The organism is Streptomyces sp. NPDC057137 (genome assembly GCF_042670825.1).
GTDB lineage: Bacteria > Actinomycetota > Actinomycetes > Streptomycetales > Streptomycetaceae > Streptomyces.
Map to the genome: position 1 here is coordinate 1 of NZ_JBHUUW010000030.1, position 56102 is coordinate 56102.

The window sequence follows — 56102 nt, forward strand, 5'->3', positions numbered from 1 at the left end:
GCCGATCGGCTCGCCGGGGACCACGTTTTCGTGTCCGGGGTGGTCCCGGTCAGGGCAGCGGCGCGCCGCGCGCCGTCAGCCACAGGTCGTACCACTCCTCGTGGGTGAGTTCCGGCTCCCGTACGGCCGCGTCGGCGCAGGCCCGGATCCGCTCCGGCCGCGCGCTGCCGACGACCGGCGCGATCCGGGCCGGATGGCGCTGCAGCCACCACAGCAGAATGGTCTCGGGCGTGGTGTTCTTCGCCTCGGCCAGCGACGCGACGAGCCGTGCCGTGGCCACCTCGTCCGGGGTCTCCTCACGGCCGGTGTACCGGCCCTGCGCGAGGGCTCCCCACGCCTGGAGCGCGATTCCGGTCGCCCGGCAGTATTCGGTCGTCCCGTGCGGATAGCCGACGTCGGCCGCCGCCGGGGTGTTCACCAGCACCCCGGCCTCTACCCAGTCCCGCCGGTGAAGGCTCATCTCCAACTGGTTGGCGACCAGAGGGGGTCCGAGCGACAACCGGAGTTGAGTCATCTGCCAACTGCTCATGTTCGACACGCCGAACCGCCGGACAAGACCCTGCTCGTGGAGCGAGGTGAGCGCGCTCGCGATGTCGTCCGGGTCGGCCAGCGGGTCGGGCCGGTGCAGGAGCAGGACGTCGATGACGTCCGTACGCAGCCTGGTCAGGCTCTCCTCCACGCGCCGGACGATGCTCGCCGGGCGCAGGTCGTAGATACCGGGCCGGTCGCCGTCGGCGAGACGGATGCCGCACTTGGTCTGCACGACGATGCGCTCCCGCAGCCCGGGGGTGCGGCTGAGAACCTCGCCGAAGACGGCCTCGGATTTGCCGTGCCGGTAGATGTCGGCGTGGTCGAACGTGGTGATGCCACTGTCCAGCGCCGCCCGGACCGCCGCCTCGGCCGCGTCGATGTCCGCCGGGCCGTAAGGAGTGGTGTCCCAGCCGCCGCCGAGCCCCATACATCCGTAGAGCAGCCGGTCGCCGTTCTTCGTCTCCGCTTCGTCTCTCACGCGATCACCCTACGGCGGCGTGGAAACGGCGGGTGGCCCCGGGGAAGGCTCCCCGGGGCCACACGGTGCGGAGGTCCGGCCGACGCGGGTCAGCAGTACAGGTTGCCGCCCGGCGCGACACCCAGGATCTGGGTGAAGCGCTGGTAGTTGTTGATCCGGCTCTGGACCGTCGCGGGGTTGCGTCCGTCGCACTCCAGCGAGCCGTTGATGGAGCGGATGGTCTGGCCGAAGCCGGCCTGGTTGACCATCGCGTTGTGCGGGGTCATGGTGCCGGGACCGTTCTGGGTGTTCCAGTACCAGAGGCCGGTCTTCCACGCGACGGCCGAGTCGTTCTGGACACGCCACGGGTCGGCGAGCAGGTTGATCCCCAGCGCGTCACCGGCGGCCTTGTAGTTGAAGTTCCAGCTGAGCTGGATCGGGCCGCGGCCGTAGTACGCGGCCTGGCCGGCCGGGCAGCCGTACGACTGCGAAGTGTCGCAGTAATGCGGGTAGTTGGCGGTGTTCTGCTCGACGACATGGACGAGGCCGCCGGTCTCGTGGCTGACGTTGGCGAGGAAGGCCGCGGCCTCCTGGCGCTTGACGGTGTCACTGCCGGTGTTCGCGAAGGCCGGGTAGGCGCTCAGCGCGGCGGTGAGACCGCTGTAGCTGTAGAAGCCGTTGCGGCTCGGGAACATCTGGTTGAACTGCGACTCACTGACGACGAATCCACCCGGCGAGGGGTTTCCGCCACCGCTGCTCGGCGCGTTCCACTTCTGGTTCGACTGCCCCGAGCAGGTCCAGATCTGGAGCCGGGTGCCGTTCGCCGAGTTGCGCTCCTGGACGTCCAGGCACTTGTTCGCCTGCGGGTTGACGATGTCGTTCGCGCCGGAGACCGTCCAGCGCTGGTTCGCGCCGCCGGTGCAGTCCCACAGGTGGACGAGTGCTCCGTCGGCGGTGCTGTTGCCCGAGACGTCCAGACACTTGCCGAGCGCGCGCAGCGTGCCGTCACCCGAGTTCGACCAGCGCTGGGCATTGCTGCCGTTGCAGTCGTAGATCTGTACGGGGGTGCCGTTGGCGTTGCTCGCCCCGGCGACGTCAACGCATTTGCCCGCGAGCCCGGTGATCTGGCCGTCGGCGGCCTGGGCGGCGGGGGCGGTGAAGAGAGTGGCGATGAGGGCTGCGACCGCGAGGAGGATCGCGGACCGTACGAGGGAAAGGCCTCTGCCGGATTTGCTCAACATCTCTGAATGTTGTCCCTTCGCGCCAACGGCGCACGGAGCCCTGCCGGCGAGCCGACAGGGCTAAGGAGGAGATGTGCGGGAGGTGTGTCGATTGGATTGAAAGCGAAGGTCTAGACCTTGTCAAGTGCATGGCGAATACGGCTGGTTGGCTACCTCGCCGTCAGGGCGGTGACTAGGTCGTCCAGCCCGTCGAACCGCCAGTCGAAGGCATCGGAGTCCGTCGGCGGATCGCCGACGGGCCGATGGACATAGGCGGTCCGCATGCCCCTCGCCTGCGCGCCGCGGAGATCCCAGGCGTGGGCGGCCACCATGAGCACGCGCTCCGGCGGGTGTCCGGCGGTGTCGACGGCGAGCTGGTAGACCTCCGGCGCCGGCTTGTAGGCCAGGACTGCTTCGCCGGACAGGACTTGGTGCCAGCGCAGCCCGGCATGCGCGTTGAGCCGCAGCAGTGCGGTGCGCGCCGCGTTGGAGAGCCCGAGCACGGGGAACTGCCGCGTGAGCCGTTCGAGACCGGCGACGGAGTCGCCCCACGGCGGCAAGCGCCGAGTCGCTGTCGACAGTCGGGCGATCGTCGCCGGATCCGTCAGTCCGGCACGGTCGGCGACGAGTTGGGCGGCTTCCGCGTCGATGACCTCGCTGTCGGCGTACGCGCGGTGCCCCTGGCCGATGCGTCGCTGCTCGGTCTCGACATGCCGCTGCCACATGGCGAGCAGCTCATCGACGGAGCCGTCGTCGGCGCCGTTGTCGGAACCGTCGTCGGACGTGGGCAGCGCGTCGCGAATCTCCGCTCGCAGTCCGCTGGATTCGTCGACCAGTGTGCCGAGGATGTCGAAGACGACGACCTCGATTTCGCGGATGTCGGCCATGCGCTCTCCCGTTCCATGCCGGTGTCACCGGAGTCACCGGTTCAGCAGGTGACGACCTTGCCACCGGCCTCGTCACCGGTCAAGATGGTGACGTGGATTTCGCCTTTGTCAGCGGCAACCCCGCCCTCGATCTGGCCGGCACCGTGAGGTCTCGCCGGGACGCGCCCGACGACGCTCTGGCCGCGCCCGGGGATCTTGAACGATGGGTGGCCGAGTGTGACGAGCTGCCCGACCGCGTCAGCGCCGACCTCGCGACCTTCGAGTCCGCGCTCTCACTGCGCGAAGCGATCTACCGACTCGCTCTCGACCGCGTGCTCGACCGGCCCTTCGATCCGGGCGGCCTCGACATCGTCAACGACACGGCGGCCGGACCGGTGCCCGCGATCAGGCTCGGCGACGGGGGACTGCGGATGACGGGAGACCTCCCCGCCGTCCTCTCCCACCTGGCCAGAAGCGGTATCGCCGTGCTCGCGGACCCTCACGCCTGCCTCAAGGAGTGCGGTCGCCCGAGCTGCACTCGTATCTATCTCGACCGCTCGCGGGGCGCACGGCGCACCTGGTGCGGGATGGACGAGTGCGGAAACCGCGTCAAGGCCGCGGCCTATCGGGCCCGCAGACGGGCTTCGCTGTGAGGCGTCAGCCGGACCTGGGCCGAGCGGTCCTGCTGACGGGTGCCGGACGGGGGAGCGCGCGGCCGTCGAGGAAGATGTCCGTCTGTTCGTTGTAGAAGGCGACGAGGCCGGCGATGGGCGTGAGCTGGCGGGTCGGGAAGTCGTACGACCAGGCGATGTCCGGGTAGCTGCCGGCGTTCGTGGTGACGGACCAGTAGGCGCTGGTGGTCCCCTTGTAGGGGCAGCCGGTGGCGGTGTCGCTGGGCACCAGCCGGGTGAGATCGGTGTGTACGCGGTCCAGGTAGTAGCGGGTCGGCAGGCCGGTTTCGAACACCATGACGGTCGAGGGCGCCTCGGCGAGAACCTCCCCGTCCAGTTCGACGCGGACGGTGCGGCCCGACCGGAGCGCGTCCACCCGCGTGTACGGGCTGCGGGGATGGACGAACACCTGCTCGTCCTCCTCGAACCACGCGTCGGGAGCAGCCCAGTCGATACGAACGGTGCCCGCGAGACCCGGCGGCGCCTCCTCGGTCCACAGCCGCGCCGAGCCGGGCCGCGCGACCCCGCCGCTGCTCAGGCCATGGCGGCGAGCCACCCCCAGGCTCAGCTTCTGCGTGTGGTCCTCGTCGACGAGAACGCCTTCGGTGAAGTCCTCCACCGGAACGCAGTACTGCGGGTAGCCGGGCCACTCCCACACGTACCGGGCCCGCACGGTGTCGAACAGCACGCGGCCGGCCAGGAACGCACGGATACGGCGGGCCACCGGCTCGACGTGACCGGCCGGGACAATCATCTGCGGAAAGTACTGGGCCTCGTCAGGCATGAACGCTTCCCGTCCCCGGTCGGTGGTGGAGCTGCCTGACCCACCATCACACGGCCGAGCGCGTCGAGTGCGCTCCCGGCCGAGTGTTGCCGACAGATCACTACGCCCGCCCGCCGAGCCCGCCCGCCGAGCCCGCCCGCCGGACAGGGCCTACCGGCCGGCCGCCGTCGGACCGCTCGCGTCAAGGTCTCCTTTGCGCAGACGGTAGACCTGCAACGACAGGTTGTAGTACTTCTCCGTCTCGCCGACCCACTCCATGCCGACCCGCCGTGCCGTCGCCGCGCCTCGGCTGTTCCGGGGCCGTACCACCGCGAACAGCTCCTCCACCCCGGCGTCCGACTCGAAAGCCCGATGCGCCACGGCATGCCCGGCCTCCGCGGCCAGGCCCTGACCCCATACGTCCGGAGCCAGCTGCCAGCCGATCTCCAGGTCGCTGCCGAACGGAGGGAGCGGCAGCAGTGCCACCCCTCCGACCAACTGGTCCGTCTCGCGCAGCGAGATCGCCCACCGGCCCTGGGGAGGTTCGAGGGTGGCCGACTCGGTCACCCACCGTTCGATGAGGCGCTCCATGGCGGCCAGGTCCGACACCGGCTCCAGCGCCGGGGCGAGCCATCGGGACACCTCGTCCACGCCGTAGACCGGCAGCGCCGCGGCGGCATCGCCCGGCGCCCAAGGTCGAAGGGTCAACCGGGGAGTACTGATCCGGGAGCCTTCGATAATGACCCGATGTATTCGGTCAGCCATATAACGAGAATATCACCGGAAGCACTGCTCAGCCGGGGGCGGGTACGGGCCAACTACCAGTTCGTCGGCCACGGGTGGGCCGCCGGAATTCAGTGGAATATCCGCCCTCCCCCCGCCGTTGAGAGAGATACCGGGGGCCAACAGACCTCAGGCGGTCGGCCACAGGAAGGATCACGTATGAAGCCTCGTATCCACCCCGAGTCCCGTCCGGTGGTATTCCGGGACCGCGCTGCCGACGTCGCGTTTCTGACGCGCTCGACCGCGGAATCGGACAAGACCATCGAGTGGGAGGACGGGAAGAAGTACCCCGTCGTCGACGTCGAGACATCATCGGCGAGCCACCCCTTCTACACCGGTAACTCGCAGGTTCTTGACACCGCGGGCCGTGTGGAGCGATTCGAGCGCCGTTACGGCGACGCCTCGAAACGCGGATGAGCGCCACCGGGAAGCGTCGGCGCGAAGACGGAGACCACAAACCCCGGCAGCGAGATCGAATGATCACGCCGCCGGGGTTTCTCCGTGCCGCCTGCGCATTCCCGGTGTATTGCCGTGCGCGACGGCCAAATTGAATTGATCACTCCCCACGGCCTCTGACACCATCACCCGATGATCAGCATCGGGACGATCGTGATGGGGGCCGCCGACGTGCGGCGCGCGGCCGAGTTCTGGAGCCGAGCACTGAACTACGTTCCGCGCGACGGCGAGGTGGCGGACGACTGGGTCGTCCTCGTCCCCGCCGAGGGTCCCGGGCCCGGCCTGTCCCTGGGGCTCAGTACGACACCGGTGCAGGAACACCCCCGCGTCCATCTCGACCTCTACGCGCGCGACGCCGCCGAGCAGACCGCCGAAGTGGCGCGCCTGGTGTCCCTCGGCGCCGAACGCGTCGACTGGGACCTCTATCCGGACGACGCCGACTTCATCGTCCTCGCCGACCCGGAGGGCAACCGCTTCTGCGTCATCGACACCGGCCACGGCTGATCCCCGCCCGCGCCCCTGGACAGCCTTTCCGACAGCCAAGAGGCCCCCGTGAGTACCGAACTGCGTTCCGCCGTCGTCCTCATCACCGGCGTCATGGCAGCCGGGAAGTCCACCGTCGCGGGCCTCCTGGCCGAACGGCTGCCGCGGGCGGCCCACGTCCGGGGCGACACCTTCCGCCGCATGCTCGTCTCCGGCCGCGAAGAGATGCTGCCCGAGCCGACCGCGGAGGCCATGGCCCAACTGGACCTGCGCCGGCGGATCTCGGCGACGGTGGCCGACGAGTACGCGAGCGACGGATGGACGGCGATCGTCCAGGACATCGTCATCGGCCCGGACTTGAGCCGCTTCGTTGCCAGGGTCCGTACGCGCCCGCTGTACGTCGTCGTGCTGACGCCGTCGACCGAGGCCGTGCGCCGAAGGGAGCAGACGCGTCCGAAGACCGGATACGGCGTCTGGACGGTCGAGGCGCTCGACCACAGCCTGCAGGCGGAGACCGAGCGCATCGGCCTCTGGCTCGACACGACGGAGCAGACACCGCAGGAGACGGTCTCGGCGATCCTCGCGAACCTCCCCGCCGCGCTGGTCACGTCCGACTGACGCCGGTCCCCTCGCTCGCGGCTCCTGTCAGTCGCTCGTGGCCGGGTCCCGCCCCTCCTCGAACGCCCGCCGCACCGGACCGGGCAGCGGCGCGAGCCCGAGCAGGCCCGAGACCAGCCCGGTGGTGAGCGAATGCCACTCGCCGGCCCGCCGCAGCATCGCGTGGTCCCCGCCGGACATCAGGACGGCGCACGCGTCCGCGCCCGCCGCACGCGCTCGGCGTGCGACGTCACGGCTGCCCAGCGGGTCGGTCGTACGGTCCCGGTCACCGTGCACGAGGACGACCTGCCGGTCCACCAGCTGCCCCACCGGCTCCCCGGTGGGACACCACGGGGCGAGCCCCACGACGCCGCGCACCAGGTCGTGCCCGGCCACGGCGAGCGCGGCGCGCCCGCCCATCGAATGACCGACCAGCACCACTCGTACCGAACCGGCGAGCGCTTCCAGCTCATCGAGCGCCCGGCGCGCGTCCACAGCGGCGTCGGCGCGCTCGCCGTTCCACCCCCGGTGCCGGTAACGGACCCGGCCGACGAGGACGTCGTGCCCCTCGGTGGCGCGCAGCACCGCCCCGGTGAACGGGCGCATCCGCGCGGCGGCCAGATTCCACCGGGGCGGCGCCGCCATGCCCTCCGAACGTCCGCCGTGCAGCAGGAGCACGGCGGTACGGGGCCGCCGGACCGATCTGTCGAGCACGAGGGCGGGCGGGCGCGGGGCACGGGGATCGCTGACGGGCACGTGGTGCCTGACCTCTCTTCTGTCACCTGTGGTGGGTGGGGCCCCACCCACCACAGGAAGTATTCGACGCCGAGGCCGTCGCGGATGCCCCGGCCGGCGCATCGATTCCGTCCGCGCGGATCTGCCCGACCGACCGGGCGAGCACGCCCGTACGCGCCCGCCCTCGCGTACGGGCAGGCGCGTACGGGTGCGCTTGGGCGATCCGGCGATCAGGACCGGCCCGCCGCCCCCTCCGATCCGGCCGCAGACTTCGTGGTCTCGCGCGGCCCCCAGGTCTCCCGTGTCGTCGCCACGCCGATCAGTCCGACCAGACCGATGACCACGTAGAACCCGGCAGGACCCGCCCAGTCGAACGACTCCGCCAGCAGCACGGCCAGGAACGGCGCGAACCCCGCGACGGACGCCGCGATCTGGTAGCCCAGCGAGGCACCGGACGTACGTGTGTTGGTCTTGAACAGCTCCGCGAACCAAGCCGCCTGCGTACCCGTCAACGCCGCGTGGATCACGCCGATCGCGATCAGATAGATCAGCACGACGAGCACCGGATTACCGGTGTTGGCCATCAGGAACATCGGGAAGCCGAAGGCGACCGCCAGCAGACAGCCGGCCAGATACAGCTTCCGGCGGCCGATCCGGTCGGTCAGCGCGCCGGCCACGTCCCCCACCAGGCCGGAAGGCCGGTCCGACGTCTAATCTGCGGGCATGGAATCGCAGGCGTACCTCTCCGAACTCTTCTCCCTGGAAGGCCGCGTGGCCCTGGTCACCGGCGGCAGTTCCGGTATCGGCAAGGCCGTCACCGAGGCCCTCGCCCGCGCCGGCGCGAGCGTCGTGATCGTGGCCCGCAGGGAGGCCGAACTGGCAGCCACGGTGGACGAGTTGACGGATCGCGGCTGCCGGGCGGCATGGGTGAGCGGCGACCTCGGCACGCGCGAGGGCGTACGTACGGTGGCCGACGAGGCGGCGGAGATGTTCGGCGAACCGGACACCCTCGTCAACTGCGCCGGGATCAATCTGCGGCCCCCGATGGGGGAGACCGGCGACGACGTGTGGGACACGACGATGGCGGTGAATCTGGAGGCGCCCTATCTGCTGGGGCAGCGGTTCGGACCCGGCATGGCCGAGCGTGGTTTCGGACGGATCATCCATGTCACGTCCCAGCAGGCGCACCGGGCGTTCGTGCAGAGCGGTGTCTACGGTGTCTCCAAGGGCGCGCTGGAGTCGCTGGCCCGCTCGCAGGCCGAGGCGTGGTCGCCGTACGGGGTCACCTGCAACACGCTCGTGCCGGGGTTCGTGATGACGCCGCTCAACGAACGGCTGTCGTCCGACCCCGAGCGGGTGGCGGCGCTCGCCGCGCGCACGATGACGGGGCGCAACGGGGTGGCGGAGGACTTCGCGGGCGCGGCTGTGTTCCTGGCGAGCCGGGCCTCCGCGTACGTCACGGGGCAGTCGGTCTTCGTGGACGGCGGGTTCCACGTCCACTGAGGGGCGGGCACGTCGTACGGCGGCGGGTACGGCTCACGGCGGCGACCACGACGTACGGTGGTGAACCGCGGTCCCGGGTCGATCGCACCTCGGCCTCGCACCAGCCGCGCTCCGGACCAACCGCCCTCCGTATCAAGCCTGTTGGCGCGGCTGTGGGCGCGGGCACGACTCGGGTACGCCGGACCGCGCCGCCGACCGCCGGGCGCGCCAGGTACGCGCGGCGCGGGTCACGCCCGGCTGCCCCAGCACGATGCCGAGGAACACCAGCACCAGCCCGGCGCCCTGGCGCGCGGTGAGGGTGTCTCCGGCGACGAGTGTGCCGAGCAGGACGCCGGTCACCGGGTTGAGGAGACCTATGAGCCCCACTGTCCCCGCGCTCAGGTGCCGCAGGCCGGCGAACCACGCGGTGAAGGCGAGGGCGGTCGCCACCCCCGATACGTAGACGAAACCGAGCACCGCGCCCCCGTCCAGGGCCGGCGGTGCCCCTTCGACGGCGACCGCGACCGGCACGAGAACCACACCTCCGGCGATGAGCTGCCAGGAGGTCAGCGCGAACACGTCGACGTCGGGGCACCACTTCTTGGTGAGGATGTAGCCGATCGAGGACATCGTCATGGCCGCCACGGAGGCGAGCACGCCGAGCGGATCGATCCCGGTCGCGTTCGTGAGGAGCATGACGCTGACGCCGGCGATCCCGACGCCCGCTCCGACGGCCGGCAGTATGTGCGGGCGCTCGGACAGCAGCGGCCAGGCGAGCAGCATCATCACCACCGGTGCGGTCGCCATGACCGTCGAGGCGATGCTGGTCGGCAGGAGCTGCGCCGCCACGTAGACGAGGGCGAAGAACGCCCCCATGTTCAGGGTGCCGAGCACCAGCGCCTTCCACCACAGCGCGCCGTGCGGCCTTCGCCGGCTCAGCGCCAGCAGGACGATCCCCGCGGGCAGGGCGCGGAAGACCGCCCCGTACAGCGGATGGCCCTCCGGCAGATAGCGCTGCGTGACGAAGTACGTCGTGCCCCACGCGATCGGCGCGACGGCGGTGACCAGTGACCAGCGGGCGGTGGCTTCCATGGAAGCAATAATATCTTCCCTGGAAGGTATTATTCCCGGCATGGCTGAATCTCTTGACCGCGTGGCCCGTATCCAGCGGGAATGGGCCCGCGAACGCCCCGATGTCGATGTGCGCCCGCAGGGCGTGATCGGGCGGCTGCACCGCCTCGGCGCGTACCTCACCGAGGAGTTGTGCGTCGTCTACCGGAAGTACGGACTGGGGGAGGGCGACTTCGACGTCCTGGCCGCGCTGCGGCGGGCGGGCGCGCCGTTCGAGCGCGCGCCCGGCGAACTGGCCGAGCACACCATGGTCACCACGGGCGCGATGACGAAACGCGTCGACCGCCTCGAACGGGCCGGACTCGTCTCCCGGCGCGCGAGTGAGAGCGACGGGCGCGGCAGGGTCGTCGCGCTGACCTCGGAGGGTCGCGCCCTCATCGATCGCGCCTTCTCGGAGCACATGGCCAACGAGCGCCGTCTCCTGGACGCGCTGACCGAGGCGGAGGCCGCGCAGCTCGAATCCCTGCTGACCAAGTGGCTGGCCGTGACGGAGGGGCCGCGCGACTGAACCGGGACCTCCGGGGCCCTGGACTCGATCGCAAAGACTTCTTCGCGAATAAGTCTTTGCGAAGGACTGTTTGCGGTCTAGTCTGCTCGGCATGACGGATTCGAAAGCGGCCCCTCGCGGTCCGAAGCACGAGTCGAGCACGGTCGTCCTGGACGCGAAGGGACTGCGCGCCCTGGCGCATCCCGTACGTGTCCAACTGGTCGGGCTCCTGCGGAAGTACGGCCCTTCGACCGCCACCCGGCTGGCCGAGCGGCTGGGGGTCAACTCCGGTACGGCCAGCTACCACTTGCGCCAGCTGGGCGACGCGGGGTTCGTCGAGGAGGACACGGAGCGCGGCAACGCCCGGGAACGCTGGTGGCGCGCGGTCCACCAGTCTACTCGGTTCAGCGATCGTGAGCTGGCGGAGGAGCAGCCCGAGGCGGCGCTGGCGTATCTCCAGTCGGTCGCCGCCGCGTACACGCTGCGCACCCAACGGGCTCTCGGCGAGCTTCAGACCATGCCCGACCGGTGGCGGGGCACCTTCGACATCAGCGACTGGCCGCTGCGGCTGACGCCCGAGGAGGCGGTGCGGCTGCAGGAGGAGCTGCACGCACTTCTCTTCCGCTACCGGTCGGACAGCCCGGAGACGGCGGCCGAGGCGCCGGAGGGCGCCGAGCGTGTCTCCGTGATCACCCAGATCCTGCCGGAGCTGGATCTGCCGGGCTCGGACACTCCCGACGACACCCCCGGCGCCCCCGCCGAGGGCGGCGGCCCGGCTCGTGGACGCCGGCGGGGAATGGAGTCGTGGTGAGAAAGGCCGGGGCAAGTGCGATACCGGCGAAGGGTTCTGACGCCATGTCAGGGCGGCGTGGGTCGCTGCCGCTCGTCGGTGTACTCGCCGCGATGGCGGTGTCGTTGACCGGTACGCGGGTCTCGGCCATCGCGCTGCCCTGGTTCGTTCTCGTCACCACCGGCAGTGCCACCCAGACCGGGGTGGTGGCCTTCTGCGAGATGGCGCCGTACGTGGTGGTGAAGGCGTTCACCGGACCGCTGGTGGACCGGGCCGGACCCCGGACCATCTCGTGGACCACCGACCTGATCAGCGCCGCGGCGGCTCTCGCGGTTCCCCTCCTGCACGCGGCGGACCGGCTCTCGTTCCCTCTGCTGCTCGTGCTGGTCGCGTTGATCGGTGCGGCGCGGGGGCCCGGCGACCTGGCGAAGGACGTCATGGTCCCGGAGGCGGCCGAGCACGGCCGCGTACCTCTGGAACGGGCCACCGGCTTCGCCGGCGTGACCGAACGGCTCGCCTCCACCGTCGGTCCGGCGGCGGGCGGCGCCCTGATCGCCTTCCTCGGGCCGCTGTCGGGGCTGACCGTCAACGCGGCCTGTTTCGCGCTCGGTTCGGTGATCATCGGGCTGATGCTGCCACGCGGCATGGGCCGGCCGGCCGAGCATGTTCCGTCGCCGCCGGACGGTGCCGATCCCTCATCCGATCCCTCTTCCGGTGCACCTGCCGAGCCGGGCTACTGGCGGCGGTTCGGCCAGGGCTTCACCTTCCTGCGAACCGAACCGCTGCTTCTCACGATCATGGTGATGGTCATGGTCACCAACTTCCTGGACGCGGCGTTCAGCACCGTGCTCCTCCCTGTCTGGGCCAAGGAGTCGGGAAACGGGCCGAGCGCCATCGGCCTGTGCGCCGGCGCGGGCGGACTCGCGGCGATCGGCGGCAGCCTGATCGCGGCGGGCATCGCACACCGGATGCGGCGCCGCGTGGTCTTCTTCGCCGGATTCCTCCTGGCGGGCGCGCCGCGATGGCTGATCCTCGCCTCGCCCGCACCTCTGTGGGCCGTGGTGGTCGTGTTCGCCATCGGTGGTTTCGGCGCCGGTTTCCTCAACCCCATCCTGGCGGCGGTCAGTTACGAACGCGTACCCCGCCGTCTGCTGGGCCGGGTCAAGGCGCTCAGCGGTGCGCTCTCCTGGTCCGGCATGCCGCTCGGCGGGCTGCTCGGGGGCGCCGCGGTGGCCTCGTTGGGGCTGGCACCGGTCCTGCTGGTGGGCGGGGCCGCGTACTTCCTCACGACGAATCTCACCGGACTGCGCCCGGAATGGCGGCAGATGGACCGACTGCGGGGCAAGGGCCGACCGGCCGACGACCCCCTCGTACAACCGAGCGCGGAGTCGGGCGACAGGTCGGACACCGACCAGGAGCCAGGCCAGGAGCCAGGCCGGGAGCCAGGCCAGGGTCCGGGCTCGGAGCCGGAATCCGGCGGCACCAGGCTGACGCGATCCGTCAGGTGACGGTGATACGGCCGCCGCCGCCAGATCCACCAGCGACACACCCGTTCAACCCCCGCAGCACGAGCCACAGATCCGGCCGGCGTCGCCGGAACACCGGCAGCACGCGCGGCAGCGCCTCCGCCGTCGCCGACCCGACGAACCCGAGGGCCGGCCGCCCGAGTTCACCCGCCGCCACACTCCGGACGGTCCGCACCGCGCGGTCGGCGCGGGCCGGCGTCTCGCGCGCCTCCGGCAGGAACGCGGCCCCGGCCGCAGTGAGGCCACCCGGCGACGGTCACGTGTCAGCAACCGCACGTCGAGTTCGGCCTCCAGCCGCTGAATCTGCTGGGAGAGCACGGGCTGGGCGCTGTCCAGCCGCTCCGCCGTACGACTGAAGTGCAGCTCCGCGCCCACGGCATGGTGCACGCCGCCCGGCGGGCCGGAAAACTAGGATGCCCGGCATCGTCTCTTGACCGTCCGGGACCCCGACGGCCGCCCGTGGAGCCTCCGAGCCCCAGCCGAGAGCTGACGGCCCAGGAGCTGACAGCAAGGAGAGACGTCGTGGCAGACGACCGGAACGGGATGCCGGACAGCACCGCGGTGCGGGTCGCCCTCTGGCGGGCGTTGCATGTCCGGGCCGACGCGCCGCCCCATGTCATCGAGGACGAGATCGGCCTGCGGCTGGCGGACCCCGGCGACGACTGGCGCAGCCGCCCGGACATGGACCCGCGCGCCACCAGCGGGTTCCGGGCGGCCATCGTGTCCCGCGCCCGGTTCGTCGAGGACCTCGTCGCCGAGCGGACCGGCCTCGGTGTCACGCAGTACGTCGTTCTGGGGGCCGGACTCGACACCTTCGCCCAGCGCACGCCGGAGCCGGCCGACCGCCTGCGGATCTTCGAGATCGACCAGCCGGGCACCCAGGACTGGAAGCGCCGACGTCTGACCGAACTCGGTTACGGGATCCCCGACCGGCTTCGCCTGGTGCCGGTCGACTTCGAGGCGGGGGCGGACTGGTGGGAGCGGCTGTCCGGCGCCGGCTTCGACCCCGGCAGGCCGGCGGTTGTCGCCTGCTCCGGCGTGACCATGTACCTCACCAAGGACGCCACCGCGGCGACCCTGCGCCGACTCGCCGGCCTGGCACCCGGCTCGACGCTCGCCATGACGTTCATGCTGCCGGCCGAACTCCTCGACGACGCCGACCGCCCCGCGCTCGAGGCGACCAAGCCGCGGGCGCAAGCGGCCGGAACACCGTTCATCAGCTTCTACACCCCGCGGGAGATGCTGGAACTGGCCCGCGACGCCGGCTTCAAGGACGTCCGACACGTGCCGGGAACCGCACTGGCCGACCGCTACTTCGCCGACCGCACCGACGGCCTTCGCCCGTCGAGCGGAGAGGACTTCCTGGTGGCCACCACCTGACCCGCCTCGGTCCCACGTCGCCCGACGCGGCGCCGATGCCGCGTGTCGTACGGACTCCGCGTGAGGTCTGTGTGCAGGGTGCTGCTCATGAGACTGCGGGCCGCGTACAAGAAGGACGACAAGGGTGGCTCCGGAAACGGGCCGTTGACCGAGCTGCTGGAACTGCGGCACGACGTGACCGTCACCCAGACGCTGCGCTCGACGGTGGCCGCGACGCTCGCCTACATCGTCGCGCTGTGGCTCAGCAGCGAGCCCGCGCCGCTGACCGCGCCCCTCACCGCGCTGCTCGTGGTCCAGGTGACTCTCTACTCCACCCTCACCACCAGCGTCCGCCGGGTGAACGCCGTCGTCGCCGGCGTGCTGATCGCCATCGGATTCAGCGTGCTCGTCGGGCTGTCGTGGTGGAGCCTCGGGCTGATCATCCTGGCCTCGCTCCTCGCCGGCCGGCTCGTCCGCGTCAACGAGTTCGTTCCCGAGGTCGCGATCAGCGCCATGCTCGTCCTCGGCGTGACCCACGCGGCGGACACCGCCTGGGACCGCGTACTGGAGACGCTGATCGGCGCGGTGGTGGGGCTGCTGTTCAACGTGCTGTTCGTGCCGCCGGTCTGGGTCGCCGCGGCCGGGGAGTCCATCGAGGACCTCGCCCGGCAGATGCGCCGGCTGATGCGTGACGTCGGCGAGGAGCTGACTACCCCCACCCCCGTCGAACGCGCCGCGGCCCGACTGCGCGAGGCACGGCGGCTCGACCACGGCATCGCCGAGGTGGACGCAGCGCTGCGCCAGGCCGAGGACAGCCTGCGGCTCAATCCGCGCGTCAAGGAGGGCCTGCTGCACCGGGTGGTGCTCCGTACGGGTCTCGACACGCTGGAGATCTGCGCGGTGGTACTGCGCGTACTCACCCGCACGATCACGGACCTCGCCAAGGAGCGCCAGGAGGAAGACCTCTTCTCGCCGGAGGTGGGATCCGCCCTGGAGGAGCTGCTGTCGCAGGTCGCCGACGCGCTCGTCAGTTTCGCCGTGCTGGTCACGACGCAGACGAGCGAGGCCGCCGAGGCGGCGGAGTCCCGCCTCGCCGGGGATCTGAGCGCCGCCGGGGCGACGCGCGAGAGGGCGGCGCAACTGCTGCTGGAAGGCGTACAGCGGCACCCTCGGCAGTGGCAGCTCCATGGCGCGCTGCTGTCGGAGATCGACAGACTGCTGGACGAACTCGACACCGACCACCGCTCCCGCCGCCTGATGGAGGAGCTGGACAGGTCCACCCGGGAACAGCGCGAACGGCACCCTCAGCTCACCGCGTTCACCCAGTGGCTGCGCGGGGTGAAACGGCCCGCGCTGAAGCGCCCCACCCTGAAGCGCCCCACCCTGAAGCGGCGCGGCAAGCCGGGTGAGAGGCGGGGTCAGAGGCGGGGTGACAGGCCGGGTGACAAGCGGCGAGGCTAGGGCCGGGACGTGGCTGGTTGCTCGGGCTCCACCCGGTGGTCACCGGACGCCGCCACGATGACGTCGTCCAGGATCTCGCGCGTGCGCATCAGTTCGGCGATCTGCTCGTCGATCCTGGCCCGCTGCCGCGTCAGATCGGCGACGAGCCACGGCGTCGCGGCCTCCGAAGGACCCCCGTCCTCGTCCCGCATGCACGGCAGCAGCTCGGCGATCTTCCCGCTGCACAGCCCCGCGGCGAACAGTTCCTGGATACGTATCACCCGGTCGACGGCCCGCTCCGGATAGGTGCGATGGCCCGAGGGCGTACGCGTGGACACGAGCAGCCCTTGCTCCTCGTAGTAGCGCAGCGAGCGCTCGCTGACGGCGGTACGTCTCGCCAGTTCGCCGATCTTCACGCTGCCTCCCGGGGCCGCACCGTCGCCGTCGCGGTGACAGGGATTGAACCTCACACCAGTGTGAGGTCTTACCGTCCCGCCATGACGAAAACGACGCTTCTCGCCCCGTATTCCCTCGGCCCCCTCCGCCTCCCGAACCGTATGGTGATGGCTCCCATGACCCGCTACCGCGCGGCCGTGGACGGCACGCCCCTGCCGGTCGTCGCCGAGCACTACGCGCAGCGCGCCGGCGCCGGCCTCATCGTCACCGAAGGCATCTGGCCCAGCAGCCGGGGACAGAGCGGCTGGCGGCTCCCCGGCCTGGAGACCGAGGCGCACATCGAGGGCTGGCGGGCCGTGACCGAGGCCGTGCACGCCGCCGGCGGCCGGATCATGGCGCAGCTGATGCACGGCGGCCGGCACGGACACCCGCTGTCCCGGATCGACGGGGACGTGCCGAGCGGCCCGTCGTCCGTCCTGGTGCCCGGCCCCGTACATGTACGCGACGGCGGCAAGGCCGACCCCCTCCCGCCGCGCGAGATGACGCACGACGACATCCGGCAGGCCGTCGCCGACCACGTCGAGGCGGCCGGGAACGCCATGGCCGCGGGCTTCGACGGGGTCGAACTGCACGGCGCCAACAGCTACTTGATCCACCAGTTCCTCGCCGACAACACCAATCTGCGCATGGACGGCTACGGCGGTACGACCGAGGGCCGGATCCGCTTCCCCGTCGAGCTGGTCACGGCGGTCGCCGACGCGATCGGCGCCGGGCGGACGGCGCTGCGACTGTCCCCGGGCAACCCGCAGTTCGGCATGGCCGAGGCCGACCCGGCCCCCGTCTACCGCGCGCTCCTCGACGCCGTCGACGGCCTCGGTCTGCTCTACCTCCACCTCACCGACAACGACACCTACCCGGCGCTCGCCGATCTGCGGCCCCGCTGGCACGGCCCGCTCATCGCGAACATCGGCGAGAACCGTGACCCGACCACCCGCGAGGGCGGCGAGGCGGTGCTCGCCGACGGGCTCGCCGACCTCGTCTCGTACGGCAGATCCTTCATCGCCAACCCGGACCTCCCCGAGCGCTTCGCCTCCGGGGCACCGCTCAACACCACCGACGAGCGGCACCTCTACACACACGGCGGCGAGGGCTACACCGACTACCCGGCGCTACGGCAGGAACTCTGCTCCGCCGGCAGCTGACGCGGCGGCGCGTACGGGGGATTACGAGGGATACTGACGCATGGGATTCGCCGTCTTCGTCACTCTGCCCGGTCTGGTCATTCTGCTGACCGCGCTGGCATTCGTCGATCAACTGCTGCTCCGCGCCGGACGGGCCGGTGTCCTGCCCTGGCGCAACTCCGTCCGGCAGGGGCAGGTCTCGACCACCGGCTTCGAGATGCTGCACGCGAGCCTCTCGCCGGGCAAGCAGAGCGAGTTGAAGGAGCGTCAGTCGGCGCTGCTGCTGCGGGACGACGAGGAGGACGGGGCTCCGCCGAACCGGACCATGGTGGATCTGGACGGCGGCACCGCGGTCGTACGGATACCGCGGGGCCGGCCGGACCGCCCGAACTGACCGGCCGGCCCGGCGGACCCGGGTCAGGGAGCGGCGGTCCGTCTCAGAGCGGCAGTACGCAGACGGCGACCGGAGACGCGAACGGGGCTCCCGCCGAAGCCAGTTGACCGCTGTCCTGGTCGACGTGGAAGACGGACACGGCGTTCGACCGCTGATTGGCGGCGAAGAGCAGAGCCCCGTCGGGGGAGAGGGCGAGCTGCCTCGGGTAGTCACCGCCGACCGGCACCGTGTCCAGCAGCCGCAGGCCGGCGCCGTCGTCCTCCACCGCGAAGCGGGACAGGCTGTTGTGCCCCCGGTTGGCGAGGTAGACGAACGCACCGTTGGCGGTGATCACCGGCTGGGACGGGAAACTGCTGCCCGGGCCGCCGGCGCCGGTGGACAAGGGTTCGCCGGGAGTGAGGGCCCCGCTGTCGGGGTCGTATCCGCAGACGGCGATCGTGTTGTTCAACTCGTTTGCCAGATAGGCGAATTGGCCCGAGGGATGGAAGACGAGATGCCGCGGACCGGCGCCCGCCGGCAGCGTCGCGTACGAGACCTGGGTGAGCGTGCCCGCCGTCTCGTCGAGGCGGTAGGTGTAGACGCTGTCGGTGCCGAGGTCGACGGCGAGTACATGGCCACCGTCCGGGCTGGTGACGATCTGGTGCGCGTGCGGGCCGTTCTGGCCGGGCCCCGGAGCCGGTTCGCTGTGGGTGACCAGATCGGTGCGCTCGCCCAGCGCGCCCGACGCCTCGATGGGGTGGACGGCGACATTGCCGGAGCCGTAGTTCGCACTGAACAGCCATCGCCCGCCGGGGTGCACGGACAGATGGCAGGGTGACGAGCCGCCGGTGCCGCGCGTGCCGAGGACCGTGTGGCCGCCGTCCGCACCCAGCGCGATCGCGGTGACGCCGCCGTCCTGGCGCTCGTTGACCGCGTACAGGGTGGTGCCGTCGGGATGCACGGTGAGGTACGAGGGGTCGCCGACGCCTTGGAGGGTCCCGGTGGCGGTGATGCGGCCCGTGGCCGTGTCGTACGAGGCGAGCCCGATGCCCGGACCGCCGCTGGAGGTGTACGTACCGATGAACAGCGGCCCCGTGGCGAGGGGTTGACGGGAGCGGGCCACTGTCCCCGAGGCCGTCGCGGTCGCGGTCGCGCTTGCCGTGGCGGGCACCGAGACCGTCGCGAGGGCGGCGGCCAGTATGCCGACCACCTGACGGCGGCTCGGCCCTCCGGTCCGTGTCTCTGCCTCTGTTCCTGTACGTGTGCGGTCGCTTCTCATGCCGGGCACCTCGAATGACTCGTGGGGGGAGAGTGCTTGCCGATGCTGTGGCAGACACCCTGTCGCCATCCCGCCCCCGTCGGCAAGAGCCCCTTCGACGGCGTCAGTCGCGGAGCGCCACGGCGTCACCCATCACGATCACCGGGCGCTTCGCCGGGTCGAGGAGACGGAGGAGTTCGACCATCTGTGTTCTCGACAGCGAGACACAGGCCTGGGTGGGGCCTTCGTGGTCGACATGGATCCAGACGCCGCCGCCCTTGCCGAGCCCGAGAGGGCGGCTCTTGTCCAGCGGAGTGGTCCCCGGGATCCGGTTGTAGTCGATGGCCACGACATAGTCGAAGGAGCCCTCCAGCGGCTCACCCAGGAAGCCGGTGCCCGGGGACTCGAAGTCGCCGCTCTCGTCGTACGGGAGTCTGGACCCGGGGTCGGGGAGCCGGCCGCCCGCGTCGCCGAGCGTGAAGACACCGATCGGCGAACGCAGGTCGGAGGCCTGGTGGTCGTAGGTCCAGCCGCGCAGAGCGTTGTGCGCGGGCCAGCGGTTGGTGACGGGCTGCCAGCCCGTGTCCGCGTCGCGCTCGTACAGCACGACCCCGGACCGGGACGACTCCCGGCCCTCACCGTTGACGACGAGCGCCTGGCGGCTGGAGACGGGGACACGGGAGCGGGTGGCCGGGCCGAGACCGGGGATCTCACGCACCAGAGACGCCTCCACCGGCCCTCCGGCAAGACCGCGGGCCGCCTCGTTCGGCGAGCCCTGGTGCCGCTGGGCGGGCCGCCCTGCCGGCTTCTCCCCGTCCTGTTCTCCGTCCTGCTCCCCGTTCTGTCCTCCGTCCTGTTCTCCGTCCGCCGACTTGCTCTCCGTGGCCGGGCGCTCCGCACTCGGGCTTCGCGGCGGCCCGCCCTGCGCGGTCCGGCTCGCCGTCGGCTGCCCGGCGTCCGGTGGGGATGCCTGCTCAGCGCATCCGGTGAGAAGCAGGCACGTACAGAGCGAGGTGACGGCCAGGGCGCCCCTGGCGAGATGGAGAGCGCGGGGGAGGGGGAGCATGTCAGGCCTTTCGTGGGCGGTGGCAGGCGGTCCGTCCTCGTCCGCCGCGTTTCTCTGCGCCATGAAACGCGATCATCGTGTGATCGGACCGCGCCGAGATACGCGATCAGAGACGGACCCGGAGATTTCCCCCGTTCTGCCTAAGGCGACGTCAGATGCCCGGACGATGAGGCGACTCCCGGTCTCACCTTCCCCCGGTCTTCCGTCATTGGTGCGAGCAAAGGCGGCCGGGGGTGATTCGTCGGCCCACGGGTGATTCGCGAACGCGCGTGGTTTCAGTCAGCCGAAAGAGCGTCAAATAGCTTGCCCGACAGGGTTGTCGGGGACATGGCGGGATTGCTTGTCTTGATGCGTCGTGGACAGTCGACGCGCGTCAACTCCGCCCCACCGGAGTGGCGTACGCCTGTTGCGCGACGCGCTTGTTGTCGTTGAACCCGGGAGAGCGTTCCCCCCACTTCCCAAGGAGATCGACATGGTTACCAAGCCAGGCCCCGGCCGTCGTACGGTGCTGCGGGGTGGTCTGACCGCCACAGCGGTCGGCGCCCTCGGACTCGCCGCGAACGGACCGGCCGCCGCCGCCCCGGCGCGCGCGAGCCGCCGCCCGGCGGCCGGATCGTTGCTCGCCGCGCCCGAGCCCCGGATCTACAGCACCACCGAATGGGGCGCGCGGCCCCCGAGCCAGCAGATCGTCGTGCTCGACCGCGTGCCGACCTACATCGTCGTGCACCACACCGCCGAACCCGGCAACAGCGAGGACTACTCGCTGGACCACGCGATGGCGATCTGCCGGTCGATCCAGAACTTCCATATGGACGGCCAGGGTTGGGGTGACTCCGGCCAGCAGTTCACCAACTCGCGCGGCGGCTTCGTCCTCGAAGGCCGGCACCAGAGCCTCGATGTCGTACGCGGTGGTACGCAGCACGTCCAGGGCGCGAACGTCGGCGGCCGGAACAGCGAGGTCATCGGCATCGAGAACGAAGGCCTCTACACGGAGGTCGACGTACCGGCCGCGCTCTGGAACTCACTGGTCCAGCTCGTCGCGTGGATCGCCACCCAGTACGGGCGGCCGGTCACCGACATCATGGGCCACCGCGACTTCAACTCCACCGAATGCCCCGGCGGCGTGCTCTACGGCAGACTGCAGGAGCTGCGCGACGCGGTCGCCGGCGCACTGGGCGTCGCGCCCGCCGACCGGCCCTCCGTCTGGCCCCTGCTGCGCCCGGGGGCCGCCGGGCCTCAGGTGCGCGCCGCGCAGTACCTCCTGCGGGCCCGTGGCTTCTCGGACGTACCGGTGGACGGGGTCTTCGGCGCGGAGACGAAGCGCGCGGTGGTGAAGCTGGCCGACGTGCACAACGTGGAGAAGCACACCTGCGCGGCCATGGTCCGCGGCAGCACGGACGAGACCGGCTACCTCGGCTCGGACATCTGGCCGCTGATCACCCCGAAGGTCGGGGCGGGCGAGAACGCCGACATCGCGAAGGCGGTGACCACCCTGCACCGCGCCGGGGCGGACCGGACCCACTCGGCGGGCGTACTCACCGCGACGGAGTGGAAGCACCTGCTGGCCTGACGATCCACCGCCGGACCGTACCGTCAGGCAGGTCCTGCGGGCCTTCGGCGGCATGAGTCACCTCGTGCCGCCGAAGGCCAACGGCTGCGATCATGCGCGTCATGCTGTCGCTGAAAATGAACGACGCCGCCGTGCGGGCGCTGGGCGTACTTTCCGGGCCGGCCGCCGTGACACCGCCCGGCGGACTCGCACCGGGCCTGCGGGATCAGCTTGCCGGCGGGATCAGCCGCCGAGGATCCGTGCTCACCTGGGCCGACTCCGTCGGCAACGCCGCCGGCGCTCCCTCGATCTTCGGCGATCTCACCGGCTGGGAATGCTCCGACAGTTCCTTCCACCTGGAGGACCACGTCCCCGTCCATGTCGCCCTCGTCGACAGCACTCCGCGGATCACGGAGGACGATCAGCGCATCCTGCTCCTCCACGGCATCGCGTTCGCTCTGGAGTTCGGCCGGCTCATCCACGGCCTCGATCCGCCGGGCCCGGTGCGCTGCATCGTCGCCGCGAACGAGACCAACGGGACGTTCAGGTTCCACCAGATCCGTCCCGGTGAGTTCTGGAACTACCCGGAACTGGACAGATACCAGTCGGAGAAGATGGTCGTGATCGACTTCGAGCCGGCCGACGCCTGAGGCGCAGGCCTCCCGTGCTGTGCGACGACAAGTGCGTGCAAAGATCGGCAGATGGTGCGTGTAGGTGAGTTCTTCCTTGCCGGAGACGATGAGTCGGCAGTTCGGGTAGGCCCTCGCAGGAGTCACGATTTCGCTGCCGTGCCTTGCGGCGGCATCTATCCAGACGACGCGGTTCCCAGGTGGGAGACCCTGCTGACGGGCACGGCGAGCCCGCTCCGAGACGTGGTGCCCATGGCCAACGACGGCTTCACCGTTTTCGCTGTTCCGGAGCCGCTGTGCACGGCCTTGGCCACTGCGCGAAGGGATCAACTCCGAGCCACAGCCGCTGCGTGGACCGAGATCGCATCCGAGCCGGACGACGAGATCTCGCTGGACGACGCGATGGACCTCCTTGAGCGACTGTCAGCCCTGGCCGGCAGTCGTACGGAGAAGGGCCTGAGCCTGTACTGCTGGTACTTCGCGCCCTGACCCTCACCACGCCGACGTGCCCGTAGCCGATGGTCGTCGATGCGACCCACGCAGGTGACCAGGTGTCAGATGTCGATCTTGTTGCCGAACCGGACAATGCCGCTGATGTTCGACGGGCCGAGGCAGACTGGGCGCGCTGATCCAGCGACTGATCCACTTCACTGATCGACTTCTGCCAGGGAGCGCACGATGACGGAGTACCGGAACCTCGGCCGCACGGGTGTGAAGGTCAGCCCCCTCTGCCTCGGCACGATGATGTTCGGGGCCCGCGGCAACACCGACCACGACGACAGCGTCCGGATCATCCACCGCGCGCTCGACTCGGGCATCAACTTCGTCGACACCGCCGACGTGTACTCGGCGGGCGAGTCGGAGACCATCGTCGGCAAGGCATTGGCCGGCGGGCGCAGGGACGGTGTCGTCCTCGCGACCAAGTTCCACGGCACCCTCGGCGAAGGACCCAACGAGCGGGGCAATTCCCGCCGTTGGATCATCCAGGAGGTCGAGAACAGCCTGCGCCGGCTGGGCACCGACTGGATCGACCTCTACCAGGTGCACCGGCCCGAGCCCGACACCGACTTCGACGAGACCCTGGGGGCGCTGACCGATCTCGTGCGCCAGGGCAAGATCCGCTACATCGGCACCTCCACGTTCGAGCCGTCGGCGATCGTCGAGGGGCAGTGGATCGCGGAGCGCCGCGGTCGGGAGCGGGTGGCGACCGAGCAGCCGCCGTACTCGCTGCTCACGCGTGGCATCGAGCGCGAGATGCTGCCCGTGGCGCAGCGCTACGGACTCGGTGTGCTGTCCTGGAGCCCGCTCGCCGGTGGCTGGCTGTCCGGCCGTTTCCGCAAGGGCGCCGCGCAGCCCGCCTCCAGCCGGTCCGAGCAGCAGACGGCGCGTTTCGACATCACGGCCCAGGAGAACGCGGCCAAGCTGGAGGCCGCCGAGAGCCTGGCGCTGCTGGCCGAGGAGTCCGGGCTGACGCTCGTGCAGCTCGCCGTGGCGTTCGTCATCGAGCACCCGGCGGTCACGTCGGCGATCATCGGGCCGCGCACGTACGAGCAGTTGGAGAGCCAGCTGGGAGCGGACGAGGTACGCCTCAGCCGCGACGTGCTGGACCGGATCGACGAGATCGTGCCGCCGGGCACCAACCTGTCGGGGCGGGACGCCGGTTACGTACCTCCGTCGATCGCCGACGCGTCCCGGCGTCGTAGGTCCGCCGCTTCCGCGCAGTCCTCCTACTGAGGTTCCACGCGCGCCCCTGGGGCGTGTCCGGTGGATCGGAGAGTCCGTTCGTGGCCCACTCGTCACGTTCCTGTTCCCCTCTCTCTTCCTGGGCACGTCCCTTCCGGAGCCGCTATGAAGACCCTGACCGACGAGGCCCGTGACGAACGGAGCATCGCGCGTCTGTTCGCCCTGTGCGACGGCGTGTTCGCCATCGCCATGACGCTGCTCGCCCTCGACCTCCGGGTGCCCGACCTCGGCAAGGACCCCAGCGACGCCTCGCTGCGGGGGGCCCTCGCCGATCTGGAGCCGCGCTATCTGTCGTTCCTGGTCAGCTTCTACGCGATCGCGAGCTACTGGCGACGTCACCGCAGGGAGATGAGAACGGTCCAAGTCAGTCCGCCGAGGCTCGTACGGCTGACGCTGTTCCTCCTACTGACGATCACCGTGCTGCCGTTCGTCTCCAACGTCCTGGGCTCCTACGGAAATCAGGCCGGGATCGCCGTGGCCGCCTACGCCGGGGTGAACGTCTTCGCGGCCGGGACGCTGTTGGTGATCCGGTATGTCGTCGACAAGCACGCACCTCCGAAAGAGGCCGCGAACGAGCACGCACGGTACGAGCTCTGGTTCGACCTGGCCGCCTTCGTGCTCGCCGTTCCCTCCGGCTATGTCTTTCCCGGCGAAGGGCCGCAGGCGCTGATCGCGCTCCTGGCGCTGAGCGCCGTCGCCTCCTACGTGACGCGTCACCTCTTGAAGAGGCGCACGAACGCCGGGGCGTCCAGCTAGGCCCGTCCGACCGCGCACCCGGCGGCGATGCGGCAGATCTCCCTCTTGAGCGACTGCTCAAAGTGCTGCTACTTTCAGTTGAGCAGTCGCTCAAAGAGCGTTTCGCTCAACTGCGATGGGGCCGGCGACCGGGGGACGGAATGGGCCTGTACGTCGAGACACGCATCCGTACGGAGATGGACACGCTCTGGGAGCGGACACAGGACCCGGCGCACCACCAACGGTGGGATCTGCGTTTCTCGGAGATCGACTACCTGCCCCGTCCGCCGGGCAAGCCGACCGAGCCGGGCGAGCCGCAGCGGTTCCGCTACGCGGTCCGGGTGCTGCCCTTCCTCACCGTCTCGGGCACCGGCGTCAGCGCGGGGGAGAGCGGCGGGGCCGACGGGCGGCGCGTCTCCGTACTGAGGTTCGCCTCGCCGCACCCCCTCTCCCTCCTCGCGGAGGGCAGCGGGTACTGGCGCTACGTGCCCACACCCGACGGCATCCGCTTTCTCACCGGCTACGACTACCGCCCCCGCTGGGGCCGTCTCGGCGCCGTCGCCGACCGCTGGGTGTTCCGGCCGCTGATGGGGTGGGCGACGGCCTGGTCCTTCGACCGGCTGCGGCTCTGGTGCGAGCACGGCGTCAGCCCGGCGCGATCCCTCGCGTACGCGGTCGCCGAACTGGCCGTCCGACTGCTCGCCGTGGTGGGCGCGTTGGGTCCGGCCGTGCTGTCCGGGATGCCGGCGGTCATCGTGCTCGCCTTTGCCGCGCTCGCCGCCCTGCTGCTCCTCGTACCCCCGCTGCCCCACACGCCGGCCGCCCGTCGCTGTCTGCGTACGCCACCAGGACGCCCGGCCGCGACCGCACCCACCGCTTCGACTCCCACCCCGCCGGCCCCCGCCCTTCTCGCCACACTGGAGCGTCCGTGACCTCGATATTCCGCCTCGCCATGGGCGACGACTTCGACCGGCTCCACCCCCAACTGCAGCGGCGCTTCTCCGTGGGGCTCGACAGCGGCGAGGCGTGCGTGGGGCGCGGCGTGATGGACCGCATCTGGCACGGACGCCCCTTCGTCAAACCGTTCCTCGCGCTCGGCGGCAGCCGCAACATCCTTGTCCCCCGCACCGGCCGCCGTGTCCCGTTCACCATCGAGAACGTCCCCTACCGCGACGCCTACGGCCGCGAGACCGTCACGTTCGTCCGCACCTTCGCACTGGCCGACGGGCCCCGCCGCTTCGACGCCACCATGATCCACAGCCCCGAGCGCGACTGCGTCCTCGACTACCTCGGCACGCACCAGCACCTCGCCAGCGACCTGCACCCGACCGCCGAACCCGACGGCTCCCTGCTGATCCGCTCCGGTCAACACCGGTTCCGCGAGGGGCCGGTCGACGTGCGCGTACCGGAACTCATCGGCGGCGACGCCGAGGTACGGGAGTCGTACGACGAAGCGGCCGGCCGCTTCCGTATCCGCGTACGCGTGACCAACCGGCGCTTCGGCCCGCTCTTCGGGTACGAGGGGGCGTTCGCCGCCACGTACGTGCCCGCGCGCTCGTACGGGCTGCGCGCCGGGCTGCGTCCGGTACGGGAAGAGGCCCGCGCGTGAGCGCCGGCACCGACGGCCCCTTGTCCGGCCCCGCGTCCGGCCCGGATTCCGGCAACAGGAGCCGCGACACCAGAACCAAGCTGCTGGAGGGGGCGCTGCGTACGCTCACCGAACAGGGCATCGCCCGCACCTCCGCCCGCACCGTCGCCGCAGCGGCGGGGGTCAATCAGGCTCTGGTCTTCTACCACTTCGGTTCCGTCGACGAACTCCTCGGCGCGGCCTGCCACTACGGCGCCGAACAGCGCGTCTCCCGCTACCGCCCCCGGCTCGCCGCCGTGACCTCCCTCGCCGAACTCCTCGAATTCGGCCGGGAGATGCACGCCCAGGAGCGGGCGGACGGCCAGGTCGCCGTCCTCGGTCAGGTGCTCGCCGGAGCGCAGACCCAGCCCCGCCTCGCTGATGCGGCCCGGCGCGGTCTGCAACTGTGGATCGACGAGATCGAGCAGGTCCTGGCACGCGTGCTGGCCGGCAGTCCGATCGCCGATCTCACCGACTCCGCCGGCCTCGCCCGCGCGATCGCCGCGTCCTTCGTCGGCCTTGAGCTGTACGAGGGCGTCGACCAGGAAGGCGCGGGCCACGCCCTCGACGCCCTGGAACAACTGGCCGTGCTCGCCTCGGTGCTGGACGAACTGGGCCCGCTCGCCCAGCGCGCGGTACGACGCCGGCTGCGCAACACCACGAAGAACTGAGCAGGGACACGTGTGCCGGCGTGCGGGGGATCCTCGTACGACAGCCCGGCTCGTCCGGGCCTGCCGGACCCTGCCGGATCCCGCCCGCCTCAGACGCTGAAGACCTTTCGGAAGTCGGTGAGATCGCTGTCGGACGAAGACGTCACCGGCCGGCCCGCCGCCTCGACCCACGCGTGGAATCGGTACGGGTCGTCGGCACTGCCCAGACACCATTCGGTGCTGAGCCCGGCCAGGGCGAGCCGTACGGTGGCGGCCAACGACAACTCCAGACACGCGACGCGTCCCGGATGCAGTCGGGCGACCTGCCCCACCAGGCCGACGGCCACCGCCGCCTCCGCCTCCGTGGCGGGGCGTGGGCACCGTGATTTGAGGGCCGCCACCGCGCGCACGGTGACGCCGAACGGCAGTCGCAGCAGGCAGAGCGCGATGAGGAGCGCGGCCGTCGCCCCGGGCCGGTCGTGACGAGGAGTGGTCGCGGACCCGCGCCCGTTCCTTCGCGCCGCGCGCATGGGTGCCCTGGCCGGTGACGGTGCCGCGCTCACGAGTCCGCGCCGGACCAGTACCTCGGCCAGCTGCCCGGCATCGGTACGTACCCGCTCACCGAGCGCCGGCGGAAACCGGGCCGCCACCGTGCGTACACCGGCGTCGAAGTCCCCACTCTCGCGCCACTCGGACCACAGGGCGCGCGCCGTACCGTTCATCGCGTACCACTGTCCGGTGCGGGCGTCGAGGAGCACCGTCCCGCCGTGCGGCGCGCTGCTCTCGTGCACGTGCTCGGGGATGTGGAAGGCAGCCATGGGCCGGTGTCTCCTCGGAGTCGGTGGAGTCGGTGGGGTCAGTCGAGTCGTTGGGGTCAGTGCCACGTGGTGTTCCTGAGCCAGATCTCCGCGGCCAGCAGCCGGTTCAGCGTGGGGAACGGTGCGCGCAGCCCCATCAGAGCCCCGTCGAGCGCGGCCGTGACGGCAGCCGGTTCGATGACGCCCAGCTCCGCGAGCCGGGAGTCGAGCAGCATGCTTCGTAACTCGCGGGCGCAGGCGCGGGCGCCCTGGTAGTCCTCGTCGCCGTAGTCGCCCTTCGTCCGTCGGGCCAGGACGGGCGCGGGCACCAGATCGGCGAGCGCCGCACCGAGCAGCGGTTTGAAGGCGGGCGGCGCGGCACGCAGGTGGGCGGGCAGGGCCGCACAGGCGCGGATGACGTCCGTGTCGAGAAAGGGTGCCTGCGGCCACACCCCGAACGGGCGCGCCGTTTCCGACAGTTGCCGCTGTACGGCTCCGGACGTACGCAGGTTGTCCAGCGCGGTGAGGTCACCCGCTCGCGACCCGGCGGTGTGCCCGGCGGTCTCCGCGGCCTGCCGTGCGAGCCCGGCCAGTTCCCGGCTCGCTGCGCGCGTCAGCCAGCCGGCCTCGGATCCGGGCTCGGGCCACCAGGCGATGGCGTCCAGCCAGTCGATGTCATGCGCGGCCGCTCGTTCGACGGCCCCGACGGCCCCGACGGCCCCCACGCCACCGATGCCCCCGACGTCGTCTGCGTTACGCACGGCGCGCCGCTCGAAGCCGTCCGCCAGCCGCCTGAAGGCGGTCGCGAGGGGTGTACGGGCCAGGCCGACCGCCCGTGCGGCGACGGCGGACGGCGCTTCCCGCCGGGCGCGGGCCAACTCCCGGCTGTCCCTGGCCAGTCGGCGAAGCCTCTCGGGCCGGGCCAGCGCGGCGAGATAACCGGGCGGTGCCACGAGCAGCGCGTCCCCGCCCTCACCCCCCAGATGCACTTCGCCGCCAAGGCGCACGACATGGGCCAGCCGCAGCCGGGTGCGCGCCAGCGCCACCGCGGCCGAGTCGGGTTCGCCGCTGTCTCCGCTGCCACGGCCGTCATCGCCCGTGCGGCCGGTGAGTCCTTGGTAGGTCAGGGTCTCGCGGGCACCGGTCACCACCTCCATGCGCAGCCGTGGGTCGAGCCGCGCGAAACGCTCGGCGTGGACAAGGTCGTCACACGCCGACGCGGCGCCGCTGCGATAGGTCGTCACCGACAGCGGGCCGGACTTATGGTGGAGCGTCAGAAAGGCGAGGGAGGTGGAGTCCAGACCACCGCTGAAGTCGGCGGTCACCCGCTGCCCGCCCGCGACGCGCAGCCGGACCGCCGTCTCCAGCGCCTCACGCAGGGCGTCGGCACTCCGCGCGAAGGACGCCTGGGGATCGGTCTCCAGTGGTTCGTGCACCCAGCGTTCGACACGTCCCCGCGCGGTACGGCGCAGCGCCTGTCCGCCGCCCAGCTTGTCGACGCCGGCGACGACGGACCGTTCGCCGGTCAGCGCGGGAGCCCCCGGACAGAAGATCCCGGCGGCGACGACCGCCGTGTCGGGCCGTCGTCGTGTGCCCGCCGCGTCGGCCACCGACACCGGCCGGGTCCCGAACACGAAGCACGCACCGGTGTCCCGGAAGAACAGCGGGTACTGACCGGCCGCGTCCACATAGGCGGTCAGTTCGTGCTCACGGATCACCAGGCAGAGGTAGCTGCCAGGCAACCGGGTCAGCTCGTCGGACCGGCCGGACGCGAGTGCGCGCAGCGCCGCGCCCCGTAATCGGTCGTCGTCGGCCAGACACTGACCGAGCACGACGGCGGTCCCCTCCGGGCCGTCGATCCTGCGCAACTCGCCGTCCCGCCAACGCCCTTGGACCTGGACGCTGTCGCCGGAACCCGTAGGGCCCGCACGTCCCGCGCCGCCCGCCACCGAGGGAAAGACTCCGATCAGCTCGGGCGCCCGAGTCGTATCGGTGGACGTACCCACGGTGCCGGTCCTACCAGTAATACTGGGAATTGGCGTCGGCCGTTCCGCTGGTGGAACTCCCCAGAGTCACGTCCCGTACGGAGCCGAGATCGACGACCACAGGCGGTTCGTAGAACATGTCCTCGACGTCGTCCAGGCGCACCACGGGCTCGGTGGATCCGTCGGCAGGGTACTCGTGACCTCTTTGCGACGTCGTCATGTGATCCACCTCGGGTCTACGTCGGAAAAGTACGTCGGAAATGTACGTCGGTAGGCATCCCGACCGGGCAGGGAAACGCTGCCGTACGGTACTCGAATTTATCCAGCATAATGCGCTCTGGCATCATTCGGTGAACGGATGACACCACACGATGACATCTCTTCGGGGTAGCTGTCCAAAACCCGTTGTCGAACCGGTGACCGTCATCCCGGGTGCGGCTGAGAATGCCTTTCGGGAAGTTGACGGAAACCGGTCGATGAATTACGGGAGCCGGTGCGCGCACGGCAGACCCGACCGTTCAATTCGATACTCCGGCGGCCGAGGACGGGCCGCCGGAGTTCACCCAGCCGGACGGCGACGGCGTGGACGGACGGCGACGGCCCTCGTCAGACGGCGACGGCCTGAGCCTCGCCGTCCCTGTCGTAGGACCTGAGTCCCAGCACCAGCGCCCCGTGCGCCTCGGTCAGCTGCCCCAGGGAGCTTTTGCGCAGCACGGCGTCGGCGGTACCGCGGAGCGAGTACCGGACGAGGGATTCCTTGCAGGGGCCGAGAACGAGATCGCTGGCGGCCTCAAGCCGGCCGCCGAGGACGATGAGGTTCGGATTGAGCATGTTGCAGACCACCGCGAGCGCCTGGCCGAGCCGACGGCCCGCGTCCTCCAGGACGCGGACGCATACCGCGTCGTTCGCGTGCGCCCGGTCGATCACCGACCGCAGGGAGTCCGGTACGTCGAGGGAACTGCCGGTCAGCGCCTCCCGCACCTGCCGCACGAGCGAATCCGCGCCGATGACCGTCTCCAGACAGCCGCGCCCTCCGCATCGGCAGAAGGAGCCTCGCGGCTCCATGACGGAGTGGCCGATCTCGCCCGCCATCCCGCGGTGTCCGCGGACCATGCTGTTGCCGATGATGAGCCCGGCGCCGACACCGGTGGAGACCTTCACATAGACGACGGTCTCCAGGCTCTCGTCCGTGGCGAACGTCTGCTCGGCCAGTGCGCCGAGGTTGGCGTCGTTGTCCAGCACCACCGTTGTGAGGCCCAGCGTCTGCCGGAGTTGCTTCGCGAGGTCGTCCTTCGGGTTCCACGGCGGCAGTACGGGGCTGGTGAACCGGCCCGTCCGAGGATCGATCATCCGCGGCACGGCCACCCCGAGGGAGATGATGTCGGGCTCCTGCCCTCCGCCGGCCTGACGGACGGCCGCGGCGACCTTCTGCCGGATCTCCGGCAGAAGCCGGTCCAGCCCGCTGTTGGCGCCGATGTCCGAGTATTCGCCGGGATGGCGGTCGGCGACTCCCTGGTCGAGACGGCGGGCGACGACTCGGGTGTGGTTGAAACCGATGTGCACCCCCACCGCGACGGACGACGTCCGGCACAGCCGTACGAGCGCGCTGCGGCCCTTGCTGTCGTGCTTCTCGATCAGGATCGTGCCTTCCGCGGCCATCTCCCGCACGATGGTCGAGACCGTGCCACCGGAGAGGGAGGTCCGGCGGCTCAGACCCGCCTGCGTGTCCGCCTTGATCATCACGGCGAGCAGAACGCGCTTTCGGTTGATCTGTTTGACTCCGCTGGCCGGACCGAGATGGTCGCGTAACTGAACCATTTCCTCCCCATTCCCGGCGCGGACGATTTCATCATGTCGTCCGGGGCTGGCAGATTAGCATGGTGATCTTCAAATTGAAGGTGGCTTGTCTTCAAAAGAAAGTAAGGAGGTGAATGGTCGGACGTGACCTGTCTGCGACTGATGTGACAGATGGTTTCCCAGAGGCTTCTGGTGGCTCCGAAAATGGCGGTGAATGATCGACGACTGATCGACGACTGATCTACGAATGGTCTACGAACGGCCGGAACGACCGGCGAGCGCCTGCGGAACGGCCGTCCTGGCCAGCACCTGGTCCAGGACGTCGGCGAGGAACCGCGCCGGGTCCGGGACCGGAGCCGTGACCCGCATCGCGACGATCGCATCCGGTCGCACGAGCAGGGCCCCGCCGTCCGACAGCCACGGCGCGGAGACCCGGTGCGCCGGCAGGCCGACGTCCGCCGCGACGGCGAGCCACCGGTCGCCCGCCGCACCCACCAGCAGGGTCCACCGGGACGCGACCAGGTCGAGCGTGGAGACCCCGTCGACCCACGCGTGGGGCACCCGTGAACCCGGCGACCCGTCCAGCGCCACCGACAGGTCCACCGTGGACGGGAGTTCGGGCCGCGGGTCGACGACGGCGGCCGAGTCGTACCGCTGGCCGAGGTGCACGACCGGCGCCGCCCACACCCCCGCCGCCGCCCTGGCGGCGTCGGCCTCGGGTCCACGCCCCCAGTGCAACTCCGGGTCGGCGAGCCTGCGCATCGCCTGGTCCAGCGTCGCCGCGGCGACCGGCTCGCGCTCCTGCGCGTAGGTGTCGAGCAGGCCGGCGCCGGCCTCGCCGTGGTGGACGGCGGCCAGTTTCCACGCCAGGTTGTGGGCGTCGGCGACGCCGGTGTTGAGGCCGAACGCGCCCAGGGGCGACACGGTGTGCGCGGCGTCGCCGACGAGGAACACGCGGCCGACGGCGAAGCGGTCGGCCAGGGAACTGCGGGGCCGCCACGGGAGCACGCTGCGCACCTCGACGTCGAGGCCGGGATCGCCGACCGCCGCGCGGACGACCGCGACGCAGCGCTCGTGTGTGAAGTCCTCCGGGCGCTCGCCCCCTTCGACGTCGCAGGCGACGTGGAAGACCCAGTTCGTCTCGCCGTCCACGGTCGCCAGCAGACCGGGCGCCTCCGGCGTGGTGATCGTGCAGGTGGCGAAGGACATCCCCCGCAGGTGGGGCCGGAGGTCGGCGTGGAACAGGATGTTGATCATCGACTTGCCCAGGTCGCCCGCCCCGGAGGTGCCCACGCCGAGCGCGTTCCGTACGGCGCTGTGCGTGCCGTCCGCGGCCACCACGCGCGCGCAGCGCAGCGAGTAACGGCCGTCGGGCCCTTCCAGTTCGACGTCGACCCCCTCGGCGTCCCGCGCGATACCGACCAGGCGGGTCGACCAGCGCAGATCCGCTCCGCGGCGCGCCAGGTCGGCCGCCACCACGGCGTCGAGGCGGTCCTGGGCACAGACGCCGCGCAGTCTGAACGGCGTCGTGTCCAGTTCGGTGGCGGACGGGGCCGGCATGGGAACGGTCACGACATCGCCCGCGCCCATCTCGACGACGGTCCGCGCCACCGCCTTGCCCACGGCGCCCCGGAGGTCGACCGCGACGGCATCGACGGCGGTGTCGAGCCCCAGCTCACGCAGGACCTCGACGCTGCGCGGCCCGATGCCGGTGGCGCGCGGGTGGACCGACGGCCCGGACCGGCGCTCGACGAGCACCGCGGGGACGCCGTGGTGGACGAGCAGCGCCGCGGTGAGCAGCCCGACGCTGCCGCCGCCGACCACGAGCACCGGCACTTCTGGATACGTTGTCTCTGTCATGGCTACAACGTATCCAGAAGGTAGGATGCCGGTCAACGAGGAAATCAACGACGAAGGGAACGACCCGATGACCGAACCCGCTCCCTCGTCGGTGTGGACCAGGCCGCGCCCCGAACCGCGCCGACGCGCGCCGGGGGTGGACCGGTACGTCGCCGCCGCGCTGGCCGTCGCCGACGCGGAGGGCCTGGCCGCGGTGTCGATGCGCCGGGTCGCGGGCGACCTCGGTTCCGGGACGGCCACCCTCTACCGCTACATCACCAGCCGCGACGAACTGGTGGACCTGATGGTCGACGCGGCGCAGGGCGAGGACCCGCTCCCCGAGCCCGCGCGGGACTGGCGCACCGACCTGGCAGCGGTCGCGCACGCGGAGCGCGCGACCCTGCTGCGGCACCCGTGGCTGGCGGGCGAACTGGCGGGCAGGCCCTCGCTCGGCCCCAACTCGTTGCGCCGGTCTGAGTCCGCGCTGCGCGCCGCCGTCGCGCTCACGCCCGACATCACCCTGGCCTCGCAGGCGCTCGGCGCCGTGCACGCGTACGTGCTGGGTTCGGTGGCCACCCAGCAGGCCGTCCGGCACGCCGAGCAGCGAACCGGCCTGACCGAGGAGCAGTGGCAGCGCAGCGTCGGCCCCTACATCAGCGAGGTCCTCGCGGCGGGCGAGCACCCGATGCTCGCCCGCCGTGTCCTCGAAGGCGAGGAACTCGACCCCGACGTCGAGTTCGCGTTCGGCCTGGAGTGCGTGCTCGACGGTCTCGCGGCCCGATTGAGCCGCTGACCGGTCGGCCCTGACACGCGGTAGGTTCGGGTGCCATGACCGAGCACCAAGATTCGAACAGTACGAACGAGACGAACGATCCGGACCGGCGGCACAGCCCGGAACCTCCCGTCGCCGGCGACGAGATCGCGACCCTGCTGGGCTCGCTGGAGCGGCAGCGCGCGACGTTCGCCTGGAAGAGCGGGGGACTGGACCCGGCCGGGCTGCGGGCGACGGTCGGCGTCTCGTCCGTGACCCTCGGCGGACTGATCAAACACCTCGCGCTCGTCGAGGACGACTACTTCTCGGGCCGGCTGTTCGACCGTGCACCGTCACCGCCGTGGGACACGGTCGACTGGGACTCCGATCCCGACTGGGAGTGGCGATCGGCCGCCGACGACAGCCCCGAGGAGTTGTACACGCTCTGGCAGAACACCGTCGACCGGTCCCGCGCCCTGGTCGCGGAGGCGCTGGCCGACGGCGGTCTCGACCAGTTGTCCCGGCGTGTTTGGCCCGACGGCCGCGCGCCGAGCCTGCGGCGGATCCTGATCGACCTGATCGAGGAGTACGCGAGGCACGTCGGCCACGCCGATCTCATCCGCGAATCGGTGGACGGCCTCGTCGGCGAGGACCCGCCGCGCTGACGACGTACCGACGGTCCTCGCCGCCACCGCTCACTGACCCCCCAGCCCGGTCGTCGCGACGGACTTGACGATCTGCCGCTGGAACAGCATGAAGACCACCAGCAGCGGAATCGCGGCGAGGACCGACGCCGCCGACGCCTGCGCGTTCTGCAGGCCGTAGGAGTCCTTCACGCTCGACAGACCCACCGGCAGCGTCATCAGCGTCGGGTCGCTGGTGATGATGAACGGCCACAGGAAATTGTTCCAGGTGGTGATGAAGACGAAGATCGACACCGCGGCGAGGATCGGCCGCGACAGCGGCAGGATGACGCTGACGAATATCCGCACGCTCCCGGCGCCGTCGATCCGGGCGGCCTCCTCCAACTCGTGCGGGACCGCGTCGAAGAACTTCTTCAGGATGTAGACCATGACCGGCGCCACCACCTGCGGCAGTATCACCGCCGCGTAGGTGTCCACCATGTTCATCGCCAGCATCTGCCGGAACAGCGGCACGATCAGGATCTGCGGCGGCACCAGGATCGAGGCGACGGTGACCGCGAGGAGCGCCCGCCGGCCACGGAACAGCCCTCGGGAGAGCGCGTACGCCGCCATCGCGGACACGACGACCGTCAGCACGGTCACCGCCGCTCCGATCAGGAGGCTGTTGAGCGCCCAGACGGGCAGATTCCCCTGCGCGAAGATCTCCCGGTACGCCGCGAGCGTGAAGCCGCCCGCCGGAATCCAGTCGCCGCCCGCCGAACTCGCGTCGACCTCCGACTTGAAGGACGTGTCCACCCCCCAGGCGATCGGCACCAGCCAGACACCGGCCATCAGGATCAGCGCCAGCACGGACAGGACACGGGGAAGAAGACCCGCCCCCAGCATCGGGTGCCAACTCCGGCCGATCCCGGTCCCGTTGCCGCCGGGTGCTCCACGGCGTCTGCGTGCCACCTCCCTCGGCATGGTGCTGCGACGCGGTACGGACGCGTTCGACGGGGTGGACGCGTTGGATGAGAGTGATGATGCGTCGGTGGTCATGGCCGGATCAGTCCTCCCTGCGCGAGAAGAGCTTGAGCTGGGCGAGGGAGAGGACGACGACGATCGCGAAGAAGACGTACGACACCGCGGAGGCGTAGCCCAGCCGGTAGTTGGTGAAGCCGGTGTCGTAGATGTACTCGAGGATCGGCCGGGTCGATCCGGCGGGCCCGCCCTTGGTGAGCAGATAGATCTGGTCGAACACTTTGAGGGAGGCCAGTACTTGCAGGACCGCGATAAGCCCGGTCGTACGGCGCAGCTGTGGCAGCGTGATCGACCACAGCCTGCGCCACGCACCGGCCCCGTCGAGCGCCGCCGCCTCGTAGAGATGGTCCGGGACCGACTGGAGGGCCGCCAGATAGAGCAGGAAGTTGAAGCCCACCGTCCACCAGAGTGTGAGGAGCGCGACGGACCACATCGCGTACTTCTCCTCCACCAGCCAACCGATCCCGTCGATGCCGACGGCCTTGAGCGCGGTGTTGAACAGCCCCGACTCGGGCTGGTAGAGCAACATCCACACCTGGGTGACAACGGCCACGGGCAGCAGGTACGGCGCGAAGAAGGACAGCCTCCACATCCACTGGCCGGGCAGCCCGGTATGCACGAGCAGCGCCATGACCAGGGCGAAGAGCACCAGCGGCACCGACGAGAGCACCGTGAACCAGGCGGTGTTGCCGAGGCTCTGCCAGACCTCGCTGTCGGTGAACGCCTCGGCGTAGTTGTCCAGTCCCGCGAAGGTGCCGTCGCCGTGACCGGTCAGGCTGGAGTCGGTGAGGCTCATCCACAGCCCGAAGCCGAGGGGTACGACCAGGAAGAGAACGAAGAAGACCAGGAACGGTACGACGAACGGCCACCCGGCGACTCCCGAGGCACCACTTCCCGAGGCGCCACTTCTCGACGCACCGCCTCTCCGCGCGCTCCCTCCGGACGGGCCGCCACCCGACAGACCACGTTGCCGGCGTTTCGCGGAGGGCAGGGCTTCGTCGCCGGCGTTCGGACCGGTGACGGTGGGCACGCTGCTCATGGCCATCGCTCCTTTCCTCGCGATCAGGCCGGATTCGGCTTGGACAGAAGCGTGTTGATCTCCGACTCCATCGTCCGTACGGCGCTCCGCGCGGACGCCGACCCGGTGAGGGTCGGCTGAAGGGCCTGGCACATCCGGTTCTGGAAGTCCGATCCGGAGCCGGTGAACCAGGCCTCCGGATCGAGCACCGGATGGTCGGCCGCCGCGGCGTACTCGGCCTGCGGATGGAGCCCGGCGTACTCCTTCGACTCCACGACCGGCCGGTACGCCGGGATATGACCGGCCTCCGCCCACGCCAGGCTCGACCTGACCAGCTCGGCGACGAACTGATGCGTACGGCGCCGCCGGTCCGGATCCGCCCCCGCCTGGTGGGGGAGCACCAGCGAGTGGCTGTCGGAGGCGCCGCCCGGCCGGTCGAAGAAGGTGGGGAAGGGAGCGGCGCCGAGGGTGTCCTTCTTGGCCGTACGGAAGGTGTTCAGCTCCCACTCGCCCGAGAAGATCATCGGGGACTCGCCGTTGGCGAACGCGGCTATCGCCGTGGTGAGGTCCATCGTCCGGCAGTCGGGCCGCGCGATGTCCGCCATGAACTCCACGACACTCGCGGCCACTTCGCGGTCGATCTCCAGCCGGCCGCCCGACAGGTCGAAGGTGGCGCCCGTCTGGTTGAACAGGGTCCAGAACATGCGCCAGCCCATGGCCGCGTCGGTGACATGCCCGAACACCGGGCCGAGCTTCCCGTGGTCCTTGCGGAGCTTCTCGGCGACTTCGAGATAGTGCGCGGGCGATTCGAAGGGAACCGGCTGTCCGTCGCTCCTCAGGAGCCCGGACCTGTCCATCATGTCCCGGTCGAAGTAGATGATGAACGGGTGGGTGTCCAGGGGGATCGCGTACGGCTCGCCCTCGTACAGACAGCGCTTGAACACCGTCTCGTTGAGATCCTCGCGGCGTACGCCGAACTCGGCCAGCAGATCCATGTCGAAGGGGTCGAGCAGCCCGCCGGGGGCGTAACCGGGCAGCCGGGTCAGATGCAGGATCGCGAGGTCCGGCGAGCGCCCGCCGGCGGAGGCCATGGCGAGCTTGGTGTAGTACGGAGGCCCCCACTCCAGGACCGTGCTCCTGACCTTCAGTCCCGGCGTACGGCGCTCGATGTCCCGGGTGATGTCCTTCATCAGCGCACCGTCGGGCCCCTGGAACAGATTCCAGTACTGGATCTCCTCGGCGTCCGAGACGCTTCCCGTGACCGAGCCGCAGGCGCCGAGCGCCGGGGCCAGGGCGGCGGCCCCGGCGCCGTACAGCGCGCCCTTGAGCAGCCGTCGCCGGGACGGGCCGTTCACCGCTCGGCCCCTTCGTCGTCGCCGCCCGCTCCCGCGCCCGCGGGGTTTTCGCGGGGACCCTCGAACGCCGCGCGTCGCACCTGGGCCGCACGCAGCCGCCCGACGTCCAGCTTCGTCGTGCGGTCGAAGCGGTAGACCCCGTTCTGCTCCTGGAACACGTCGGTGAGCTGGGTGTAGCAGTAGCCGAACATGTGCGGATCGTCGAGCAGCACACCGGTGAGCCCGGTGAAGCGTCGCTGGAACTCCTCCTCCGTACGCGGGCGTTGGCCGTAGCCCCACGAGACGCTGCGGTCGGCGTCGTCCGCGGCGGTGTCCTGGTCCGGGCCGTCACGGTGGGCGGCGGCCTCCTCCGGATTCCACCAGATGCCGCCGAACTCGCTGCAGAAGTACGGCTGTCCGCGATAGGGCAGCGACCACACGGCGTCCGTGTCCCGCTCGTCCGGATTGGTGAACGGCGCGTCCTTCTCCAGGCCCGCCATCTGCGCGCGGAAGAGCGACGGGTCCTGCTCGTAGCTGTGCGAGTCGTACACGTCGGTCTCGGCGACGCGGTGGGAGTAGCCGGACGCGTCGATGACCGGCCGTGAGCGATCGGCGGCCTTCGTCGCGAGGAACATGGACCGGGTGACGTCGTCCAGGACGGTCTGCCGGTCGTGCAGTTTCTGATGGGTCTCGTTGAGCGGACACCAGCCGACGAGCGAGGGATGGGAGTAGTCCCGCTCCAGGGCCTCCAGCCACTGCGCGGTGTATCCGGCGGTCGGCCGCTGGTTGTCCCTGGTGGTGGTCCCGCTCGCGCAGCCCCAGTCGCCGAACTCGCCCCAGACGAGATAGCCCAGCCGGTCCGCGTGGTGCAGGAACCGCTCCTCGAAGACCTTCTGGTGCAGCCGGGCCCCGTTGAAGCCCGCGGCGAGCGAGAGTTCGATGTCCCGTACGAGCGCCGCGTCGTCGGGCGCGGTCATCAGTCCGTCCGGATACCAGCCCTGGTCGAGTACGAGCCGCTGGAAGACCGGGCGCCCGTTGAGCAGCAACCGCTTGCCGTCGATGGCCACCGACCGCAGCCCGGCGGTGCAGACGGCGGAGTCGACGACCCGCCCCTCCGCGTCCACCAACTCCAGCTCCACCGCGTAGAGATGGGGGTCTTCCGGGCTCCACGGCCTGAGCCGGTCGGCGGGGACGGTCAGCACCATGCGGGGCGCGAGGTCGAGATCGGCGCGCACGTCGGCCCGTACGACGGTGTCGCCCGCCGCGTCGCGGAGCACGACCCGTACGCGGTACCCCGGGCGGTTGGCCGAGAGCGGCAGTTCGAGATGGAACGCGCCCGAGCCGAGGTCCGGGGTGATGCGAGGGCGCTCCAGCCGGACGCCGGCGACCGGCTCCATCCACACGGTCTGCCAAATACCCGTCGTACGGGTGTAGTTGCAGGCGGTGTTGGCGTACTCCACGGACTGTTTGCCACGCGCCTGCGGACCGTGCGGGGTGTCCCTGGCCCGTACGACGACGACCACCTCGCCGTCGCCGCCCGGCCCCGCCTCCGTACCACCCGCGACATCGCCGAGATCCACGGTGAAGGAGGTGAACCCGCCGCTGTGCCGCCCCACTTCACGTCCGTCCGCCCACACGGTCGCGTCGTGGTCGACCGCACCGAAGTGCAGAAGCACGCGCCGGCCCGCCCAGTGCGCCGGGACGCGCACCGTACGCCGGTACCAGACGGCGGGATGGAAGTCCGGGTCCCCGATGCCCGACAGCTCGGACTCGGGGCAGAAGGGCACGGTGATCCGGCCGGCCAACTCCTGGTGGACCAGGCCGCGTTCCAGACCGCTGTCACCGGGGTCGAACGCGAACTGCCAGGTGCCGTTGAGATTCCGCCACTCCTCGCGCACGAAGCTGGGACGCGGATATTCGGGCCGTGGGACGACGTTCGACGGGTCGGACAGGGAGTCGGACGGGCCGGTGGGGGGCAGTGACATGGCGTCTCCGGTCAGGGAAGAGGCACGTGCGGGCTCGTGAAGCCACGGGCCGGGCAGCCGGGAGGCTGGGCGGCGCGTGCGGCCGGATATCGATTACATCGATGTAAAAGCCCTGGTGTAAATACCTCGCACAGAGGTTTCTCGGCATCAGGGAGCCACGATCAGGCCAGCCGGATCATGTTCCAGGACAGCGGGGCGAGCGTGGCGCGCAGGGAATCGCCGGACAGTTCGGTGCCCAACTGGGCCCGTGGCGCCACCCGTTCGGGCTCGGCGAGGGTGTTGCGGGCATCGGGATCGGTGTCGTGGAGCGCGCTGTGCTCGACGACACCGCTCACCCCCGTCCCGCGCAGGGAGATCTCCAGCGGCAGCGGCTCGGTCGTGCTCCGGTTCACCGCGAAGACCGTGACCGAGCCGTCGGCGCCCCGGACGGCGGTGGCGTGCAGCAGGTCCGCCTCCCCGTACTCGCGAGTCGGATACGTGGGCGAGTCCGCGGCCACCCGAAGCACCCGGCCCCGGCCGTACCGCGACGCCTGCTGGAAGGGGAAGTACGTGGTCTGCTTCCAGGCGGCCCCGCCCGGCTCCGTCATGATCGGCGCGATGACATTGACCAGTTGGGCGAGACAGGCGATGGTCACGCGGTCGGCGTGCCGCAGCAGGGCGATCAGCAGCGAGCCGAACACGACCGCGTCGGTGACCGAGTACGCGTCCTCCAGCAGCCGGGGCGCCTCGTCCCAGGAGTCGCCGACCGGCGGCTCGTGGCGCGACTGGTACCAGACGTTCCACTCGTCGAACGAGAGATTGACCCGCTTGCCGGACTTGAGCCGGGCACCCACATGGTCACAGGTGGCGACCACGTTCTCGATGAAGGACTCCATGTCGACGGCGGAGGCGAGAAACGAGTCGCGGTCGCCGTCCGTCTCCTCGTAGTACGCGTGCAGCGAGATGTGGTCCACCAGGTCGTACGTCTCCCGCAGCACCTCCGCCTCCCACGCGGCGAACGTCGCCATGGCCTGGTTCGAGCTGCCGCACGCGACGAGTGTGACGGACGGGTCGAGTTGGCGCATGGCGCGCGCGGTCTCGGCGGCGAGCCGCCCGTACTCCTGGGCCGTCTTGTGCCCGGTCTGCCACGGGCCGTCCAGCTCGTTCCCCAGGCACCAGAGTCCGATGCCGTACGGCTCCTTCGCGCCGTGCGACCGGCGCAGCTCGGACAGGGCGGTGCCGGCGGGGTGGTTGGCGTACTCCTGGAGGTCGAGCGCCTCCCGCACGCCGCGCGTACCGAGGTTGAGCGCCATCATCGGCTCCGCGCCGACCTTGCCGACGAAGTCCATGAACTCGGCGAGGCCGAAGCGGTTGGTCTCGGTGGAGTGCCAGGCGAGGTCGAGTCGGCGGGGCCGGTCCTCGACGGGGCCGACGGAGTCTTCCCAGCGGTGGCCGGAGACGAAGTTGCCGCCGGGGTAACGGATGACGCTCACGCCCAACTCCCGTACGAGAGCGAGCACATCGCCGCGCAGGCCGGCCGCGTCGGCGGAGGGATGGCCCGGCTCGTACACCCCTGTGTACACGCAGCGGCCGAGGTGCTCCACGAAGGAGCCGAAGAGACGGTCGTCGACATCGCCGACGGTGAAGGCGGGGTCGAGGGTGAAGTGGGCGGTGCGGGCCATGCGTTCCTCACCTTGATTCGAGAGGTTGGGGAGGTTCGAAATATCGGACAACGGTCGCAATCCCGGACGTGAACAAGGGGAAGGTAGAACGCGCCAGGGGCCGCGTCAACGGTTCCGACCGACAGGCCGCACGGGGCGGTGGAGGGGGCGGTGGAGGAGTGGCGGAGGCTCGCGGCCGGGGTTGAGGCGGCGTGCGGCCGAGCCGGGCCCGATCATGGCCGCCCTCGCGTGTCAGAAAATTGCGCAACCGATCTTCAGTTCTTGCGCATCGGGTTGGTAGGTTGGTGACGTGAAGAAAAGACTCTCTCAGGTGGCCGAGTTCGCCGGCGTCAGCGAGACGACGGCCCGACGGGTGCTCAACGGGGCGACCGACGTGGCGCCGTCGACCCGCGACGCCGTGCTGACCGCGATGGACGTCTGCGGCTTCGAGCGGCCGCGCGACATGCAGCAGGAGCGGGCCGCGCTCGTCGGGCTCGTGGTCCCCGATCTGCAGAATCCGATCTTCCCCGCCTTCGTCGAGGCGCTGGCGGGACTTCTGAACAAGCGCGGTCTCATCCCGGTCCTGTGCACACGCACCGCCGACGGAGTCTCCGAGGCGCACTACATCGACATGATCCTCAAGCAGAACGTCGGCGGGATCATCTTCGTCGGCGCCAGTTACGCGGACGCCGGCCCCGAGCACGGACGCGCCCTGCGCGAACGGCGGATACCGATCGTGCTGCTCAACGCGGCGGACGAGAATCTGGGCGTCGCCCAGGTCTCCATCGACGACTCGGCCTCCGCCCAGCAGGTGCTCGGGCATCTCGCCTCGCTCGGACACGAGCGGATCGGCATGATCCTCGGCCCGGTGGGACACGTCCCGTCGGCCCGCAAACTCGCCGGCTACCAGACGTTCTGCGAACAGCGGATGAGCGCGGGGTCCGCCGGTCCGGGGGAGAACTGGCGCCAACTCGTCGCCCACGGGCTGTTCTCGATGGAGGGCGGCGCCACCGCGCTGCCCCGGCTCCTGGCGCACGGCGCCACCGCGGTCGTCTGCGCAAGCGACGCACTCGCCCTTGGCGCGATCCGCGCCGCGCGGCGGCAGGGACTGCGCGTACCGGAAGACCTCTCGGTCGTCGGATTCGACGACTCTCTGTACATGGTGGCGACCGATCCGCCGCTGACGACGGCGCGTCAGCCCGTCCAGGCGATGGCGGCCGCGGTGATCGCCTCGCTGGGGTCGCAGATGAAGGGGCACGCGACGGAGGGCGAGATGATGATGTTCGACACCGAACTGATCGTGCGCAGCTCAACGGCCCCTCCGCCGTCCGCCGCGAAGGGCTCACGGACGTCGTGAACGTCTGACGGGCAACGTCGAAACGGGAAGGGGTCCGGCCGTCGGCCGGGCCCCTTCCCGTCGTTCGCGACCGGACCGGATCACCCGCCCTGCCACCCCGGCCGGTGACAATCCGTCACACCCGTCTCCGGACCACACCTCCTTCCAGATTTAGTTTTTGCGCACGCTCATTGACTTCTTGCGTATCCCACTTTTACTGTCGGCGCCGACGAGACCACGCAGAGGCCGAGCCGCTGCAAGTCACGCAAACCCTTTGCAGACTCCGCCAGGAAGGCATGGGATCCCCATGGACATGGATGGCATCGCACGACGTCGCGCGCTCGGCCTGGCCCTGGCCTCGGCGCTGATGCTCGGTCCTGCCGCCTGCGGCAGCCCGTCGGAACCGTCGGGCGTCGGAAAGGACGGCGTCGTGACCATCAGCGTCAACGACATGCCGCCCAAGACGCAGCCGGTGGACCGCAAGATCTTCGAGCAGGACGTCAAGGCCTTCGAGAAGGCCCACCCGAAGATCAAGATCGAGCCCCACGAGGGCCAGATGGACCCCAAGACCTTCGCCGCGAAGCTCGCGGGCGGCCAGCTGGAGGACGTGTACTACGTCTACTTCACCGACCCGGCCGGTCTGATCCAGCGCCGCCAGGGCGCCGACATCACGCCGTACCTCAAGGACGTGCCGTACCTGAAGGACATCCGTCCCGAGTTCCAGGATGTCTTCAAGGGCCAGGACGGAAAGATCTACGGCCTCCCGAACGGGCAGTACTCACTCGGTCTGGTCTACAACCGGGCGCTGTTCGAGCGGGCGGGACTCGACCCGGACAAGCCGCCGACGACCTGGGACGAGGTACGGGCGGCCGCGAAGAAGATCAGCGCCCTCGGTGACGGCACGGTCGGATACGCCGACTACAGCAAGAACAACGAAGGCGGCTGGCACCTCACTTCGTGGATCTACTCCATGGGCGGTGACGTCGCGGTCAGGGACGGCGACCGGTGGAAGGCCGCGTTCGACGACACGGCCGGCCGCGACGCGCTGCAGATGCTCCACGACATGCGCTGGACCGACGGCAGCATGGGGACGCGTCAGCTCCTCCAGATAGCCGATGTCCAGAAGATGATGGGCTCCGGCAAGCTCGGGATGTACATGGCCGGCCCGGACAACGTGCCCACCATCGTCAAGCAGTTCGAGCGCGAGTACGACGACTACGGCGTTGCCGCCATGCCCGGGTCCGCGACCCTCGGCGGCGGCAACGGCTTCATGTTCAACCCCAAGGCCTCGCCCGAGAAGATCGAGGCCGGAGTGCGGTGGGTCCAGTGGAAGTATCTGAACCCGGACCGCACGGCCTTCAACGACAAGCGCATCGGTGACCAGGACGTGCCGATCGGGCTGCCCCTCGACCGGCTCTACACCGACGAGGTCCAGAACAAGGTCGACAGGATCCACGCGAAGTACGCCAACGTCCCGCAGAAGAACTTCGCGCCCTTCATGGCCCGCAACGGCGAACTCGACCAGAAGGTGGAGCCGCCCAACGCGCAGCAGATCTACGCCGTTCTCGACGGCGTCATGCAGTCGGTCCTGACCAAGAAGGACGCGGACCTCGACCAGCTTCTCGGCGACGCGGCGAAGAAGGTCGACTCCCTCCTCGCCACGGTCAAGTGACATGAGCGCCACGCCACTTCACACAACGTCGCAGTCGCAGTCGCCGGGACCGGCCGCCGGCGGCGAGGGGTCCGGGACGGCCGCGGACGACGCACGAGCGATCGCGAAGACCGGCCACGACCGCTCGCCCCGGTCGAGCGGGTCGAGCCGGTCGCCCGGTTCGCCCCGTCAGGTCCGCTCGGACCGTCTGCGCCGTCGCGTGCGGGAGAACCTCACCGCGTACCTCTTCCTGACCGCCGGGGTGCTCTGCTTCGCCGTCTTCTCCTGGTACCCGATCGTCCGGGGCGGGCTGCTCGCCTTCCAGCAGGTGAACTTCGCCGAACCCGCCACCTGGGTGGGCCTCGACAACTTCCGTCGTCTCTTCGACGACCCGCTGTTCGCGACGGCCTGGAAGAACACCGGCTACTTCACCCTGCTGGCGCTCGTCCTCGGCTTCGCCGCCCCCTTCGCGACGGCGGTGATCCTGAACGAACTCCGCCACGGACGCGGCTACTTGAGGATGACCGTCTATCTGCCGGTGATGCTGCCGCCGATCGTCACCATGCTGCTGTGGCGCTGGTTCTACGACCCCGGCCCCGGACTCTTCAACAACACCCTGGAGATCTTTCACCTGCCCGCCCAGCAGTGGCTGGAGTCCGAGCACCTCTCGATGATCTCCCTGGTCCTCGTCTCGACCTGGGCCAACATGGGCACCACCACGCTGATCTACCTGGCCGCGCTCGGCTCGATCCCCGGTGATCTGTACGAGGCCGCGGAGCTGGACGGCGCGTCCATCCGGCAACGGCTGTGGCACGTGACCATCCCGCAGATGCGCTTCATCCTGATGATCACGCTCCTCCTCCAGGTCATCGGCACCATGCAGGTGTTCATCGAGCCGTACATCCTCACCGGCGGCGGACCGGACGACGCGACCGTCACCGTACTGCTGCTGCTGTTCCGCTACGCGTTCGTCTACAACGACTTCGGCCTGGCCAGCGCGATGAGTTCGCTGCTCTTCGTGGTCCTGGGCCTCTTCGCCGCCTGCTATCTGCGGCTGACCCGGAGCAAGGACTGAGAGAGCCGGGAGCGCCGAGAAGACCGAGAGAGCCCGAGAGGACAGGAAAGGACCGAGAGGCACCGACATGGCCGCCGACACCCCCGTACGCACCCTGATCGCCCCCACCGAGATGACCCGCCGCAAGAGCCGGTTCCTCTACCGCTTCGTGCTGACCATGACGCTCATCGGCTTCACGCTCGCCTTTGTCTTCCCCCTCTACTGGATGGCGACCGGCGCGCTCAAGTCCTCCTCCGAGCTGGCCGATCCCGACATCACCCTGCTGCCGCAGTCCTGGCACCCGGAGTCGTACACCGGCGCCTGGACGAACGTCGGGCTCGGCAAGCACTTCCTCAACACACTCGTCCTGGCCCTCGGCGCCTGGCTGTTCCAGCTGCTGGTCGCCGTCTCCGCCGCCTACGCGCTGTCCAAACTGCGGCCCCTGCTCGGCAACGTGATCCTCGGCATGATGCTGGCGACCCTCATGCTGCCGGTCTCCGCCCTGCTCGTGCCCACGTACCTCACCGTCGTGGACATCCCCGTCCTGCACATCAACCTGATCAACACCCCCTGGGCGATCTGGCTGCCCGCAGCCGCCAACGCCTTCAGCATCTTCATCCTGAAGCGGTTCTTCGACCAGATACCGGCCGAACTGCTCGACTCCGCCCGGATCGACGGAGCCGGACCGCTGCGCGTCCTCGTCTCCGTGGTGCTCCCGCTCTCCCGGCCGGTACTCGCCGTGGTGTCCATCTTCGCGATCGTCGGCGTCTGGAAGGACTTCCTCTGGCCGATGCTCGTCCTGCCTGATCCCGCCAGACAGCCCATCACGGTCGCGCTCAACCGGCTGTCCGAGTTCATGCCGGCCAACCAGTTGCTCGCGGGCATGGTCATGGCCAGCGTTCCACTGCTCGTCCTCTTCCTGATCTTCCAGCGCCACATCATCGCCGGACTCACCGCGGGCAGCCTCAAGGGCTGAGCCCACCGCGCCCCCCACCGTGCCCCATCGCGCCCCCACCCGCTCCGTGACGACAGCCGTCGTCGCGGTAGTCCCCCCATGGCACCCCACTGCCTCATCGGTGCTCATCCCGGAAGGACAGACCGCTGTGACACCCGTACCCATAGCGCGTTCGAGAGCCGCCCGATCCGCCGTGATTCCCCTTCTCCTCGCCGTCCTCTGCACGCTGACCCAGTGGCACGGAGCCCCCGGCGCCGCCGCCACGTCCGTCGCCGCCACGTCGGCCGCCGCCACGTCGGCCGCCGGTACCTCGGCTGCCGGTACCTCGGCCGTCGAGGCCGAGTCCGGAACCCTGTCCGGCGGCGCCGTCCGCTCCACCGAGCACGCCGGCTACACCGGCTCGGGCTTCGTCGGCGGCTACACCGACGGCAACAAGGGCAGCGCCTCCACCTCGTTCACCGTCCCCTCGGCCGCCGCCGGGAACGGGTCGCTCAAGATCCGTTACGCGAACGGCACCACGGCCACCATGACCCTGAGCCTGTACGTCAACGGCGCCAAGGTCCGCCAGATCAGCCTCCCCGCCACCGCGAACTGGACCACCTGGGCCACACGCGACGAGCCGGTGCCGTACAAGGAGGGCGGCAACACCGTCGCCCTCACGTTCACCGCCGCCGACAGCGGCAACGTCAACCTCGACAACTTCACGGCCGCCACCCCCGACGTCCCGACCGAGCCGCCCGCCGACGCCCCCGCCCAGGACGCCGAGGACGCGTACTTCTCCGGTGGCTCCGGCATCGCCAACTCCGCCTCCGGATACGGCGGAAAGGGCTATCTGACCGGCTTCACCAAGGCCGGCGCGCGCGCCGTCTTCGCGGTCGACGCGCCCGCCGCCCGCACCTATCCGGTCGCCGTCCGCTATCGCACCGCCGCGTCGGCGGCGGCGAGCGTGAGCCTGACGGCCAACGGCACGAAGATCCGCCAGGTCCAACTGCCGGGCACCGCGGGCGAGTGGCGCACGGCCACCACCGACGTACCGCTGCGCGCCTCCCTCAACACCCTCACCCTGCGCACCGAATCCGGCGACGCGGGCGACTTCCAGCTCGACGGCATCACCGTGACCGGCGCCGACGCGGGCGAGAGCCGGGGCGCGACCGTCCCGTACACCGCGTACGAAGCCGAGAGCGGCACCACCAACGCCAGCACCATCGGCCCCGACCGCACCTTCCTCAGCGTTCCGTCGGAGGCGTCGGGCCGTAAGGCCGTCGTCCTCGACAGCACCGGCGAGTACGTGCAGTTCACGCTCACCCGGCCCGCCAACGCGCTGACCCTGCGCTACTCGATCCCGGACAACGCGGCGGGCACCGGAACGTCGGCGACGCTCAGCGTCTACGCCGACGGCACACAGGTCAAGGACCTGGACCTGTCGTCCAAGTACGCCTGGGTGTACGGCGGTTACCCGTACAACAACGACCCCTCGCAGGGCTCCGCCCACCACTTCTTCGACGAGACACGCGCCACCATCGGCAGCTTCCCCGCCGGCACCGTCCTGAAGTTCCAGAAGGACTCCGGCGACACCGCCGCCAACTACACCCTGGACCTGGTGGAGACGGAGACCGCACCGGCCGCCGCCGCCATGCCGTCCACCGGCTTCGTCTCGGCGACCACCCTCGGCGTGACCCCGGACGACGGCAGCGACGACACCGCCGCCCTCAACTCGGCGGTCGGCACGGCCAAATCACAGGGCAAGGGCCTGTGGCTGCCGGCCGGCACGTACAACATCTCCGACCATGTGAACCTCACCGGCATCGCGCTGCGCGGCGCGGGGGAGTGGTCGACCGTCCTGCGCGGCAAGGACGGCAAGGGCGGACTCTTCGGCCGGGGCGGCACGAACACCGTCCAGGACTTCACCATCGCCGGTGACGTCTCCTACCGCGACGACGCCAACTTCCACGCCGCGATCGAGGGCGACTTCGGAACCGGCTCGACCATCCAGAACATCTGGATCGAACACACCAAGGTCGGTCTGTGGATCGACGCGCCCACCGACGGCCTGTACGTGAGCGGCCTGCGGATCCGCGACACCTTCGCCGACGGCATCAACCTGCACAAGGGCACCGCCAACACCGAGGTGTGGAACACCAGCGTGCGCAACACCGGCGACGACGGTCTCGCGATGTTCTCCGAGGCCCAGGCCGTCAGCAACAGCGCGTACCGCTTCAACACCGTCCAGGTCCCGCTGCTCGCCAACGGCGTGGGGATCTACGGCGGCAACGCCAACCGCGTCGAGGACAACGTCTTCGCCGACACCGTCACCGGATCGGCCGGCATCGCCATCAGCAGCCGCTTCGCCCCCGTGCCCTTCAGCGGCACCACGTCCGTCCAGCGCAACACCCTTCAACGGACGGGCGGTTACGAGCCCAACTGGCAGAGCGAGTTCGGCGCGCTGTGGATCTACGCCGACTCCTCCGACATCACGGCGCCCGTACTCGTCCAGGACATCGACATCATCGACAGCACCTACAGCGGTGTCCTGGTCTCGTGGCAGAAGACCGTCAGTGATCTCACCCTGAAGAACATCAAGATCCAGAACACCGGCACGCACGGCATCGAGATCAACGCCGCCGGAGCCGGCACGTTCTCGGACGTCACCGTCACGGGCGCGCCGGACGGCGGGCTCGACCTCGTGGGCGGCTTCGCCATCACCCGGGGCAGCGGCAACAGCGGCTGGTAGCCCGAACGGCACCGCGATCGCCGGTACTTCGCCCCGCACGGCGCACCGTCACCACCTCCATGATCCGGCCCCGCCCCATCCGGCGGGGCCGGACCCCTCATCCTTCAAGGAGTCCCCGTGACCGACACCGCCACCCCGTCCACGACCGCCTGGTGGCGGCACGCCGCGATCTACCAGATCTACGTACGGAGCTTCGCCGACGCCGACGGAGACGGTACGGGCGACCTCGCCGGAGTACGGGACCGGCTGCCGTATCTGAGTCAACTGGGTGTCGACGCACTCTGGTTCACACCCTGGTACACCTCCCCGATGGCCGACGGCGGCTACGACGTCGCCGACTACCGGGACATCGACCCCCGATTCGGCACCCTCGCGGAGGCCGAGGCCCTGATCGCCGAGGCGCACACGCACGGCCTGCGCGTCCTGGTGGACCTGGTGCCCAACCACTGCTCCGACCAGCACCCCTGGTTCCGGCAGGCACTGGCCGACGGGCCGGGGTCGCCCCTGCGCGACCGCTTCTGGTTCGTCCCCGGGCGCGGCGCCAACGGTGAACTGCCGCCCAACGACTGGCAGTCGTACTTCGGCGGCGCGGCGTGGACACGGGTCACCGAGCCGGACGGCACCCCCGGCCCCTGGTATCTGCACATGTTCGCCCCCGAACAGCCCGACCTCAACTGGGAACACCGTGACGTACGCGCCGAGTTCGAGGACATCCTGCACTTCTGGCTGCGCAAGGGCGTCGACGGCTTCCGTATCGACGTCGCCCACGGCCTCGCGAAGAAGCCGGGGCTGCCGGACGTCGGCCCCGACCCGGACCTCACCGATCTGCCCTACCAGGACTGTGACGACGTCCACGAGATCTACCGCGAATGGCGCAAGATCCTCGACAGCTACGACGGCGAGCGCACCTTCGTCGGCGAGGTGTGGCTGCCGACGCCCGACCAGTTCGCCCGCTATCTGCGCCCCGACGAGCTGCACTCCGCGTTCAACTTCGAATTCCTGTGCTGCGCCTGGGACGCGGGGGCACTGCGCGACGTCATCAAGGGCACGCTCGCCGCGCACCTGCCGGTCGGCGCGCCCCCGACCTGGGTCCTCTCCAACCACGACACCATCCGCCACGTCACCCGTTACGGACGCGAGGACACGTCCTTCGAGATGGGCGACAAGCGCCTGTCCGACCCGAGCGACCCCGTCCTCGGCCGCCGCCGGGCACGCGCCGCGGCCCTGCTGACCATGGCCCTGCCGGGCGGGGTGTACGTGTACCAGGGCGACGAGCTGGGCCTGCCCGAGGTGCAGGACATCCCCGACGCCCTGATCCAGGACCCGACGTTCGCTCGTTCGCTGGGGACGGACCGGGGCCGGGACGGCTGTCGCGTACCCCTGCCGTGGACCGGGGCCACGGCGTCTCTCGGCTTCTCGCCGGACGGCGCGTCGGCCGCCCCGTGGCTGCCCCAGCCCGCCGACTGGGCCGCGATGTCGGTCGAGGCGCAGCTCGACGACCCGGAGTCGGTCCTCACGCTCTACCGCGAGGCGCTGGCACTGCGCCGCGCGCGCCTGGTGGGGCTCCCAGAGACCCTGGCCCTGGCGGACGCCGGCGCGGACACGGTGTGCTTCGACCGGCCGGGCGGCTTCCGCTGCCTGGTCAACATCGGCGCCGAGGCGGTGACGGTGCCGGCCGGGGCCCATGTCCTGCTCAGTAGCGGACCGTTGGCGCGCGACGCCGACGGGTTGCGGGTGCCGGCCGATACGTGCGTGTGGCTGGACATGAACGGGACGAGCGGGGCTCGGAGGTAGCGACGTAACGCGGGATCGAGTCGGGCAGGCCCGCCGGGGCGGGCACTGCCGGACTCGATCCCGGGGACTGCCCCTCGTCAGGCGTCGGTACGGACCGTCCGCATGGCCTTGGTCCAGCTCACGAGCTGGTCGAGCGTGGTGTTCAGGGCTTCCTTCTGGTGGTCACCGGGCTTGAACGTGGAGTAGTTCTCGAAGTCCGTGAAGAGGGAGAGGGCGACCTGGGCCCGTACGGTCGCCACCTGCAGCTCGGACATGATCAGACGCAGGTGCTCGACGGCGCGGGCGCCGCCGACGCTGCCGTAGCTGACGAAGCCTGCGGCCTTGTTGTTCCACTCGCCGTACAGGAAGTCGATGGCGTTCTTCAGGGCGCCGGAGGTCGAGTGGTTGTACTCGGGAGTGACGAAGAGGTAGCCGTCGAAGGAGGCGATCTTCTCCGACCACGCCACAGTGTGGGCCTGCGCGTACTGCCCCATGGTCGCCGGAATGGCCTCGTCCAGGTGCGGAAGCTTGAAGTCGGCGATGTCGACGAGTTCGAACTCCGCGTCGCTGCGCTGGGCGGCGATCTCCTGGGCCCACTTGGCGACGGCCTCGCCGTTGCGGCCCGGACGGGTGCTGCCCAGAATGACCGCGATCTTCAGCGTCATGATCTGCTCCTGACTTGAGATGTCAACTTACGGCTATCCTGCCCACGCTTGAAGTCTCAAGTCAAGCGGCTACGATGGTCCCATGACAGACGAGACAACCCCGGCCGACGACACGCCGTGGCTCTCCGCGACCGAGCTGGAGTCGTGGGTGCCGTTCAGCGGGATGCTCCTCGGTCTCGTCAGCGCGCTGGACGCGCAGCTCCAGAGCGACGCCAAGGTGAGTTTCTTCGGCTATCTGGTGCTGGCGGGCCTCTCCGAGGCCCCCGAGCGCACCCTCCCCATGAGCGACCTGGCGGTCCTGGCCCACGGTTCCCTGTCGCGCCTCTCGCACGCCGTGTCCACGCTGGAGAAGCGCGGCTGGGTCCGCCGCAGCCCCTCGCCGAAGAACGGCCGCGTCACGGTCGCGACCCTGACCGACGCCGGTTACGCCAAGATCGTCGCCACCGCGCCCGGCCATGTCGAGGCCGTCCGCCGGCTCGTCCTCGACCCGATCGGCGCGGACCAACTGCGCGCGCTCGGTGAGATCTCGACCGTCATCCGCGACTCGATGGGCTCGCCCTGTGTGTGGCCGGCCCGCCCCGCCGCCGGGTAACTATCAGCCGCTACAGGGTATTTGTGCACCGAACTTCATGCTTTTTAGGTCATGAGGGTTGTAATTCAGCCATGTGAGCGCCTACACATCATCTCCACAGGTGTGAGGGACAGGGGCGCTGCGCATGCAAGGCACGGTTGACGGGTTCAGCTACGGGGTCATCACGCCGATCGCGGCTTTCGTGATGGCCTGTCTCGGGAGCGCGCTGGGACTGCGCTGCGTCACCCGGTCACTCCGGGCCGAACAGTCCTTCAAACCCGGGTGGTTGTCGCTCGGCGCGGCGTCCATCGGCTCCGGCATCTGGACGATGCACTTCATCGCCATGATGGGCTTCCAGGTACGGGAGACACCGATCGGCTACGACGTCCCGCTCACGGTCGCCAGCCTCGCCGTGGCGGTCCTCGTGGTCAGCGTCGGAGTCTTCATCGTGGGCTACCGGGGCAGCGCCCCGGCCGTTCTGATCACCTCCGGAGTCATCACCGGTCTGGGTGTCGCGGCGATGCACTACCTGGGCATGGCGGGCATGAGCCTGGAGGGCCAACTCCACTACGACACCACGATCGTGACGATCTCCGTGGTGATCGCCGTCGTCGCCGCGACCGCCGCGCTGTGGGCCGCCGTCTCCGTCCACGGCTTCTTCCCCAGCCTCCTCGCGAGCCTCATCATGGGCGTCGCCGTGACCGGAATGCACTACACGGGAATGGCGGCGATCAGCGTGCACCTCGCCGGCGGCGCGCCGCGCACGGGGGCTGGGGCCTTCGCCGACTCGCTGCCCTCGATCATGTTCCCGATGCTGCTCGGGCCGCTCGTCTTTCTCCTGCTGGCCGGTGTGGTCGTCATGTTCGACCCGCTGCTGATCCTCGGGGACGGCGAGTGGAACGAGACCCCGGCCCGCAAGCGCGAGACGAACCGTCCGGAGCTGACGGAGGGGCCCGGCGCACCGGGCGCGACGAGCGGCACGCGTACGGTTCCCGGCCAGGAGCCCCCGCGCTCCTACCGCTGGTGACGACTCGCGGTCCCTGGACGCCTGTTGCCGGCCGCGTCAGCTGCTCCCGATACCTCCGGTGCTCCCGGCCCCCGGCCCGGCACCCGGCCCCAGCGTCCAGACACGCTCGGCACGCAACGGCCCGGTGCGCGCCGTCACCATGCCGTGGTCGGCGGCCAGCGCGGCGAGTTGGGAGCCGTAACAGAGCACCGCGTCACGCTTCAGGGCCCACTGGTCGTCCGTCAGCGTGAGGTCATGTGTGAGGCGCAGCTCATGACGGCTCGTCAGGTCCTGGTAGGCGAGCCCGTACAGGTAACTGCGACTGAGCGCGTCATCGGCCTCGGGGGACCCCCACTCGTCCAGATGACCGGTGTAGGGGAGGTCCGCGTAGACGAGCGGCAGCGGGCGGCCGAGCTTCCCGAGCACCGTCAGCGCCCGGTCCCGAACCTTCTGGTGATCCGACTGGTTCGTGGCGACGGGTATCAACAGCTGTGTCTCCGGCGCCAGTTCGGCCAGACAACCGTCGATCGCCGTCAGCTCCGCCCCGTCGATGTAGGGGCCGTCGGGATGGTCCAGAACGACGCTCTCGACCCCGAGGAGTTCGCAGGCCCGTGCGTCCTCCGCGCGACGGGCACGGTACGCCTCCCGCGCGGTGGAGAACCCGCAGACGCTGTCCCACCAGGAGACGGGGTGGTGGGACGCGGGCTCGCCGCCGTACACCGTCACGACCGTTACAGGGCCTGGAAGTTGGGGAATGAGCCCCGCGAGTGAGAGCACGGCGTCGTCGAAGTGCGGCGAGAGGATCACGGTGGCGGGGGGTGGGGGAGTCATGCGAGGTGTCTCCTCGGTTGTGGGGTGGGCCAAAGAGGATCGGGCGACATCTGTACGGCACTGAACACCTCGTCCCACTGGGCGTCGTCGCCCTCCCAGCGGCCGGGCGCCTCCGCCACCGTCCCCCACGAGATTCCCGGAGCCAGGTCCGCGGCATCGGCGGGCGGCGTACGGCGCAGCCACAGCAGCGAGAACCGCTGCCCGGGGTGCGCGGTGGCGATCACATGACGCAGCCCGGCCAGGTCCCTCGCCACGCATTCGTCGAAGGCGTCGTGGTGGACGTACAGCACATGGGCCGGAGACTTGGCGAGGGCGCGCCAGCGCTCCGCGAGCGCCTCGAACTTGGCTCTGACGCCGTCGAGTTGGCGGTCGATGTCGTCCTGCGTGAGGAGCTGTCCGTCGGCCGGCCGGAAGTCGTGGAAGAAACGGATGTCCGAGGCACGGTCGAGGGCGCAGAGCCCGTCGCTGAACGGTTCCACCTGCCCCGGACGCAGTACGTGGGCGAAGTCCTCGGCGATGATCTCGACCACCGCGTCGAAGTCGAGGTCGAGCCAGTCGAAGAAGTGCGCCGACTCGTTCCCGGTGATGCGGCGGAGCTGGTAGGTCGTCTCGCAGTGGTAGCCGAGCCCCACGCATACGTCGTACACGTTCGTCCCGTGAGCCGGAACGGCCGGATTCATCTGCGTCATGGGGGCGTTCAGCCGGCGGTGCGCCGGAGGAGGAGCCCGTCACTGCCGCGTTTGATGAGATAGGCGCGGCCCGCGCAGACGGTTTCGACGCGCGGCGGGACCAGGTGGACGCTCTCCACCTCCCGCCAGGTGGTGGACGCCGCGAGCCAGGGCCGTACCTGGCTGTCCATGGCGTCCGGTTCGAGGGCGACGAAGACATGGTCGGTGGGCAGACGGTCCAGCAGGGCGAGGTCCTGGCCGTAGTAGAGCATCTCGATGAGGAGGTGGGCTCCGGCGCGCGGCCGGCCATCCTCGTCGGTGTGTTCCACGGGATCCGTGAGTTCCGTGAGTTCCGCGAGATCCTGGGCGGAGACGCGTACGGTCTCCGTGCCTCGAACGGCCTCTGCGAGACGTGTCCTGAACAGGGGGTTGGGCTCGGTGGCGTGAACGGTACGGCCCGCCGCGATCAGACGGTGCGTCAGAGCGCCTTCGCACGCGCCCACTTCCACCAGGGACTCGCCGGTCTCGGCGCGATGACCCAGTATCCAGGCGGCGGTGGCGTCCAGCCGGTCCTTCTCGTAGGGGGAACTGCCGAACTCCCAGGGATCCGGGATGGAGGCGGCCTCGTCGTCCAGGCTCGCCAGCAGGGCGAAGAGCCGTTCGCGCTCGTCCGCGTTGGTGTGGAAGAAACGCTCGGTGGCGGGTATGCGGGGTGTCTGGACCACGTACTCCGCCGACGGCTCCGTGAGCAGGTGCTCGCACGCCCGGTTGACGAAGTCGAGCTTGGTGCCGATCAGTTCGCGGTCCAGCGAACGGTCGAAGTCGCTCACGACCTGGAGAAACGGCGAATACCCGACGGCGTGCCGCACATCGCGACCCGCACAGCCGATCGCCGTGTCCCGGCCCACCTTGCCCCGGCTGCGCCGGTTGTCCGCCGGCGAGTGCGTCCATACGCGCGCGTCGCGGTCGTCGGCCACCCCGCGTACGAGCTCCGCCAGCGGGGCGGGACCGGGCGACGCCGACCCGTCGTCGGCCGGACGCACATGCCGCGCGATGTCGGCGAGCCG

56 protein-coding genes (1 of these 56 running past the window's edge) are annotated in these 56102 nt (G+C 70.2%); 30 read left to right on the forward strand and 26 right to left on the reverse strand.

Annotation, left to right across the window (positions count from 1 at the left end; translation table 11 throughout):
* Positions 1–49 precede the first annotated feature (49 nt).
* From ACFT9I_RS22835 to ACFT9I_RS22845, 3 genes are all read right to left on the reverse strand, one after another.
* Entirely contained in the window at positions 50–1009 is a 960-nt protein-coding gene (locus ACFT9I_RS22835) for an aldo/keto reductase family oxidoreductase (protein WP_382566904.1), read from the reverse strand.
* A gap of 89 nt (positions 1010–1098) precedes the next feature.
* Positions 1099–2229, reverse strand: coding sequence for a lectin (locus ACFT9I_RS22840; protein ID WP_382566906.1), 1131 nt, complete (start codon positions 2227–2229; stop codon positions 1099–1101).
* Between the two features lie 149 nt (positions 2230–2378).
* Positions 2379–3095 carry a haloacid dehalogenase type II gene (locus ACFT9I_RS22845; RefSeq protein WP_382566908.1) on the reverse strand — a complete coding sequence of 239 codons (717 nt, stop codon included), beginning with the start codon at positions 3093–3095 and terminating at the stop codon, positions 2379–2381.
* A gap of 92 nt (positions 3096–3187) precedes the next feature.
* Between ACFT9I_RS22845 and ACFT9I_RS22850 the strand changes: the two genes are divergently transcribed.
* Positions 3188–3727: a CGNR zinc finger domain-containing protein gene (locus tag ACFT9I_RS22850; protein ID WP_382566910.1), complete on the forward strand. Its 540-nt coding sequence runs from the start codon at positions 3188–3190 to the stop codon at positions 3725–3727.
* Between the two features lie 4 nt (positions 3728–3731).
* On the opposite strand, the gene ACFT9I_RS22855 is transcribed toward ACFT9I_RS22850, so the two are convergent.
* Together ACFT9I_RS22855 and ACFT9I_RS22860 are read right to left on the reverse strand one after the other, a co-directional pair.
* Positions 3732–4529, reverse strand: coding sequence for a DUF427 domain-containing protein (locus ACFT9I_RS22855; protein WP_382566912.1), 798 nt, complete (start codon positions 4527–4529; stop codon positions 3732–3734).
* 150 nt (positions 4530–4679) lie between these two features.
* On the reverse strand, positions 4680–5216 hold the full coding sequence (locus tag ACFT9I_RS22860; RefSeq protein ID WP_382566914.1) for a GNAT family N-acetyltransferase: 537 nt from the start codon (positions 5214–5216) through the stop codon (positions 4680–4682).
* 234 nt (positions 5217–5450) lie between these two features.
* Between ACFT9I_RS22860 and ACFT9I_RS22865 the strand changes: the two genes are divergently transcribed.
* From ACFT9I_RS22865 to ACFT9I_RS22875, 3 genes are all read left to right on the forward strand, one after another.
* Positions 5451–5708: a type B 50S ribosomal protein L31 gene (locus ACFT9I_RS22865; RefSeq protein ID WP_382566916.1), complete on the forward strand. Its 258-nt coding sequence runs from the start codon at positions 5451–5453 to the stop codon at positions 5706–5708.
* A gap of 171 nt (positions 5709–5879) precedes the next feature.
* A complete protein-coding gene (locus ACFT9I_RS22870; RefSeq protein WP_382566918.1) occupies positions 5880–6251 on the forward strand; it encodes a VOC family protein in 372 nt (123 codons plus the stop codon).
* A 48-nt stretch (positions 6252–6299) separates the two neighbouring features.
* Positions 6300–6848, forward strand: a complete 549-nt coding sequence (locus ACFT9I_RS22875; protein ID WP_382566920.1) for an AAA family ATPase — start codon at positions 6300–6302, stop codon at positions 6846–6848.
* 27 nt (positions 6849–6875) lie between these two features.
* Here the strand turns inward: ACFT9I_RS22875 and ACFT9I_RS22880 are convergent, their stop codons facing one another.
* Both ACFT9I_RS22880 and ACFT9I_RS22885 read right to left on the reverse strand, forming a co-directional pair.
* On the reverse strand, positions 6876–7583 hold the full coding sequence (locus tag ACFT9I_RS22880) for an alpha/beta fold hydrolase (protein ID WP_382566922.1): 708 nt from the start codon (positions 7581–7583) through the stop codon (positions 6876–6878).
* A 209-nt stretch (positions 7584–7792) separates the two neighbouring features.
* Positions 7793–8239, reverse strand: a complete 447-nt coding sequence (locus tag ACFT9I_RS22885) for an MFS transporter (RefSeq protein ID WP_382566924.1) — start codon at positions 8237–8239, stop codon at positions 7793–7795.
* Positions 8240–8285: 46 nt separating this feature from the next.
* On the opposite strand from ACFT9I_RS22885, the gene ACFT9I_RS22890 reads away from it, so the two are divergent.
* Positions 8286–9065 (forward strand): SDR family NAD(P)-dependent oxidoreductase, encoded by a 780-nt coding sequence (locus ACFT9I_RS22890; RefSeq protein WP_382566926.1) that lies wholly within the window; start codon positions 8286–8288, stop codon positions 9063–9065.
* Positions 9066–9197: 132 nt separating this feature from the next.
* Here ACFT9I_RS22890 and ACFT9I_RS22895 read toward each other — a convergent pair whose 3' ends face one another.
* Complete coding sequence (locus ACFT9I_RS22895; protein ID WP_382566928.1) at positions 9198–10136, reverse strand: DMT family transporter; 939 nt, start codon at positions 10134–10136, stop codon at positions 9198–9200.
* 40 nt (positions 10137–10176) lie between these two features.
* Between ACFT9I_RS22895 and ACFT9I_RS22900 the strand changes: the two genes are divergently transcribed.
* The 3 genes from ACFT9I_RS22900 (at position 10177) to ACFT9I_RS22910 (ending at position 12960) form a co-directional block, all read left to right on the forward strand.
* Positions 10177–10683 carry a MarR family winged helix-turn-helix transcriptional regulator gene (locus ACFT9I_RS22900; protein WP_382566930.1) on the forward strand — a complete coding sequence of 169 codons (507 nt, stop codon included), beginning with the start codon at positions 10177–10179 and terminating at the stop codon, positions 10681–10683.
* Positions 10684–10774: 91 nt separating this feature from the next.
* A complete protein-coding gene (locus ACFT9I_RS22905; protein WP_382566932.1) occupies positions 10775–11473 on the forward strand; it encodes an ArsR/SmtB family transcription factor in 699 nt (232 codons plus the stop codon).
* 44 nt (positions 11474–11517) lie between these two features.
* On the forward strand, positions 11518–12960 hold the full coding sequence (locus ACFT9I_RS22910; RefSeq protein ID WP_382566934.1) for an MFS transporter: 1443 nt from the start codon (positions 11518–11520) through the stop codon (positions 12958–12960).
* A gap of 45 nt (positions 12961–13005) precedes the next feature.
* Here the strand turns inward: ACFT9I_RS22910 and ACFT9I_RS22915 are convergent, their stop codons facing one another.
* Positions 13006–13365 carry a LysR family transcriptional regulator gene (locus ACFT9I_RS22915; protein WP_382566935.1) on the reverse strand — a complete coding sequence of 120 codons (360 nt, stop codon included), beginning with the start codon at positions 13363–13365 and terminating at the stop codon, positions 13006–13008.
* A gap of 156 nt (positions 13366–13521) precedes the next feature.
* On the opposite strand from ACFT9I_RS22915, the gene ACFT9I_RS22920 reads away from it, so the two are divergent.
* On the forward strand, positions 13522–14358 hold the full coding sequence (locus tag ACFT9I_RS22920) for a class I SAM-dependent methyltransferase (RefSeq protein ID WP_382567048.1): 837 nt from the start codon (positions 13522–13524) through the stop codon (positions 14356–14358).
* Positions 14359–14445: 87 nt separating this feature from the next.
* Positions 14446–15798, forward strand: coding sequence for an aromatic acid exporter family protein (locus ACFT9I_RS22925; protein ID WP_382566937.1), 1353 nt, complete (start codon positions 14446–14448; stop codon positions 15796–15798).
* On the opposite strand, the gene ACFT9I_RS22930 is transcribed toward ACFT9I_RS22925, so the two are convergent.
* Positions 15795–16193, reverse strand: a complete 399-nt coding sequence (locus ACFT9I_RS22930) for a MerR family transcriptional regulator (protein WP_382566939.1) — start codon at positions 16191–16193, stop codon at positions 15795–15797. The two genes, ACFT9I_RS22925 and ACFT9I_RS22930, sit on opposite strands and share 4 nt — an antisense overlap.
* Positions 16194–16274: 81 nt before the next feature.
* On the opposite strand from ACFT9I_RS22930, the gene ACFT9I_RS22935 reads away from it, so the two are divergent.
* Both ACFT9I_RS22935 and ACFT9I_RS22940 read left to right on the forward strand, forming a co-directional pair.
* A complete protein-coding gene (locus tag ACFT9I_RS22935) occupies positions 16275–17375 on the forward strand; it encodes an alkene reductase (protein ID WP_382566941.1) in 1101 nt (366 codons plus the stop codon).
* Between the two features lie 40 nt (positions 17376–17415).
* Positions 17416–17748: a DUF6191 domain-containing protein gene (locus tag ACFT9I_RS22940; protein WP_382566942.1), complete on the forward strand. Its 333-nt coding sequence runs from the start codon at positions 17416–17418 to the stop codon at positions 17746–17748.
* Between the two features lie 43 nt (positions 17749–17791).
* On the opposite strand, the gene ACFT9I_RS22945 is transcribed toward ACFT9I_RS22940, so the two are convergent.
* Positions 17792–19006, reverse strand: a complete 1215-nt coding sequence (locus tag ACFT9I_RS22945; protein ID WP_382566944.1) for a lactonase family protein — start codon at positions 19004–19006, stop codon at positions 17792–17794.
* 103 nt (positions 19007–19109) lie between these two features.
* Positions 19110–20051 carry a hypothetical protein gene (locus tag ACFT9I_RS22950; protein WP_382567049.1) on the reverse strand — a complete coding sequence of 314 codons (942 nt, stop codon included), beginning with the start codon at positions 20049–20051 and terminating at the stop codon, positions 19110–19112.
* A gap of 472 nt (positions 20052–20523) precedes the next feature.
* On the opposite strand from ACFT9I_RS22950, the gene ACFT9I_RS22955 reads away from it, so the two are divergent.
* The 8 genes from ACFT9I_RS22955 (at position 20524) to ACFT9I_RS22990 (ending at position 27005) form a co-directional block, all read left to right on the forward strand.
* Positions 20524–21621 carry an N-acetylmuramoyl-L-alanine amidase gene (locus tag ACFT9I_RS22955; RefSeq protein ID WP_382566946.1) on the forward strand — a complete coding sequence of 366 codons (1098 nt, stop codon included), beginning with the start codon at positions 20524–20526 and terminating at the stop codon, positions 21619–21621.
* Between the two features lie 101 nt (positions 21622–21722).
* Complete coding sequence (locus tag ACFT9I_RS22960) at positions 21723–22250, forward strand: hypothetical protein (RefSeq protein ID WP_382566949.1); 528 nt, start codon at positions 21723–21725, stop codon at positions 22248–22250.
* Positions 22251–22481: 231 nt separating this feature from the next.
* The gene (locus ACFT9I_RS22965) at positions 22482–22718 is read left to right on the forward strand and encodes a hypothetical protein (protein ID WP_382566950.1); all 237 of its coding nucleotides are present in this window, start codon (positions 22482–22484) and stop codon (positions 22716–22718) included.
* Between the two features lie 189 nt (positions 22719–22907).
* On the forward strand, positions 22908–23963 hold the full coding sequence (locus ACFT9I_RS22970) for an aldo/keto reductase (RefSeq protein ID WP_382566952.1): 1056 nt from the start codon (positions 22908–22910) through the stop codon (positions 23961–23963).
* Between the two features lie 114 nt (positions 23964–24077).
* Positions 24078–24728 (forward strand): TMEM175 family protein, encoded by a 651-nt coding sequence (locus ACFT9I_RS22975; RefSeq protein WP_382566954.1) that lies wholly within the window; start codon positions 24078–24080, stop codon positions 24726–24728.
* A 140-nt stretch (positions 24729–24868) separates the two neighbouring features.
* Positions 24869–25639, forward strand: coding sequence for a hypothetical protein (locus ACFT9I_RS22980; protein ID WP_382566956.1), 771 nt, complete (start codon positions 24869–24871; stop codon positions 25637–25639).
* The gene (locus ACFT9I_RS22985; RefSeq protein WP_382566958.1) at positions 25636–26316 is read left to right on the forward strand and encodes a DUF4166 domain-containing protein; all 681 of its coding nucleotides are present in this window, start codon (positions 25636–25638) and stop codon (positions 26314–26316) included. Before ACFT9I_RS22980 ends, ACFT9I_RS22985 begins: the two co-directional genes overlap by 4 nt.
* Positions 26317–26336: 20 nt before the next feature.
* The gene (locus ACFT9I_RS22990) at positions 26337–27005 is read left to right on the forward strand and encodes a TetR/AcrR family transcriptional regulator (RefSeq protein WP_382567051.1); all 669 of its coding nucleotides are present in this window, start codon (positions 26337–26339) and stop codon (positions 27003–27005) included.
* 89 nt (positions 27006–27094) lie between these two features.
* Here the strand turns inward: ACFT9I_RS22990 and ACFT9I_RS22995 are convergent, their stop codons facing one another.
* The 5 genes from ACFT9I_RS22995 to ACFT9I_RS23015 all read right to left on the reverse strand — a co-directional run bounded on the left by ACFT9I_RS22995 (position 27095) and on the right by ACFT9I_RS23015 (position 33423).
* Positions 27095–27802 (reverse strand): lasso peptide biosynthesis B2 protein, encoded by a 708-nt coding sequence (locus ACFT9I_RS22995; RefSeq protein ID WP_382566960.1) that lies wholly within the window; start codon positions 27800–27802, stop codon positions 27095–27097.
* 56 nt (positions 27803–27858) lie between these two features.
* Positions 27859–29787: an asparagine synthase-related protein gene (locus ACFT9I_RS23000; protein WP_382566962.1), complete on the reverse strand. Its 1929-nt coding sequence runs from the start codon at positions 29785–29787 to the stop codon at positions 27859–27861.
* A 10-nt stretch (positions 29788–29797) separates the two neighbouring features.
* Complete coding sequence (locus ACFT9I_RS23005) at positions 29798–29986, reverse strand: lasso RiPP family leader peptide-containing protein (RefSeq protein WP_382566964.1); 189 nt, start codon at positions 29984–29986, stop codon at positions 29798–29800.
* A 386-nt stretch (positions 29987–30372) separates the two neighbouring features.
* Positions 30373–31584: an ROK family protein gene (locus ACFT9I_RS23010; RefSeq protein ID WP_382566966.1), complete on the reverse strand. Its 1212-nt coding sequence runs from the start codon at positions 31582–31584 to the stop codon at positions 30373–30375.
* A 231-nt stretch (positions 31585–31815) separates the two neighbouring features.
* Complete coding sequence (locus ACFT9I_RS23015) at positions 31816–33423, reverse strand: FAD-dependent monooxygenase (protein WP_382566968.1); 1608 nt, start codon at positions 33421–33423, stop codon at positions 31816–31818.
* Between the two features lie 67 nt (positions 33424–33490).
* Here ACFT9I_RS23015 and ACFT9I_RS23020 point away from each other — a divergent pair, with 67 nt between their 5' ends.
* Positions 33491–34195, forward strand: coding sequence for a TetR/AcrR family transcriptional regulator C-terminal domain-containing protein (locus ACFT9I_RS23020; protein ID WP_382566969.1), 705 nt, complete (start codon positions 33491–33493; stop codon positions 34193–34195).
* 35 nt (positions 34196–34230) lie between these two features.
* Entirely contained in the window at positions 34231–34818 is a 588-nt protein-coding gene (locus tag ACFT9I_RS23025; protein ID WP_382566971.1) for a DinB family protein, read from the forward strand.
* 30 nt (positions 34819–34848) lie between these two features.
* Here the strand turns inward: ACFT9I_RS23025 and ACFT9I_RS23030 are convergent, their stop codons facing one another.
* From ACFT9I_RS23030 to ACFT9I_RS23050, 5 genes are all read right to left on the reverse strand, one after another.
* Positions 34849–35682, reverse strand: coding sequence for a carbohydrate ABC transporter permease (locus tag ACFT9I_RS23030; protein WP_382567053.1), 834 nt, complete (start codon positions 35680–35682; stop codon positions 34849–34851).
* A 160-nt stretch (positions 35683–35842) separates the two neighbouring features.
* Positions 35843–36856, reverse strand: a complete 1014-nt coding sequence (locus ACFT9I_RS23035) for a carbohydrate ABC transporter permease (protein ID WP_382566973.1) — start codon at positions 36854–36856, stop codon at positions 35843–35845.
* A 23-nt stretch (positions 36857–36879) separates the two neighbouring features.
* Positions 36880–38190: an extracellular solute-binding protein gene (locus ACFT9I_RS23040; RefSeq protein WP_382566975.1), complete on the reverse strand. Its 1311-nt coding sequence runs from the start codon at positions 38188–38190 to the stop codon at positions 36880–36882.
* Positions 38187–40154 carry a glycoside hydrolase family 2 protein gene (locus tag ACFT9I_RS23045; RefSeq protein ID WP_382566977.1) on the reverse strand — a complete coding sequence of 656 codons (1968 nt, stop codon included), beginning with the start codon at positions 40152–40154 and terminating at the stop codon, positions 38187–38189. Before ACFT9I_RS23045 ends, ACFT9I_RS23040 begins: the two co-directional genes overlap by 4 nt.
* A gap of 161 nt (positions 40155–40315) precedes the next feature.
* Positions 40316–41815, reverse strand: coding sequence for an alpha-N-arabinofuranosidase (locus ACFT9I_RS23050; protein ID WP_382566979.1), 1500 nt, complete (start codon positions 41813–41815; stop codon positions 40316–40318).
* Positions 41816–42104: 289 nt separating this feature from the next.
* Between ACFT9I_RS23050 and ACFT9I_RS23055 the strand changes: the two genes are divergently transcribed.
* From ACFT9I_RS23055 to ACFT9I_RS23080, 6 genes are all read left to right on the forward strand, one after another.
* On the forward strand, positions 42105–43151 hold the full coding sequence (locus ACFT9I_RS23055) for a LacI family DNA-binding transcriptional regulator (protein WP_382566981.1): 1047 nt from the start codon (positions 42105–42107) through the stop codon (positions 43149–43151).
* A gap of 292 nt (positions 43152–43443) precedes the next feature.
* Positions 43444–44802 carry an extracellular solute-binding protein gene (locus ACFT9I_RS23060; protein ID WP_382566983.1) on the forward strand — a complete coding sequence of 453 codons (1359 nt, stop codon included), beginning with the start codon at positions 43444–43446 and terminating at the stop codon, positions 44800–44802.
* Positions 44803–44902: 100 nt separating this feature from the next.
* Positions 44903–45856, forward strand: a complete 954-nt coding sequence (locus ACFT9I_RS23065) for a carbohydrate ABC transporter permease (protein WP_382567055.1) — start codon at positions 44903–44905, stop codon at positions 45854–45856.
* Positions 45857–45923: 67 nt separating this feature from the next.
* Positions 45924–46811, forward strand: a complete 888-nt coding sequence (locus ACFT9I_RS23070) for a carbohydrate ABC transporter permease (protein ID WP_382566985.1) — start codon at positions 45924–45926, stop codon at positions 46809–46811.
* Between the two features lie 172 nt (positions 46812–46983).
* Entirely contained in the window at positions 46984–49521 is a 2538-nt protein-coding gene (locus ACFT9I_RS23075) for a carbohydrate-binding protein (protein WP_382566987.1), read from the forward strand.
* A gap of 117 nt (positions 49522–49638) precedes the next feature.
* Positions 49639–51315, forward strand: a complete 1677-nt coding sequence (locus tag ACFT9I_RS23080) for a glycoside hydrolase family 13 protein (protein ID WP_382566989.1) — start codon at positions 49639–49641, stop codon at positions 51313–51315.
* Positions 51316–51392: 77 nt separating this feature from the next.
* Here the strand turns inward: ACFT9I_RS23080 and ACFT9I_RS23085 are convergent, their stop codons facing one another.
* Positions 51393–51959, reverse strand: a complete 567-nt coding sequence (locus ACFT9I_RS23085) for an NADPH-dependent FMN reductase (RefSeq protein WP_382566991.1) — start codon at positions 51957–51959, stop codon at positions 51393–51395.
* Between the two features lie 82 nt (positions 51960–52041).
* Between ACFT9I_RS23085 and ACFT9I_RS23090 the strand changes: the two genes are divergently transcribed.
* Both ACFT9I_RS23090 and ACFT9I_RS23095 read left to right on the forward strand, forming a co-directional pair.
* Positions 52042–52551, forward strand: a complete 510-nt coding sequence (locus tag ACFT9I_RS23090; RefSeq protein WP_382566993.1) for a MarR family winged helix-turn-helix transcriptional regulator — start codon at positions 52042–52044, stop codon at positions 52549–52551.
* Between the two features lie 124 nt (positions 52552–52675).
* Positions 52676–53557 (forward strand): MHYT domain-containing protein, encoded by an 882-nt coding sequence (locus ACFT9I_RS23095; protein WP_382566995.1) that lies wholly within the window; start codon positions 52676–52678, stop codon positions 53555–53557.
* Positions 53558–53593: 36 nt separating this feature from the next.
* Here ACFT9I_RS23095 and ACFT9I_RS23100 read toward each other — a convergent pair whose 3' ends face one another.
* The 3 genes in view from ACFT9I_RS23100 to ACFT9I_RS23110 are tightly spaced (at most 8 nt apart) and all read right to left on the reverse strand, a layout consistent with a single transcriptional unit that may run on beyond the window.
* The gene (locus ACFT9I_RS23100; protein ID WP_382566996.1) at positions 53594–54367 is read right to left on the reverse strand and encodes a PIG-L family deacetylase; all 774 of its coding nucleotides are present in this window, start codon (positions 54365–54367) and stop codon (positions 53594–53596) included.
* Positions 54364–55056: a DUF1796 family putative cysteine peptidase gene (locus ACFT9I_RS23105; protein WP_382566998.1), complete on the reverse strand. Its 693-nt coding sequence runs from the start codon at positions 55054–55056 to the stop codon at positions 54364–54366. Before ACFT9I_RS23105 ends, ACFT9I_RS23100 begins: the two co-directional genes overlap by 4 nt.
* A gap of 8 nt (positions 55057–55064) precedes the next feature.
* Positions 55065–56102 carry the 3' portion of a hypothetical protein gene (locus ACFT9I_RS23110; protein ID WP_382567000.1) on the reverse strand. The gene runs 141 nt beyond the window's last position, so 1038 of the gene's 1179 nt are visible here — the last part of the coding sequence; the start codon falls outside the window, past its right edge; it ends in the stop codon at positions 55065–55067.

Coding starts and splice junctions, on each gene's coding strand:
- ACFT9I_RS22840 (WP_382566906.1), bottom strand. CDS start 2,229: ATGTTGAGCAAATCCGGCAGAGGCCTTTCCCTCGTACGGTCCGCGATC.
- ACFT9I_RS22845 (WP_382566908.1), bottom strand. CDS start 3,095: ATGGCCGACATCCGCGAAATCGAGGTCGTCGTCTTCGACATCCTCGGC.
- ACFT9I_RS22855 (WP_382566912.1), bottom strand. CDS start 4,529: ATGCCTGACGAGGCCCAGTACTTTCCGCAGATGATTGTCCCGGCCGGT.
- ACFT9I_RS22865 (WP_382566916.1), top strand. CDS start 5,451: ATGAAGCCTCGTATCCACCCCGAGTCCCGTCCGGTGGTATTCCGGGAC.
- ACFT9I_RS22870 (WP_382566918.1), top strand. CDS start 5,880: ATGATCAGCATCGGGACGATCGTGATGGGGGCCGCCGACGTGCGGCGC.
- ACFT9I_RS22890 (WP_382566926.1), top strand. CDS start 8,286: ATGGAATCGCAGGCGTACCTCTCCGAACTCTTCTCCCTGGAAGGCCGC.
- ACFT9I_RS22895 (WP_382566928.1), bottom strand. CDS start 10,136: ATGGAAGCCACCGCCCGCTGGTCACTGGTCACCGCCGTCGCGCCGATC.
- ACFT9I_RS22900 (WP_382566930.1), top strand. CDS start 10,177: ATGGCTGAATCTCTTGACCGCGTGGCCCGTATCCAGCGGGAATGGGCC.
- ACFT9I_RS22905 (WP_382566932.1), top strand. CDS start 10,775: ATGACGGATTCGAAAGCGGCCCCTCGCGGTCCGAAGCACGAGTCGAGC.
- ACFT9I_RS22910 (WP_382566934.1), top strand. CDS start 11,518: ATGTCAGGGCGGCGTGGGTCGCTGCCGCTCGTCGGTGTACTCGCCGCG.
- ACFT9I_RS22920 (WP_382567048.1), top strand. CDS start 13,522: ATGCCGGACAGCACCGCGGTGCGGGTCGCCCTCTGGCGGGCGTTGCAT.
- ACFT9I_RS22925 (WP_382566937.1), top strand. CDS start 14,446: ATGAGACTGCGGGCCGCGTACAAGAAGGACGACAAGGGTGGCTCCGGA.
- ACFT9I_RS22935 (WP_382566941.1), top strand. CDS start 16,275: ATGACGAAAACGACGCTTCTCGCCCCGTATTCCCTCGGCCCCCTCCGC.
- ACFT9I_RS22940 (WP_382566942.1), top strand. CDS start 17,416: ATGGGATTCGCCGTCTTCGTCACTCTGCCCGGTCTGGTCATTCTGCTG.
- ACFT9I_RS22945 (WP_382566944.1), bottom strand. CDS start 19,006: ATGAGAAGCGACCGCACACGTACAGGAACAGAGGCAGAGACACGGACC.
- ACFT9I_RS22950 (WP_382567049.1), bottom strand. CDS start 20,051: ATGCTCCCCCTCCCCCGCGCTCTCCATCTCGCCAGGGGCGCCCTGGCC.
- ACFT9I_RS22955 (WP_382566946.1), top strand. CDS start 20,524: ATGGTTACCAAGCCAGGCCCCGGCCGTCGTACGGTGCTGCGGGGTGGT.
- ACFT9I_RS22960 (WP_382566949.1), top strand. CDS start 21,723: ATGCTGTCGCTGAAAATGAACGACGCCGCCGTGCGGGCGCTGGGCGTA.
- ACFT9I_RS22965 (WP_382566950.1), top strand. CDS start 22,482: ATGGCCAACGACGGCTTCACCGTTTTCGCTGTTCCGGAGCCGCTGTGC.
- ACFT9I_RS22970 (WP_382566952.1), top strand. CDS start 22,908: ATGACGGAGTACCGGAACCTCGGCCGCACGGGTGTGAAGGTCAGCCCC.
- ACFT9I_RS22975 (WP_382566954.1), top strand. CDS start 24,078: ATGAAGACCCTGACCGACGAGGCCCGTGACGAACGGAGCATCGCGCGT.
- ACFT9I_RS22980 (WP_382566956.1), top strand. CDS start 24,869: ATGGGCCTGTACGTCGAGACACGCATCCGTACGGAGATGGACACGCTC.
- ACFT9I_RS22995 (WP_382566960.1), bottom strand. CDS start 27,802: ATGGCTGCCTTCCACATCCCCGAGCACGTGCACGAGAGCAGCGCGCCG.
- ACFT9I_RS23005 (WP_382566964.1), bottom strand. CDS start 29,986: ATGACGACGTCGCAAAGAGGTCACGAGTACCCTGCCGACGGATCCACC.
- ACFT9I_RS23010 (WP_382566966.1), bottom strand. CDS start 31,584: ATGGTTCAGTTACGCGACCATCTCGGTCCGGCCAGCGGAGTCAAACAG.
- ACFT9I_RS23015 (WP_382566968.1), bottom strand. CDS start 33,423: ATGACAGAGACAACGTATCCAGAAGTGCCGGTGCTCGTGGTCGGCGGC.
- ACFT9I_RS23020 (WP_382566969.1), top strand. CDS start 33,491: ATGACCGAACCCGCTCCCTCGTCGGTGTGGACCAGGCCGCGCCCCGAA.
- ACFT9I_RS23025 (WP_382566971.1), top strand. CDS start 34,231: ATGACCGAGCACCAAGATTCGAACAGTACGAACGAGACGAACGATCCG.
- ACFT9I_RS23030 (WP_382567053.1), bottom strand. CDS start 35,682: ATGCTGGGGGCGGGTCTTCTTCCCCGTGTCCTGTCCGTGCTGGCGCTG.
- ACFT9I_RS23035 (WP_382566973.1), bottom strand. CDS start 36,856: ATGAGCAGCGTGCCCACCGTCACCGGTCCGAACGCCGGCGACGAAGCC.
- ACFT9I_RS23045 (WP_382566977.1), bottom strand. CDS start 40,154: ATGTCACTGCCCCCCACCGGCCCGTCCGACTCCCTGTCCGACCCGTCG.
- ACFT9I_RS23050 (WP_382566979.1), bottom strand. CDS start 41,815: ATGGCCCGCACCGCCCACTTCACCCTCGACCCCGCCTTCACCGTCGGC.
- ACFT9I_RS23060 (WP_382566983.1), top strand. CDS start 43,444: ATGGATGGCATCGCACGACGTCGCGCGCTCGGCCTGGCCCTGGCCTCG.
- ACFT9I_RS23070 (WP_382566985.1), top strand. CDS start 45,924: ATGGCCGCCGACACCCCCGTACGCACCCTGATCGCCCCCACCGAGATG.
- ACFT9I_RS23085 (WP_382566991.1), bottom strand. CDS start 51,959: ATGACGCTGAAGATCGCGGTCATTCTGGGCAGCACCCGTCCGGGCCGC.
- ACFT9I_RS23090 (WP_382566993.1), top strand. CDS start 52,042: ATGACAGACGAGACAACCCCGGCCGACGACACGCCGTGGCTCTCCGCG.
- ACFT9I_RS23095 (WP_382566995.1), top strand. CDS start 52,676: ATGCAAGGCACGGTTGACGGGTTCAGCTACGGGGTCATCACGCCGATC.
- ACFT9I_RS23100 (WP_382566996.1), bottom strand. CDS start 54,367: ATGACTCCCCCACCCCCCGCCACCGTGATCCTCTCGCCGCACTTCGAC.
- ACFT9I_RS23105 (WP_382566998.1), bottom strand. CDS start 55,056: ATGACGCAGATGAATCCGGCCGTTCCGGCTCACGGGACGAACGTGTAC.